This window comes from Maritimibacter sp. HL-12, from assembly GCF_900177545.1.
Classification (GTDB): domain Bacteria; phylum Pseudomonadota; class Alphaproteobacteria; order Rhodobacterales; family Rhodobacteraceae; genus Sinisalibacter.
Genome location: NZ_FXBQ01000001.1, coordinates 717,518 through 773,670 on the forward strand (window position 1 = coordinate 717,518; position 56,153 = coordinate 773,670).

The window sequence follows — 56,153 nt, forward strand, 5'->3', positions numbered from 1 at the left end:
GCACCAGAGGCACCGGGCCAAGCCGCATCACCGCGATCCAGGCAAACCCGGGCCCGGCCACGGCGATGGTCTGGCGCGCGGCGAGGGCTCGCCACTCGGCCCCCTTCGTGAGCCGCATCTCGGCCGCCTGTTCGATCCGGATCGCGGGCGCGGGCGGGTTGCCCGCGAGGCTCCGCAGGGCAAAGTCGCGGATCACCTCGGGGAGATCTTCGCGCACCGTCCCGACCGGCACCGCCGCCAGCCGGGCCTCAAACCGGGCGAGATCGCGCGAGAACCGCGCCGCCAGCACCCCGAGCCCAAGCCCGACGGCAACCAGCGCCACTCCGATCACGAGAACGACGATTTTCATGGCACCACCCTCCGGTTTGCGCCCCCTGATCGCACAACGCCCGCTTCAAGGCATTGCCCTCGATCAACCGCGGCTTGCCTTGGGCGGATTTCTGCGCTTTCTTGGGGGCAACGATAACCTCGCCCTTCTACGCCGCATCGAAGGGTTGCCGGGGCCAACAGGGTAAGGCGGCGGACAATTACATGGACATCGCGTTTCTTCTCAACGGAGAGACCGTGACGCTGAGGGACGTCGACCCGACGACCACGGCGCTCGACTGGCTGCGCGAGACGCGCGGCCTCACCGGCACCAAGGAAGGCTGCAACGAAGGCGATTGCGGTGCCTGCACGGTGATGGTGACGGATACCCACGGCAGCCGCGCGCTCAACGCCTGCCTGTTGTTCCTGCCGCAGCTCGACGGCAAGGCCCTCACCACCGTCGAGGGGCTGGCCGCGCCCGACGGCAGCCTGCACCCGGTGCAACAGGCGATGGTCGAGCATCACGGCAGCCAGTGCGGCTTCTGCACACCGGGCATCGTGGTGAGCCTCGCGGCCGGCCAGATCGCGGGCGAAACCGATCATGCCCGCCAACTCGCCGGAAACCTCTGCCGCTGCACCGGCTACGCGCCGATCCTGAAGGCCGCCGAGATCGCCGCGCCCAAGCAGGTGCCGAAGTGGCTGCGCGATCTGCCCACCGGCCCCGACCCGCGCGGCGCATCGCAGGCGCACCTGCCTGCAACGATCGACTCCCTGGCGGCGTTCCTGACCGACCACCCCGGCGCGCGCATCGTCGCCGGGGCCACCGATGTGGCGCTCTGGGTCAACAAGCAGTTCCGCGATCTCGGCGAAGTGGTCTTCGTCAGCCAGATCGAGGAGATGGTCCGGATCGAAACCGCGCCCTACATGATCCGCATCGGCGCTGCTGCCAGCATCGAGGCGCTGCGTCTGGCGATGGCCGACCACCACCCGCATTTCGCCGACATGCTCGCGCGCTTCTCCTCCGCGCAGGTGCGCAGCGCCGCCACCGTGGGCGGCAACATCGCCAACGGCTCGCCGATCGGCGACGCCCCGCCGCCACTGATCGCGCTCGGGGCCACGCTGATCCTGCGCCGTGGCGAGGCCACCCGCGAGATCGCGCTGGAGGATTTCTTCATCGACTACGGCAAGCAGGACATCGCGCCCGGCGAGTTTGTCGAGGCCGTCACGGTGCCGCGCACCCCCGGCGAGGCAAGCCGGCTGCGCGTGTACAAACTCTCCAAGAGGTTCGATCAAGACATCTCTGCCGTGCTCGGAGCCTTCAATATCATCGTTGAAGGCGGAAAAGTTCAATCTGCCCGGATCGCCTTCGGCGGCATGGCCGGCACGCCAAAACGCGCCCGCGCGGTCGAGGCGGCGCTCACCGGGCAGCCATGGACGAAAGCCAGCGTCGAGGCCGCGATGGCGGCGATGGCGCAGGATTTCACCCCGCTGAGCGACATGCGCGCTTCGAAGGATTATCGCCTCGCAGCGGCGGCGAACATGCTGATGCGCTGCTGGCTCGAAGACCACGGCGCGCCGGTGAACCTGGCGGAGGTGCAGGCATGAGCGTGACGAAGCCCCTGCCCCACGACAGCGCCCGCCTGCATGTCACCGGGGCGGCGCGCTACATCGACGACATTCCCACCCCGCCGAACACGCTGCACCTCGCCTTCGGGCTTGCGGATATCGCGCGGGGGGTGATTGCCTCGACCGATCTCGCCGCCGTACGGGCCGCACCGGGCGTCGTCGCCGTGCTCACCGCCGACGATCTCGACCGGCCCGCCGATTGCGCGCCCGCTGCCCATGACGAGCCCTTGCTCGCCACCGGCGAAGTGCATTACCACGGCCAGCCGATCTTTCTCGTCGCCGCCACCAGTCACCGCGCGGCGCGGGCGGCGGCACGGCTGGGCCGCGTTACCATCAAGCCGCGCCCGGCGATCCTGACCATCGACGACGCGCTCGCCGCGGGCAGCCATTTCGAGGGCGGCCCGCTCACCTGGGCGCGCGGCGATATCGAGGCAGCACTGGCCGAGGCCGCCGATGTGATCGAGGGCGAAATCGAGATCGGCGGACAGGAGCATTTCTACCTCGAGGGCCAGGCCGCGCTGGCGCTGCCCGGCGAGGCTGGCGAGATGCACGTGCATTCCTCCACCCAGCACCCGACCGAAGCCCAGCACAAGGTGGCCGAGGCGCTCGGGGTGCACATGAGCGCCGTCCGGGTCGAGACCCGGCGGATGGGCGGCGGCTTCGGCGGCAAGGAGAGCCAGGGCAACTGGCTCGCGGTGGCCTGCGCGGTGATGGCGCAGAAAACCGGCCGGCCCTGCAAGATGCGCTACGACCGCGACGACGACATGGTGATCACCGGCAAGCGCCACGATTTCCGCATCCGCTACCGCGCGGGTGTGAATGCCGAAGGGCGTCTCACCGGGGTCGACTTCATCCAATACGTCCGCGCCGGCTGGTCGGCCGATCTCACCGCGCCCGTGGCCGACCGTGCCATGTTGCATGCCGACAACGCCTATTTCGTTCCCGCGATGCGGATCGAGAGCCACCGGCTGCGCACCAACACCGCCTCCGCCACCGCCTTCCGCGGCTTCGGCGGGCCGCAGGGGATGCTTGGAATCGAGCGGGTGATCGACCACGTCGCCCACCACCTCGGGCTTGATCCGCTCGCCGTCCGGCAAAAGAATTTCTACACCAGGACAAGGGTGCAGGAGACCCATTACGGCCAGCCGGTCAGGGGCTTCGTGCTGCCCGATATCGTCCGGGTGCTCGCCGAAAGCTCGGATTACGAGACACGCCGCGCCGAGATCGCCGCCTGGAACGCCGGGAGCGAGGTACTCAAGCGCGGCATCGCCCTCACCCCGGTGAAGTTCGGGATCAGCTTCACGCTCACCCACCTCAACCAGGCCGGTGCGCTCGTGCATGTCTACCAGGACGGTTCGGTCCACCTCAACCACGGTGGCACCGAGATGGGCCAGGGGCTGAACCAGAAAGTGGCGCAGGTGGCCGCCAGCGCCTTCGGGATCGGCATGGACCGGGTCCAGATCACTGCGACCGACACCCACAAGGTGCCCAACACCTCCGCCACCGCCGCCTCCTCCGGCTCCGATCTCAACGGCATGGCGGTACAGGCCGCCTGCGACGAGATCAAGGGCCGGATGGTTCGATATCTGTCAGAAGAACACCGAATAAAGGCCGGAAATCTGGTGTTCAAAGGCGGAAAAGTTCATGTCGGGAACATGCGCCTCTCCTTTGCCGAGGCCGCGCGCACCTGCTACGAGGGCCGCGTGAGCCTGTCGGCGGCAGGCTTCTACAAGACCCCCGATATCAGTTGGGACCGCACCACCGGCACCGGCCACCCGTTCTACTACTTCGCCCACGGCGCGGCGGTTACCGAAGCGGTGATCGACACCCTCACCGGCGAATACCGCCTGTTGCGCGCCGACATCCTGCACGATGTCGGCGAGAGCCTGAACCCGGCGATCGACATCGGCCAGATCGAAGGCGGCTACGTGCAGGGCGCCGGGTGGCTCACCACCGAGGAACTGGTCTGGGACGACAAGGGCCGGCTGCGCACCCATGCCCCCTCCACCTACAAGATTCCCACCGCGTCGGACCTGCCGGCGGTATTCAACGTCGCGCTCTGGGGCGAACCCAACACGGTGCCGACGATCTTCCGCTCGAAAGCAGTGGGCGAGCCGCCCCTGATGCTCGGCATCTCGGCGCTGATGGCGCTGTCCGACGCGGTGGCGGCATGCGGCAAGGACTATCCCGCGCTCGACGCCCCCGCCACGCCGGAGCGCGTGCTGATGGCGGCGCGGCGGGTGCAGCAATGAGCCTCGACCGGGCAGCCCTGGCCCGCGCCGTGGCGGCCGAAGCCCGCGTGGTGCGCGTTGTGGTGGCCGAGGTGCTGGGCTCGGCCCCGCGCGAAGTGGGGGCGGCGATGCTGGTCTGGCCCGGCGGCCAGCACGGCACCATCGGCGGCGGCGCGCTGGAGTACGAGACGGCGGCGCAGGCGCGCGACATGCTGACCCGGGACGAGACAAGGGCGATCCGCAAGGCCCTGCTCGGGCCGGACATGGGCCAATGCTGCGGCGGCGCAGTCACGCTCCTGTTTGAAACCTGGGACGCCGCCGCTCTTGCCGCTCTGGACCTGTCCGTGCATGCCCGCCGCGCTGAGGACAGTGCCGGCACAATGCCGCCGCTCGCGGTGCAGCGCCTGCGTGCCGAGGCCCGGCGCTCCGGTACGCGCCCAAGCCCAGGGCTGGTGGAAGGCTGGTTCGTCGAACCGGTCGATGCGCCCTCCACGCCGATCTGGATCTGGGGTGCCGGCCATGTCGGGCGCGCCCTCATCGACACACTCGCACCACTCCCCGGCCTGGCACTCACCTGGGCCGACACCGGCGCAGACCGCTTCCCCGCCACCATCCCGGAGGGCGTTGCGCCGCGCGCCGAACCCGATCTCGCCCGCGCCGCCAGCGCTGCCCCGCCAAGCGCGCATCACATCGTGCTCACCTATTCCCACGCGCTCGACCTTGCCCTCTGCGACGCGCTCCTTGCGCAGGGCTTTGCCAGCCTCGGGCTCATCGGCTCGGCCACCAAGTGGGCCCGGTTCCGCGCAAGGCTTGGGCAGATCGGGCATTCGGCCGACGCCATCGCGCGCATCCGCTGTCCGATCGGCGACAAGCGCCTCGGAAAACACCCGCAAGCCATTGCCGTGGGCGTTGCCCACGCGTTACTGATTGAACTGGCGGAAAACGAGGCGGAACGCCCGGCGCCGGGGGACGAGGGGAACAGGGATGACAGACGCGCTCTTGACGCTTGATGGCCTGACCAAGGCCTATCCCGGCGTCGTGGCAAACGATGCCGTGTCCTTCGCGATCCAGCCCGGCGAGGTGCACGCCCTGCTCGGTGAGAACGGGGCCGGCAAGTCGACGCTGGTCAAGACCATCTACGGCCTCGTCAAACCGGACGCCGGAAAGATGTTCCTGCACGGTGCACCTTTCATGCCGGCCAACCCGCGCGCGGCGCGGGCCGCGGGCGTGGCGATGGTGTTCCAGCATTTCTCGCTGTTCGATGCCCTGACCGTGGCCGAGAACGTCGCCCTCGGCATGGACGATCCGCCCGGCCAGGGCCAGCTTGGCGCGCGGATCCGCGAGGTCAGCGAAGCCTACGGCCTGCCGCTCGACCCCGACCGTATCGTCGGCGAGCTTTCGGCGGGCGAGCGCCAGCGCGTCGAGATCGTGCGCTGCCTGTTGCAGAACCCGCGCCTGCTGATCATGGACGAGCCCACCTCGGTGCTCACCCCGCAGGAGGTGGACATCCTGTTCAAGACCCTGCGCAAGCTCGCCGCCGAGGGCACCTCGATCCTCTACATCAGCCACAAGCTCGAAGAGATCCGCAGCCTGTGCGAACATGCCACCGTACTTCGGCTCGGCCAGGTGGTGGCAACCTGCGACCCACGCGAGAAAACCGCGCGCGACCTCGCCGAGATGATGGTGGGCAGCGCGCTCCACGTCCCCGAGCGCGAGGGCGGCGAAACCGGTGACATGCTGCTCGAGGTCAAGCGGCTCAGCCTGCCCGCGCCCGGCGGATTCGGCACACCGCTGCGCGATGTGTCGCTGTCGGTCCTGTCCGGCGAAATCCTCGGGATCGGCGGTGTCGCGGGCAACGGCCAGGACGAATTGCTGGCCGCGCTCTCCGGCGAACGCCCAGCCCCCAGCGGCAGCATCCTTCTGCGCCAGCGCGATATCAGCCGCCTGCGCCCCAATGCGCGCCGCGCGCTCGGGCTGCTGGCGGCCCCCGAGGAACGCCTTGGCCACGCCGCCGCGCCGGAGATGTCGCTCACCGAGAATGCCCTGCTCACTGGCGATGTGCGCGAGCGGCTCTCGTCGCGCGGCTTCATCCGCTGGGGCAAGGCCCGGGAATTCGCGGCCCGGGTGATCGAAGCCTTCGACGTGCGCACCCCGGGGCCCGATACCGCCGCGGGCGCGCTCTCCGGCGGCAACCTGCAAAAGTTCGTCATCGGGCGCGAGATCCTGCAAAAACCGGATGTTTTCGTGGTCAACCAGCCAACCTGGGGCGTCGATGCCTCCGCCGCCGCCGCGATCCGGCAGGCCCTGCTCGATCTGGCCCAGACCGGGGCCGGCGTGGTGGTGATCAGCCAGGACCTCGACGAATTGATGGAAATCGCCGACCATTTCACCGCGCTCAACGAGGGCCGCCTTGCCCCGATCCGCCCCGCCCGCGGACTGACCATCGAGGAAATCGGCCTGATGATGGGCGGGGCACACGACATGGACGTGGCCGACGAAGCCGCCATCGCGGAGGTGCTGGCATGAGGTTCGTGCTCGAAAAACGCCCGGCACCCTCGCGGTTGATGCTCGGTCTCACCCCGATTCTTGCCGTGATCGCCACCATGCTGGCGGGCGGGGTGATGTTCTGGGCGCTCGGTGCCAACCCGGTGGAGGCGATCCGCACGATCTTCGTCGATCCGTTGTTCGATCCCACCTTCGCCAGCTATTCGCGCCCGCAACTGCTGGTCAAGGCGGCTCCCCTGATCCTGATCGCGATCGGCCTGTCGCTCGGCTTTCGCGCCGGGATCTGGAACATCGGGGCGGAGGGGCAATACATCATCGGCGCGGTGGTCGGCGCCGGCGTGGGCCTCGCCTTCTATCCCACCGAAAGCCGGCTGGTCTTTCCCGCCATGGTGCTCGCGGGCGCGTTTGGCGGCTGGGTCTGGGCAATGATCCCGGCGCTCCTGAAAACCCGCCTCGGCACCAACGAGATCCTGGTTTCGCTGATGCTGGTCTACGTCGCCGAGAACATCCTTGCCTCGGTGGCGTCGGGCTTGCTGAAAAACCCCGAGGGCCGCGGCTTTCCCGGCAGCCGCAACTTCGCGCGCGACTACCCGGCGGCTTCCAACCTCGAACTGCTCCCCGGCACCGGCATGCACTGGGGCGTCATCGCCGCCTTCATCGCGGTGATCGCGGCCTATGTGCTGATGACCCGCCACAAGATGGGTTTCGCCATCCGGCTCACCGGCGAGGCCCCGCGCGCGGCGCGCTTTGCAGGCGTGAACCCGACCCGGCTGGTGGTGTTCAGCCTCGGCATGGCCGGTGCGCTCGCCGGCATGGCCGGGCTGTTCGAGGTCTCCGGCCCGGCCGGGCAAATCTCGATCGACTTCGGCTCGGGCTACGGATTCACTGCGATCATCGTCGCCTTCCTCGGCCGCCTCCACCCGATCGGCATCCTGCTCGCGGGCCTGCTCATGGCGCTCACCTATATCGGCGGCGAACTCGCCCAGCTCATGCTCGGGATGCCCGCCGCGGCGATCCAGCTGTTCCAGGGCATGCTGCTGTTCTTCCTGCTGGCGATGGATGTCTTTGCCAACTACCGCATCCGCCTCAAGACCCGGGAAGCGGCATGACCCCGATCACAACGCCCCTGTCTTCTTGGGTCCAGAAATACCTCGGGGGTTTGGGGGTGGAACCCCAAAGGCCTGCGTGGCCTGAACGCAAACAAATCGAGCGCGCCGCAGGCGCACCTTTTGAAAGGGCCGCGTGATGGACCTTGGACAGATCGATCCCATCCTCCTGCTTGCCTCGCTGATGGTGGCGGCCACCCCGATCCTGCTGGCCGCCACCGGCGAGATGGTTGTGGAAAAGTCCGGCGTGCTGAACCTCGGGGTCGAAGGCATGATGATCACCGGCGCGGTGGTCGGCTTCGCCGTGGCGGTGAATTCCGGCAGCCCCGCGGCGGGATTCGTCGCCGCCGCGCTGGCGGGCGCGGGGCTCGCGCTGCTGTTCGGCCTGATCACCCAGGTGCTGAAGTCGAACCAGGTCGCCACCGGGCTCGGGCTCACGCTGTTCGGCCTCGGCCTGTCGTCCCTGATCGGCAAACCCTATGAGGGCATCAAGGCACCCTCGCTCGGCAAGCTCGACATTCCCCTGCTCGCCGATATCCCGGTGCTCGGCCCGATCCTGTTTCGCCACGATCCGATGGTCTACATCTCGCTGCTGATCGTGCTCGGCGTCTGGGCCGGTCTGAAATACACCCGTGCCGGCCTGGTCCTGCGCGCGGTGGGCGAGAACCACACCGCCGCCCATGCCCTCGGCTACAAGGTGATCCGTGTGCGCCTCGCCGCGATCCTGTTTGGCGGTGCCATGGCGGGGATGGGTGGTGCCTATCTCAGCCTCGTTCGGGTGCCGACCTGGGTTGAGGGGATGACGGCGGGCGCGGGCTGGATCGCGCTGGCAATCGTCGTCTTCGCCTCCTGGCGGGCGGGCCGGGTTCTGCTCGGTGCCTATCTTTTCGGCGGGGTCAGCGTGTTGCAGCTCAACCTTCAGGCGGCAGGCGCGGCGATCCCGGTCGAATATCTCTCGATGTCGCCCTACCTTGTCACCATCCTCGTGCTGGTCGTAATCTCGCTGCGCGGCAAGCACGGCGCGCCCGGCTCGCTCGGGCGGGTTTTCCATGCCACCACATGATCCGCCTGCGAGACAAGGGCGGGCACTCGATCCGAAACCTGACTACCAACAACGGAGACTGACATGAATCTATTCAAAACCCTCGCCGTCGGTGCTGCCCTCGCCGCTGGCCTTGCCGGCACCGCGACCGCGCAGGACACGACCAAGGTGGGCTTCATCTACGTCGGCCCGATCGGCGACGGCGGCTGGACCTACGAGCACAACAAGGCCCGCCTCGCGGTCGAGGAGCACTTTGGCGATGCGGTGGAAACGGTCTACCAGGAAAGCGTGCCCGAAGGGGCCGACGCCGAGCGCGCGATCACCCAGATGGCGCTGTCCGGGGCCGACCTGATCTTCACCACCTCCTTCGGCTTCATGGATGCCACCGTCGCCGTCGCCGAGAAGTTCCCCGACGTGAAGTTCGAACACGCCACCGGCTACAAGACCGCCGACAACCTCGCGGTCTATTCCGCACGCTTCTACGAGGGCCGCGCGGTGCAGGGCACCATCGCCGGGCATCTGACGGACTCGAACATCGTCGGCTACATCGCCTCCTACCCGATCCCGGAAGTGATCCGCGGCATCAACTCGGCCTATATCCACGCCAAGAAGGTCAACCCGGATGTCGAGTTCAAGATCATCTGGGCCTACACCTGGTTCGATCCGGCCAAGGAAGCCGACGCCGCCAAGGCGTTGATCGAACAGGGTGCCGACGTGATCCTGCAGCACACCGACTCGACCGCGCCGCAAGCCGCCGCCGCCGAGGCGGGTAACGTCTACACCTTCGGCCAGGCCTCCGACATGTCGGAATACGCGCCGATGCCGCGGGTCTCCTCGATCATCGACGACTGGGCCCCGTATTACATCGAGCGCGTGCAGGCAGTGATCGACGGCACCTGGGAAACCGCCGACACATGGGACGGCATCGGCCCGGGCATGGTCGGCATCGGCGAGATCTCCGACGCGGTTCCGGCCGAGGTGAAAGCCGAGGCGCTGGCGCTGAAAGACGCGATCGCGTCGGGCGAGTACCACCCCTTCACCGGCCCGCTCAACAAGCAGGATGGCTCGGCCTGGCTCGCCGAAGGCGAAACCGCCGACGACGGCACCCTGCTGGGCATGGATTTCTACGTCGAGGGTATCGAGGGCGAAATTCCCAACTGATCTCCCGAACGGAACAAGCTCGAAAGGCCCCGCCCCCGCGCGGGGCCTTTTCTCGTGCTGCGCCCGGGCACCGACGCGCCGCTCGCGACGGAAACCGCGATCCCATGCGTTTGACAATCAGAGCCGAAAGACATGCATCAAGGAGTCGCATCATGAAACGTCACGCCGGAACATCGCTTCTGTCCGCTGCCCTGCTCGCCCTTGCCCTGCCGGTTGCAGGGTTTGCACAGGCACCCGGAGAGAACTTCTTCATCAACTGGGACACCGACAGCGACGGCAAGGTGACCCTCGAAGAGGTGCTCGAACGCCGCGGCGATCTGTTCACCACCTTCGATTTCGATGAAGACGGCTTCCTCTCGGCAGAGGAACTGACCAATCACGACGCGATGCGCGACGCGATGCAAGCGGCGCAGGAGCGCCCGGACATGGCAATGCGGGGCCAGCAAGGCAGGTTCGGCGGCGGCTACGGGCGCGGCCCGGGGGTGGCGCGGCAGGGCCAGATGATGCCCGCGCCCGGCTGGGGCGGCCAGCCGCAGGGTTACGGCTATGGTGTGCCGCACCCGGGCTGGAGCCAGGCACCGCAAGGCTGGGGTCAAGGCGCGGCGCAACCGGGCTGGGACGGCGCGCCGGGATGGGGCTACGGCCCGCCGCAGGGCATGATGCAACCCGGCTGGAATGGGCAACCGATGCCGCCGCACGGCGGCATGGCTGGCCCGCAGGCGATGCAGCAGCAGGTTGGCGGCACCCTCGATGCCGACGGCGACGGCCAGATCAGCCGCGATGAGTTTGTTAACACCGGCGAAGCGTGGCTTGCCCGCTTCGACCGGAACCGGGACGGAGTCGTGAACGCGCAGGATTTCCCCGCCACAGCGACACGTTAAACCCCGAAACCCCGGGCCTCGTCCCGCCCGGCACTGGCCCCGCGCGCAGCGCGCACGGGGCCTTTTCTTTGCCGCTCGCCCGTGGCAGCCTCGCCGCCATGGATGATTTCCTGATCATCGGCGGCGGCATCGCCGGCACCTCGGCCGGGGCCCGGCTGGCGGCGCTTGGCTCCGTCACCCTGCTTGAGGCGGAAGATGCGCTCGGCTACCACGCCTCGGGCCGCTCGGCGGCGTTGTTCGAACAGCAATACGGGCTGGCCGCCACCGTGGCCCTCTCGCGCGCCTCGGCCGAGTACCACGGCCATGCCAACGGTGGGGTGCTCAGCCCGCGCGGCATCATGTTCATCGGCAGCGACGGCGACGAGGAGGCCCTTGCCGCGGACATCGCCGAGATCGGGCTGCACCGGATCGGCGTCGACGAGGCGCGCGCCATGGTGCCGGTGCTCAACCCCGAGGTCGTTACCCTCGCGGCCTGGCACGAAGAGGCCTGGGATATCGACACCGACCGGCTGATCCAGAATTTCGCCCGCGAGATCCGGGCCAATGGTCAGATCGTCACCCGCGCGCAGGTGACCGCGATCCGCCGCACCGCCACCGGCTGGGAGGTAGACGCCAGCGGCGAAACCTACGGCGCGCGCCGGCTGGTGAACGCGGCCGGGGCCTGGGTCGACATGATCGCGCGGATGGCCGGGATCGCGCCGCTCGGCTTCACCCCCAAGCGCCGCTCGATGGCCCGCGTCGCCGCGCCCGAGGGCCATGACGTGAACCGCTGGCCAATGGTGTTCGGCGCGGGCGAGGCGTGGTACATGAAGCCCGACGCGGGCGCGGTGCTGATCTCGCCCGCCGATGCCGCGCCGGTCGAGCCGCACGATGCCTGGGCCGACGACATGGTGCTGGCGACGGGCATTGCCGGATGGGAGGCGCATGTCACCACGCCGGTCACCCGGATGATCGCCAACTGGGCGGGTTTGCGCACCTTCTCGCCCGACGGCAACCTGGTGCTCGGCCCCTCGCCGCAGGACCCCGATTTTCTGTGGTGCGCGGGACAAGGCGGCTATGGCTTCCAGACCGCGCCCGCCGCGAGCCAGTTCCTTGCCGATCTCGTCGCCGGCACCCCGAGCCCGCTCGACGGGGTTACCCGCGCCGCGCTCGACCCGGCACGATTTGGCTGACGCAACGAAACCGTAGTGCATGCATGCCATGTTGACCGATATCAAAGACCCGCTTGCGCTCGTCGGGCATCCCGCGCACAGGGGGAGGATCGAGCAAGTCAACCGGGTGCATTGCCCGGACCCAGGAGAATACAAATGGACGCCAACCCCCTTGCAAAGATGATGAATCCGCGCTCGATCGCCGTCTACGGTGCCTCGGAGAGCGGCAAGAGCGTGGGCAGCCTCGTCTTCGCCAACCTGCGCGCCGATGGCTTCACCGGGCCGATCTACCCGATCAACCCCAAGCACAAGACCGTGAGCGGGCTCAAGTGCTACCCCTCGATCCTCGACGTGGGCGAAGAGGTCGATCTCGCGGTGATCGCCACGCCAGCGCGCACCGTGCCCGGCATTATCCGCGATCTGGGCGAGGTGGGCACGAAGAACGCGATCATCCTGTCGGCCGGATTCGGCGAGGGCGGCGGCGATGGCGTCGACCAGGAGAAGGAATTGATCGCGGCCGCCCAGCGCGCGGGTGTGCGCTTCATGGGGCCGAATTGCGTGGGCCTCGTGCGGCCCTGGCACAACATGAACGCCACCTTCCTGCGCGCCGGCACCCCAAGGGGCCGGATCGCGCTGATCAGCCAGTCCGGCGCGCTGAACTCGGCGATTTCCGACTGGGCAGAACCCAACCACCTCGGGTTCTCCGCACTGGTCTCGCTCGGCAACTCGACCAATATCGACTTCGGCGACGTAATGCAGTTTCTCGCCACCGACCCGCACACCGATGCGATCCTGCTCTATGTCGAGGGTATCCGGAACGCTCCGGGCTTTCTTTCGGCCATGAAGGCGACAACGCGGCTCAAGCCGGTGATCGTGCTGAAATCGGGTCGCCATGCTTCCAGTTCGGCGGCGGCGGCCACCCATACCGGCGCGCTGATGGGCACCGACACGGTGTTCGACGCGGCACTGGAGCGCACCGGCGCGGTGCGGGCGCTGTCCTTCGGCCAGCTCTTCGCAGCGGCCGAGATTCTCAGCTCCAACAAGCGCGCGTCCGGCAACCGGCTGGCGATTGTCACCAATGGCGGCGGCGCGGGTGTGCTCGCCGCCGACCGCGCGGGCGACACCCGGGTAGACCTTGCCAAGCTCTCGCCAAAGACCATCGAGGCGCTCGGCAAGATCCTTCCGCGCTACTGGAGCCATGGCAACCCGGTGGACGTGCTCGGCGATGCCGGCGCGAAGGAATACGGCGCGGCGGTGAAAGCCGTGTACGACGACCCCAACGTCGACGGGTTGCTCGTGCTGCTCACGCCGCAGGCGATGACCGACGCCAAGGCCATTGCCAAGGCGGTGATCGACGCGCTGCCGAAGAAGCGCACCAAGCCGGTGCTTGCGAGCTTCATGGGCCAAACCTCGGTTTCGGAAGCCCGCGAATTGCTGTCGACGAACGGCATTGCCGACTTTGCCACGCCGGAACCCGCCGTCTCGGCGTTTTCCTACCTCGCCCAGCATCACCGCAACCGCCGCCTCGCGCTCGAAACCCCCTCGCCACTTTCGGAGACCCATCACCCCGACCTTGAGGGTGCTCGGATGATCGTCGATGCCGTGCTCGCCGAAGACCGAGACATGCTGTCGGACGTGGAGTCGAAGGCCCTGATGCGCGCCTTCCACATCCCCGCCAACATGACCGTGGAGGCCGAAAGCGAGGCCGAGACGCTGGTGGCGGCGGAAACCGTGGGTTTTCCGGTGGCCGTCAAGATCAACTCGCCCGACATTTCGCACAAATCCGACGTCGGCGGGGTGCGGATCAACATCTCCGATGCCGCCGAGGTCAAGCGCGCCTTCCGCGCCATTGTCGATGCGGCGAAGAAGGCCCGTCCCAACGCGCGGATCAAGGGGGTGACGGTCGAGGCCATGGCCAAGGTCACCGACGGGCGCGAACTGGTGATCGGCGCGAGCCGCGACAAGGTGTTCGGCCCCACCATCCTGTTCGGTGCCGGCGGCACCATGGTCGAGGTGCTCAAGGATAGCGCCGTTGCCCTGCCGCCGCTGAACTCGGTTCTGGCCGACCGGCTGATCAACCGCACCCGGGTATCGCGCCTGCTCGATGCTTTCCGCGACCGCGCGCCGGTCGACCGCGAGGCGGTGATCGACGTGCTGATGCGGGTCTCCGACCTCGTGTGCGAACTGCCGCAGGTGGTGGAGCTTGATATCAACCCGCTCTTCGCCGGGCCCGACGGGGTGCTGGCGGTGGATGCCCGGGTGCGGGTGGCCCGCCCGCCGGCGCGCGACGGGCGCTATGATCACGTGTCGATCCACCCCTACCCGCGCCACCTCGTGCGCGAGGACTACCTGACCGACGGCACACCGCTGATCATACGCCCGATCCGTCCCGAGGACGCCGAAAGCGAACAGACCTTCGTGCGCGAGCTTTCCGACGAGGCCAAGATGTTCCGCTTCATGGGGGCGATGAACGAGCTCAGCCCGGAGATGCTGGTGCAGTTCACGCAGATCGACTACCGGCGCGAAATGGCGATGGTGGCCATGGTGCAGCGCGGCGAGACCTCGCAACAGGTTGGCGTGGCGCGCTATGTCATCAACCCCGACGGGCGCAGTTGCGAGTTCGCCATCGTGGTCAACGACAAGGTCCAGCACCAGGGCATCGGTACGCGGCTGATGAAGGCGCTGTTCGGCGCGGCGCGCGATCACGGCATGACGGTGATGGAGGGCACCGTGCTCCGGAACAACGCCCCGATGCTCAAGCTGATGCAGGATCTCGGTTTCACCCAGCGGATGGACCCCGACGACCCCGAACTGATGCTCGTCGAGCGCTATCTCTGAGGAGCGGCCGATGCTGGGTTTCATCTCGCACTTCGAGTGCCACGACCACGTCACCGGCGATCTGCACCCCGACGCGCCGGTGCGGCTGGAGGCGATCACCAACCAGCTCATCGCTTCGGGGATGGACTACGTGCTGCGCCACTTCGATGCGCCGAAGGTCGCCCGGGCCGATCTCGAACGGGTGCACGACGCGGATTATCTCGACCGCGTCTATGCCATGGCGCCCGCGAAGGGCGCAGCCCCCGTGGAGATCGACGGCGACACGGTGATGAGCCCGGGAACGCTGGCGGCGGCCGAACGCGCGGCGGGCGCGGGGGTTCTGGCCGTCGATCTGGTGATGCAGGGCGAGGTCAACCCGGTGTTCTGCGCCGTGCGCCCGCCCGGCCACCACGCGGTGCGCGGGCAGGCGATGGGGTTTTGCCTGTTCAACAACATCGCCGTGGCGGCGGCGCATGCGATGGAGGTGCACGGGCTGAGCCGGGTGGCGATCGTGGATTTCGACGTGCACCATGGCAACGGCACCGAAGACATTTTCAAGGCCGACAAGCGGGTGCTGTTCTGCTCCTCGTTCCAGCACCCGTTCTATCCCTTCACCGGCCACGAGAAGGAAACCGAAAACCTCGTCGATGTGCCGCTGCCTGCCGGGGCCGGATCGAAGGAGTTCCGCGCGGCAATCACCGATCACTGGCTGCCGCATCTCGACAGTTTTGCCCCCGAGATGCTGTTCATCTCCGCAGGTTTCGATGCCCACGTCGCCGACGACATGTCGTCACTCGCGCTCACCGACGACGATTACGGCTGGCTCACGGGCGAGTTGGTCAAGATCGCCGAACGCCACGCCAAGGGCCGGATCGTGTCGATGCTGGAAGGCGGCTACGAGCCGCACGCGCTCGGGCGCTCGGTGGTGCGCCATCTCGACGTGTTGCTGGGCTAGGCGCCCTTCGGGGCCAGCGACCTTCGCCGCTGACCCCGATATGACAGCGATCAGCCGAGCAGGCCGACGAGGTCTTCCTTGTGCGCTTCTTCATAGTGGTCGAAGGTCGATACGAACCACGCGGTGCCTCGCGTCGCTCCGGCGAGCGTGTTGAACAGCGCGTCCTCCGCCGCCATTGGCAACAGCGCCTGGAACACGTCCCACCCGGCGGCGTTGTCATGCGCCTCGAAGCCGAGAACCTGCCCCTTCAGGCCGGACACCACTGGCACCAGGCCACCCGAAAACACGCTCGGCACGTGGATGTCGATCTTCATGATCGGCTGCAACAGCACCGTCCCGACCTCCGCGAGCGCCTCCTTGATCGCGTTCTTGCCGGCAGTGCGGAAGGCGAAATCGGAACTGTCGACCGAGTGGCTCTTGCCGTCTTTCAGCTCCACCGCGACATCGACCACCGGAAAGCCGTTCGGCCCCTCCGCCAGCGCGTCGCGCGCGCCTGCTTCCACCGAGGGAATGTAGTTCTTCGGTACCGCGCCGCCCTTCACGCTGTCGCTGAAGGCAAAGTTCGAGCCGCGCGCGCCCGGACGCAACTCCACCACGACGTCGGCAAACTGCCCCGCACCGCCGGATTGCTTGCGGTGCCGGTATTGCACCTCGGTGCCGCGCCGGATGGTCTCGCGCAAGGCCGGGGGAACCGCGCCTTCCTCCACCTCGATGCCGAAATCCTCGGCCAGCTTGCGGATCAGCCGACGCATGTGCAACGGCCCCTGGGTGGCCAGAACCGGGTTGCCGCTGCGCTCGTCCTGGCTCGCCACCAGCCCCGGGTCGATTTCCACCAGCCGCTCGATGGCCGCCGACAGCCGCGCCTCGTCCTTCTCGTGGACGGGCGTCACGATCCGGCGATAGGTCGAGGCATGCGGCACAGCCCAGCCCGGCAGATCCTGAACCGCGGCGGCCGTGAAAGCCCGGCCCCCGCTGAGATGGTCGGTCTTGACGGTCAGGCCGACAGCACCGGGCGCGAGGCTTGAAAGCCCGGTCTTGGCATCGAGATCGGTGAGCGAGCCGACGTTGGCACCGCCCAGCCCCTGCCCCGCCGCCACGTTGTCGCCGAGCGCGCGCAGGAGCACGGTCTTGCCGAGGTGCTTGACCATTTCCGCCATCGCGCCCACCGCCACCGCCTCACCGCCCAGCCGCGCCGCCGCGACCTCGACACCGGGCGCTTCGTGGCGCAGCGCCTTCATCAGTCGGGTGATGCCGTTGCGATGTTCGGCCGAACCGAGAAACACCGGCACGAGATCATGGTGCTGCAATGTCTTCGCCGCGACCTCATAGACCTCGTCGGGCAGAATTTTTTTGTCCTCGATGATTTCCTCAAGCAGCGCGTCATCGAAATCGGCATAGCTCTCGAGCAGTTCGGCGCGGGCCTCCGCCTCGCGCGGGCGCAGGTCGGCGGGGATCTGGGTCAGCGACGACGGCTCGCCTTCGTGGAATTTCCACGCGCGCTCCGATACCAGGTCGACCACCCCGACGATCTCGCCATCCTCGCGGATCGGCACTTCGCGCAGCACGACATGGTGCCGCGAATAGGCCTGCAGCGCCGACACGGTTTCCGACATCCGGCTGTCGGGCGCGTCGGCCTTGTTGATGAAGACGAGCGCGGGCACCCCGGCCTCCTCGATCATCCGCAGGTAGGGCGCGGCCAGAACCGCCGCCTCGGCATCGGCGGGAACGCAGAGCACCACCGCGTCGGAGGCAGCCAGCGCCGGCCCGATCGGAGAAAGGTTTTCCGCCCCGCCGGCGATGTCGATCGCGGCCCAGGACTCGTCCATGAAATCGAAGCTGCGCACGCTGGCAACCCCGGGCACCTCGAACACCTTGCCCGGCTTGCCATCAAGCCCGACCAATGCCTCGATCAGTGTGGACTTGCCGGCGTGCGACGGGCCGAGGACGGTGAAAACTCTCATGGGGGTTCCTCCTGCGGAATGGTTGTCCAACCTTACCGGGATCATCGCATGCGGCCTTGCGTCAGATCAAACACCATTGCTTGCCGGAGGCGCAAACGCGGGCTAGATCAAGACATGCAAACCCCGCCGCGTGCCGCGCTCCTGTTCATTCTGGCCACGATCCTGATCGACGCGATCGGGATCGGCATCATCTTTCCGCTGATGCCCGACCTGATGGCGCGTGTCGGCGCAGGCGATACCGCCTCGGGCGCGATCTGGGGCGGCATCCTGCTGGCCGCCTATGCCGCGATGCAATTCGTGTTCGCCCCCATCGTTGGCGGGCTGTCGGATGCCTTCGGGCGCAAGCCGGTGTTGATCGCGGCGCTGGCAACTCTTGCGCTGGACTACGTGGTCATGGCGCTGGCAACCACCTTCTGGGTACTCCTCCTCGGCCGCCTGCTCGCGGGCGCGGCGGGGGCCACCTACATCACCGCCACCGCCTATCTCGCCGACATCTCGCCGCCCGAGAAACGCGCGGCGAACTTCGGCCTGATCGGTGCGGCCTTCGGTGTGGGCTTCGTGATGGGCCCGGCGCTCGGCGGAATCCTCGCGACATGGCATGTCACGGCCCCGTTCTGGGTCGCGGCCGCGTTCGCCGCCGCAAACGTCGCGCTCGGCCTCCTTGTGTTGCCCGAAAGCCTGCCGCCCGCACGTCGCCGGCGCTTCACAAGGCGCGATTTCAACCCGTTCCGGGCGATCCTCGACGCCTTCCGCCTGCCCGGGCTCGCGGTGCCGCTGGCGCTGCTCTTCGTTTTCGAGCTGGCCAACATGGTCTACCCTGCGCTGTGGTCGTTCTGGGCGCGCGAAACCTTCGGCTGGACGGCTGCTGCCATCGGGCTTTCATTTGCCGCCTACGGGGCTGGTGTAGCCTTCACCCAAGGCGCGGTGCTGCCCTTCCTCGTGCCACGCATCGGCGACTACCGCACCTTGCTGTTCGCCGGGATGGCTGCGGTCGTGGCGCTGTTCGGCCTCGGTTTCACAACCGCCGCATGGGTCGTTTTCGCGCTCGTGCCGATCGCCTGCCTGTCGGACATGTTCCCGCCGACGATCACGGCAATGATGTCGAACGCCGTAGCCGAAGACCGACAGGGCCTGCTGCAAGGCGTGATTGCCGCCCTCGGTTCGATCGCCGCGATCCTCGGCCCGCTGGTCGCGACGCCGCTGTTCAGGGTGTTCGCCGCCGACAACGCGCCGCTCTACCTGCCCGGCATGCCCTTTCTCGCGGCGGGCGTGCTTCTGCTTGCCGCCGCGCCCGCGCTCCTGGCGCTCAACCCCCGGCGCAAGCGCATTCGGTGACCGGCCTTGCAACCGTGCCGCGATCCGGGGCATCCTTGCGGCAAAGCGCAACGGGCAGGGCAATCCGCCATGTGGAAGATCAGAACCCACCGGCTGGGCATCGACCAGGGCTCGTTGATGCTGTTCTCGGACTACAAGCACAACGGCACAATGTGGACCGGGGAAGGCGCACGTGAACTGCGCCAACGCGTGGACTTCGGCGAACCCTTTCTGCAGGCCCCCGCTGTCAACGTGGGCATGTCGATGTGGGATGTCGACCACAGCACGAACCAGCGAATGGACATCTCTGCGGAGAATGTCGAGACGAGCGGGTTCGATCTCGTCTTCCGCACCTGGGGTGACAGCCACGTTGCCCGCGTCCGGGCCGACTGGATCGCGCTCGGCGAAGTCCGGCACGAGGACGACTGGGACTCGTTGCTCTGAACTTCGCCAAGCGGACCCCGACCCCGAACTTTTCCGGGGAGGTGCGTTCACCGATGGAAAGGCCCCGATCCGCACCGGCCGGGGCCGATACTGCCCACCTACTCTGCAAGCGGATCACGCCTTTCAGGCGGCGCGAGGTCGTCGCGCAGCGTTACGGACGGGCGACGTGCCAGACACCGCCAACCCCGTCGCCGGTCATCTCGCCGGGCTGGGTGTCGTCTTTCCAAAGGTAGAGCGGTTCGCCCTGGTAGGCGACCTGCATGGCGCCGTCGTCACGTTCGATCAGGCTGTAGCCTTGCGGAAGGTCCGTCCCCTCGGGGGCGGTCAGCGGCGGCCAGTTCTCGGCGCAGGAATCGTAGCACGTCGACATGCCTTCGCTGTCATTGTCGAAGGTGTAGAGGGTCATCTTGTTGGAATCCATGAGGAAAACCTCATCGCCTGCCTGGCCGGTCATCACCACGGTCTCCATGCCGTTGTCCATCGCGTCGCCAGACATCTCCGAGTCCGCCGACTCGTCGGAACCGTAGGAATCCTGGGCGAGCGCCGGTCCGGCGAAGGCGAGCAATAGGGCAGAGGTACTCACCAGTTTCAACATGTGCATGTCATCCTCCTTTCGATACGGGTTGCGAATGGAAGTGAGGACAAGTGTAACACTTTGGTGCCGCTGGTGGGGCGTGCTCACGAAATTGCGAAAACGCGCTCGGCGGTAATTCGCCCGGTTGGCGTAAATTTGCCGCATCTGCGGATGCAATCGGGGAGCCACGACGCTTCTGTCATGAAAAAACCCCGCGCCGCAAAGGCACGGGGTTTTTCGATTTTCAAAGGTGGACCCGGTCAGCCCGCCTTGGCCTGCAGCCCGAGATCCGAGGCGATCTGCGCGATGTCACCGACCTGCTTTGCAAGCTGGTCGAGCATCTCCGGCGTTGCGTTGTCGCGCGCGGCCACGGCGGCGCTCACGAAATCGTCGAGCACCTCTTGCGTCACTTCGTTCACCGGCATCGCACGCTCGGCCAGAACCGACGTGCCTTCGGGCGAGACCTCCGCGAAGCCGCCGGTCACCACGAACTTCTCCTCGCCGTTCGCGCCCTGCACGGTCACGATACCGGGACGCAGGGTGGCGATGACCGGCGCATGGTTTGCCATGGCCGTGAAATCGCCGTCTGCGCCGGGGATCTGCACCGCGCTGGCTTCGACCGAGGCCAGACGGCGCTCGGGCGAAACCAGGTCGAATTGCATCATGTCAGCCATCAAGGCCTCCTATCTGGCGTCGATCAGGCCGCGTCGGCCGCCATTTTCTCGGCTTTCGCGATCACGTCCTCGATGCCGCCGACCATGTAGAAGGCGCCTTCGGGCAGGTGATCGTATTCGCCAGCCACAACGGCCTTGAACGATTTGATCGTGTCTTCGAGCGGCACCTGGATACCATCCGAGCCGGTGAACACCTTCGCCACGTCGAACGGCTGCGACAGGAAGCGCTGGATCTTCCGGGCGCGGGCGACGGTGAGTTTGTCTTCCTCGCTCAACTCGTCCATTCCGAGGATGGCGATGATGTCCTGCAGCGACTTGTAGCGCTGGAGGATGTTCTGCACGTCGCGCGCGACCTGGTAGTGCTCTTCGCCCACGATCGCCGGATCGAGGATCCGGCTGTTGGAGTCGAGCGGGTCAACCGCCGGGTAGATGCCCAGTTCCGAGATCGCGCGGTTGAGAACCGTGGTCGCGTCGAGGTGGGCGAAGGTGGTGGCGGGTGCCGGGTCGGTGAGGTCGTCGGCGGGCACGTAGACGGCCTGGATCGAGGTGATCGAGCCGGCGTTCGTCGAGGTGATGCGCTCCTGCATCTGGCCCATGTCGGTCGCCAGCGTCGGCTGGTAGCCCACCGCCGAAGGAATACGGCCGAGAAGCGCCGACACTTCCGAACCGGCTTGCGTAAAGCGGAAGATGTTGTCGACGAAGAACAGCACGTCGGTGCCCGACTGGTCGCGGAACTGCTCGGCCAGCGTCAGGCCGGTGAGCGCAACGCGGGCACGGGCCCCCGGAGGCTCGTTCATCTGACCGTAAACAAGCGCCACCTGACTTTCCGACAGGTTGTCGGGCTTGATGACGTTGGATTCGATCATCTCGTGATAAAGGTCGTTGCCCTCACGGGTGCGCTCGCCAACCCCGGCGAACACCGAGTAGCCGGAGTGCACCTTGGCGATGTTGTTGATCAGTTCCATGATCAGAACCGTCTTGCCCACGCCCGCGCCGCCGAACAGGCCGATCTTGCCGCCCTTCGAGTAGGGCGCCAGCAGGTCGATCACCTTGATGCCGGTGACCAGAATCGCGGTCTCGGTCGACTGTTCCTTGAACTCGGGCGCTTCCTGGTGGATCGCCCGGCGTTCCTCGGCCTCGACCGGGCCCTTCTCGTCAACGGGCTCGCCGATCACGTTGAGGATGCGGCCGAGCGTGGCGTTGCCGACCGGAACCATGATCGGCGTGCCCACGTCGGTCACTTCCTGGCCCCGAACGAGACCCTCGGTGGCGTCCATCGCGATGGTGCGCACGGTGTTTTCGCCAAGGTGCTGGGCCACTTCGAGCACCAGACGCTTGCCGTTGTTCTCGGTCTCGAGCGCGTTCAGGATCGCCGGCAGCTCATCTTCAAACTGCACGTCGACAACGGCGCCGATGACCTGGGTCACTTTGCCTTTTGCATTTGCCATGTGTTTCGTCTCCGGTTCCGTTTAGAGCGCCTCGGCGCCCGAAATGATTTCGATGAGCTCGTTGGTGATGACGGCCTGGCGCGAGCGGTTGTACTGGATCGTCAGCCTGTCGATCATGTCGCCCGCGTTGCGGGTGGCGTTGTCCATCGCCGACATCCGTGCGCCCTGCTCGGAGGCCGCGTTTTCCAGCAGCGCCGAGAAGATCGCGGTGGCCACGCCCGAGGGCAGCAGGGTTGCAAGAACCGCCTCCTCGGAGGGTTCGTAGTCATACACCATGCCGGTTTGTTCGGTCGCAGATTCGACCTCGTCGAAGGTCGCCGGGATGATCTGCTGCGCCGTCGGGATCTGGCTGATCACGCTCTGGAAACGGCTGAAGAAGATCGTCGCGACGTCGAACTCGTCGCCATCGAAGCGGGCGATGATGTCGCGCGCGATCGCCTGGGCGCTGTCGTATCCGATATAGCGGATATCGCCCAGATCGACGTGATCGAGGAAGAAATCCGCGTAATCGCGCTTGAGCTGCTCACGGCCTTTCTTGCCGACGGTGATGATCTTCACGGTCTTGCCTTCGGCGGTAAGCCTGTCGGTGTGGGTTTTCGCCAGCTTCACGATCGACGAGTTGAAACCACCGCAGAGACCCCGCTCGGAGGTCATCACCACGAGCAGGTGCACCTTGTCGTCGCCGGTGCCACGCAGCAGCCTCGGCGCGGCTTCGGAGCCCGCCGCGGCCTTCGCAAGCCCGGCCAGAACGGCGTTGAACCGCTCGGTATAGGGCCGCGACGACTCGGCCGCATCCTGTGCCCGCCGCAATTTCGCGGCGGCCACCATCTGCATGGCCTTGGTGATCTTTCGCGTCGACTTGACGCTGTCGATCCGGTTTTTCAGGTCCTTAAGACTTGGCATTGCCAGCCTCCTCTTGAGATCACCTAAGCCTTACGAAAAGCCCTTTGTGAAGGCATCGAGCACGGCCTTGATCTTGTCGGCCAGTTCGTCTTTGACCTTGCGGTCGTTGTTGGTGATATCGTCGAGAAGGTCCTTGTGGTCGGTGCGCAGGTGCGTGAGCAGACCCTTCTCGTAGCGCCCCACGTCCTTCACCGAGATCTTGTCGAGGTAGCCGTTGGTCCCGGCAAAAATCACGCAGACGATCTCGGCGTTGGTCAGCGGCGAATACTGCGGCTGTTTCATCAGCTCGGTCAGGCGCGCGCCCCGGTTCAGAAGCCGCTGGGTGGCGGCGTCGAGGTCGGAACCGAACTGTGCGAAGGCGGCCATCTCGCGGTATTGCGCGAGCGACAGTTTCACCGGGCCGGCAACCGAAGACATCGCCTTGGTCTGGGCCGAGGAGCCCACGCGGCTCACCGAAAGGCCGGTGTTCACCGCCGGGCGGATGCCCTGGTAGAACAGCTCGGTCTCAAGGAAGATCTGGCCGTCGGTGATCGAGATCACGTTGGTCGGGATGAAGGCCGACACGTCGCCGCCTTGCGTTTCGATGATCGGCAGCGCCGTCAGCGAACCCGCGCCGTGGTCTTCGTTCAGCTTGGCCGAGCGTTCGAGCAGGCGGGAGTGCAGGTAGAACACGTCGCCCGGGTAGGCTTCACGCCCCGGCGGACGGCGCAGCAGGAGCGACATCTGGCGGTAGGCCACGGCCTGCTTGGAAAGGTCGTCGTAGACCATCAGCGCGTGGCGGCCGTTGTCGCGGAAGAACTCGCCCATCGCCGTGGCGGTGTAGGGCGCGAGATACTGCATCGGTGCCGGGTCGGAAGCGGTGGCGGCCACCACGATGGAATATTCCATCGCGCCGTTTTCTTCCAGCTTCTTGACGAGCTGCGCCACGGTCGAGCGCTTCTGGCCAACGGCAACGTAGACGCAATAGAGCTTCTTCGATTCGTCGTCGCCGGCCGCCTCGTTGTAGCTCTTCTGGTTCAGGATCGTGTCAAGCGCCACGGCGGTCTTGCCGGTCTGGCGGTCGCCGATGATCAATTCGCGCTGACCACGGCCGATCGGGATCATGGCGTCAACCGACTTGAGGCCGGTGGCCATCGGCTCGTGCACCGACTTGCGCGGGATGATGCCCGGCGCCTTGACGTCGGCAACCGAGCGCTCTTTCGCCTCGATCGGGCCCTTGCCGTCGATCGGGTTGCCGAGCGCGTCGACCACGCGGCCAAGCAGCGCGTCGCCCACCGGCACGTCCACGATGGACTTGGTGCGCTTGACGGTGTCGCCTTCCTTGATGTCCCGGTCGGACCCGAAGATCACGACACCGACGTTGTCGGCTTCGAGGTTCAGTGCCATCCCCCGGATACCGCCGGGGAATTCGACCATCTCACCGGCCTGCACGTTGTCGAGGCCATGGACCCGGGCAATACCGTCACCGACGGAAAGCACGCGGCCCACTTCGGCCACCTGGGCCTCCTGGCCAAAGTTCTTGATCTGCTCCTTCAGGATCGCAGAAATCTCGGCTGCTTGGATACCCATTCTTATCCGACCTCTTTCATGGAATTCTGGAGTGCATTGAGCCGCGAGCGGATCGAACTGTCGATCATCTTCGAGCCAACCTTGACGACAAGACCGCCGATGAGGCTTTCATCGACGGCCAGTTTGATCTTCACATCCTTGCCAACGGACGCCTTCAGCGCCTTGGCGAGCTTGTCCTGTTGGGCCTTGGTCATCGCCTTGGCGGCGGTCACTTCGGCAGTCACCTCGCCCTTGTCTTCGGCAATCGCCGCGCGCAGGCTGGAGATGAATTGCGGCAGGATGAACAGACGGCGTTTTTCGGCCATCACACCCAGTGCCCCGGCGATCATCGCCGAAAGACCCATCTTCGCCGCCAGCGCGGTCACCGCCTTCGCCTGATCGCCGCGCGAATAGACCGGCGAAGCAATCATCGCGGCCAGATCGGGGCTCTCGGCAATCGCGGCGTCGAGCGCATCGAGATCCTTCTCCACGGCGGCAAGTTTCTTGTCTTCGCGGGCCAGTTCGAAAACGGCCGTTGCGTATCGCTGGGCGATGCCAGTTGAGATCGAAGCTTCGGACACGTCCACCCTTCCGATGTCTTTAGCCCCACTGTTACCTGCCTTGGCAAGCCGGGGCGGCCCCTAGATGCCGCGCGGAATGCGAGCGACCTGAAATCGGCGTGGGTCTAGCAGAGGCACAACCGTCCCGCAACACTGTTGCGCGGGTTTATCGCCAACATTAAAGATCTATTCATAAACCTTTAACATGCCTGCGGCGTATTGCATCACGCCAATGCCGGATCGAGGCGGGAAATCCCAGATTCCGGCACTGCGAATCCCCCCGCTGGATGTCTGCGCCCGCGCGATCACCGGGCCGTCAGAGCCGATCAGGACTTGCGGCTGGGTTCCGGCAGGCCAAGACCTTCGAGCACACCGAGGGGGCGCTTGACCCGCTCGCCCAAACCAGGCCGGCGCGGTGCCGGAACCTGTTTGGAGGCCTCGACGATCAGAACCCCGCCCGCAAGCGCCATCGGCAGCGATTGCCCGATACGCTCCCATGCCGGGGCGGTCTTCAGCCAGAACCGCCGCTTCGACGGCGGCTGAAACAGCGCGGCGGCGTGGTGCTCGATCGAAAACCCGTGATCTCGCAGCAGACGTTCAAGCTGGCTGAGCGAATATGGTCGTCCAAACCCGAACGGCGTGGCGTCGGACCGCGACCAAAGCCCGGCCCGGTTGGGCACGATGAAAAGCGCACGCCCGCCGGGGCCCAATGTGCGATAGGCTTCCTGCAACAGGGTATCGGGATCGGTCGAGGTTTCGAGCCCATGCATGAGAACCAGTTTGTCGACCACGCCGGTATCCACCGGCCAGAGCGTTTCATCGCATAGCACCGAGACATTGGGCAGGCCCACCGGCCAGCGCATCACCCCCTGCGGCCCGGGCATCAACCCGATCACCCGGCGCGCCTGGTCGAGATAGGGCCGCAAGAGCGGCACGGCGAAGCCGAAGCCAAGCACGGTTTGGCCCTTCGCCTCTGGCCACAGGGCGCAGACCTGCCCGCGCACCGCGCGTTGCGCCGCGCGGCCCAGTGCCGAGCGGTAATAGAAGCTCTTGAGGTCCTGAACGTCCAGATGCATGCCCAAAGACTAGCCGATCATGGCGGATTCGCCAGAGCGTTGAAGGCCGGAGGCGATGAAACCGCGTTCGGTCGGCGCGCGTCTGCAAACCGGCCCTCCCTCCCCGGTGGCGGCACGGGTCTTGCGCCGATGCCCCGATCCTTCCGGGACCAACTCGATGGCACATGGCGGCAACGCCCGGGCATCGACCGGGTTTGTCTCAAGGCCGGATCGTCACCGCAACGTCGGCACCCGAAATCACCGCACCGTCGCGGATCATCCGGGCCGATATGGTCCATTCACCCACCTGCCAGCCGTCGGCAGGACGGCGTTTGCCGGAGGCGCGGAACGCCTGCGCGAAGGGTTTTTCAAAAGCGATGTCATGGCGGTGCCAGATCGCGCCGTCCGGCTGCTCGATCACAATCTCCACCACGTCGCCCGCCCGCGCGCCGAAAAGATAGGCCCAGCCGACCAGCGCGGGGGCGTCGGCGGGCAGGCTGGCGCGTCCGGCCCGGCCGGCCTTGATCGCGTCGTACGCGGGCACCCCGGCGGCCGCGCCGAGCGCGATGAGGCCGCCCGGCACATAGGTGATCGGGTCCGCCCAAAGTGTGTCACCGGGGCGGGCATCGGGATCGCAGCGGCGCGTGCCATCGGGGGCAAAGGGATCGACCACCGTGCCATCCTTGCGCAGAGACAGGTGGAGATGCGGGGTTTCGGTCAGGCCGGAATAGCCGACCTCGCCAAGCGGCGTGCCGGTCGCGACCCGAGCGCCGCGCGCCACGCTGACCGATCCCGCCTTGAGATGACAATACTGGCTTTCCCAACCGCCGCCGTGGTCGATCACCACGCCGTTGCCGCACTCGCGCCCGTCAAGGTCTTCGGGCATCGTGCCGTCGCGCCCGGTGTCGGCCATGCCGTCGCGGCTGGCCCGCACCACGCCTGGCGCGGCAGCGCGCACGGTCACTCCCTCCACCATCGCGGCGCGCGACACCAGCGCGAAATCGGTGCCCTTGTGGCCGTCATAGGTGAGCCCGCCACAGGCGAAATCGACCGCATCCGGCCCCGGATCGGTATCGACAAAGTTCTGGATGAAACAGCTCTCACCCGGCACGCAGTCAAGCGGCAAGCCAAGGCGCAGCGTGTCGGAGCGGCCGGACTGCGCGGCGAACAGCAACAGGGCGGCAAGCAAGCTGAACCGGATCATGCGACCTTGGTCGCGCCTCGCACGGCCTGCGTCAAGCCCTTCCCGCCTCGGTGCTTCTTGGGTCGTCAAATACCTTCGGGGGGTGAGCCCGGCACGGGCGAGGGGGGCAGAAAGCCCCCCTTTCCCTTTGTGCCGGATGCCGCCGTCAGTCGGCGGTCAGCAGCGGCGGCTTCTTGCGCGAGGTCAACCGCAGCTTGCCGGGCTCCTCGACGACAAGGTCGATCTGGCCGGCCTTCACCCCGACCTTGACGATCCCGCCCTTGGTCAGCTTGCCGAACAGCAGTTCCTCGGCGAGCGGCTTCTTGATGTGCTCCTGGATCACCCGGGCCAGCGGGCGTGCGCCCATCTTGTCGTCATAGCCCTTCTCGGCGAGCCATTCGGCCGCCTTGCGGGTCAACTCGATGGTCACACCGCGATCCATCAGTTGCGCCTCGAGCTGGAGCACGAACTTCTCCACCACCTGCAGGATCACCTCGCGACCGAGCGGCGCGAAGTTGATCACCGCGTCGAGCCGGTTGCGGAACTCCGGGCTGAAGGTGCGCTCGATCGCGGCGGTATCCTCGCCCTCGCGGCGCGACCGCCCGAAGCCGATGGCCTCCTTGGCCTGCTCCTGCGCGCCCGCGTTCGAGGTCATGATCACCACCACGTTGCGGAAATTCACCGTGCGACCGTTGTGGTCGGTCAACTCGCCGTGGTCCATCACCTGAAGCAGGATGTTGTAGACATCCGGGTGCGCCTTTTCCATCTCGTCGAGCAGAAGCACGCAATGCGGGTGCTGGTCGACGCCATCGGTGAGCAAGCCGCCCTGGTCGAAGCCGACATAGCCCGGCGGTGCGCCGATCAGGCGGGACACCGCGTGTTTCTCCATGTATTCCGACATGTCGAAGCGCAGCAACTCGACCCCGAGGTTGTCGGCCAGCTGGCGCGCCACCTCGGTCTTGCCCACCCCGGTGGGGCCGGCGAACAGGTAGTTACCGATCGGCTTTTCCGGCTCGCGCAGGCCCGCACGGGCGAGCTTGATCGCCGAGGCCAGCGCCTCGATTGCCCGGTCCTGGCCGAACACCACGCGCTTGAGCTTGGCGTCGAGGTCGCGCAGGGTTTCGGCATCGTCTTTCGACACGTTCTTCGGCGGAATGCGGGCGATCTTGGCGACGATGGCCTCGATATCCTTCACCCCGATCGACTTCTTGCGCTTGGAGGCGGCGAGCAGGTGCTGCGCCGCGCCCGCCTCGTCGATCACGTCGATCGCCTTGTCGGGCAACTTGCGGTCGTTGATGTAACGGTCGGAGAGTTCGACCGCCGTTTTCAGCGCGTCGTTGGTATACTTGATCCGGTGATGCTCCTCGAAATGCGGCTTGAGGCCCTTGAGGATCTTCACCGTGTCGTCGACCGTGGGTTCGTTCACGTCGATCTTCTGGAACCGGCGCGCGAGCGCGCGGTCCTTCTCGAAGTGCTGGCGGAATTCCTTGTAGGTGGTCGATCCCATGGTGCGCAGCTTGCCGCCCTGAAGCGCGGGTTTGAGCAGGTTGGAGGCATCCATTGCGCCGCCCGATGTGGCGCCAGCGCCGATCACGGTGTGGATCTCGTCGATGAAGAGCACCGCGTCGGGGTGGTTTTCAAGCTCGTTCACCACCGCTTTCAGGCGTTCCTCGAAATCGCCCCGGTAGCGCGTTCCGGCGAGCAGCGCGCCCATGTCGAGCGAGAAGATGGTGGTCTTTGCCAGCACCTCGGGCACATTGCCCTCGACGATCTTCCACGCCAGCCCCTCGGCGATCGCGGTCTTGCCAACGCCCGGATCGCCCACCAGCAGCGGGTTGTTCTTGCGGCGGCGGCACAGCACCTGGATGCAGCGCTCGACCTCGTAATCGCGCCCGATCAGCGGGTCGATCGCGCCCTTCTGGGCCTTCACGTTGAGGTTCACACAATACTTGCCGAGCGCGCTGTCGCCTTCCGACGAGTCGTCGTCGCTGCCGTCAACGGCGGTGTCGTCGAACTCCGGGGTGCCCGATATCGGCCGGGATTCGCCGAAAGACGGGTCCTTGGCCACGCCATGGGCGATGTAGTTGACCGCGTCGTAGCGGGTCATGTCCTGCTCCTGCAGGAAATAGGCGGCGTTCGATTCGCGCTCGGCGAAGATCGCCACCAGCACGTTCGCCCCGGTCACCTCGGTCCGGCCCGAGCTCTGAACGTGGATCGCGGCGCGCTGGATCACCCTCTGGAAGGCCGCCGTGGGCACCGCTTCGGAGCCCTCGATATTGGTTTCCAGAGTGGTCAGATCCTCGTCGATGTACTTGACCAGCGTGGCGCGCAATTCTTCGAGGTTCACGCTGCAGGCCTTCATCACCCGCGCCGCGTCCGGCTCGTCGATCAGGGCGAGCAGAAGATGTTCGAGCGTTGCCAGCTCATGGCGTCGCTCGTTGGCCTGAGCCAGCGCCGCGTGGATTGCCTGTTCTAGCGTGTTGGAAAAGGATGGCACCTTTTTCCCTCCTCGTTCGCGTTTTCGGGGTCGAGGCGCTTCTGCCCGGCCTCAACCCTGTTCCGATAGTATTAGAGTTCGGTTTTCCCGGCGCGTCTTCAAGGCTTTTCTGAAATTTTAAGTCTCACGAGGATGAGAGGGGGCGAAGTTCGGCTCAGAATTTGTCTTTCGCGGCCCGGATATGGGCGAAAACCTCGACATCGGGTGCGCCCGACAGGCCAAGCCCTGCCTTCACCACCGGATCGCCCGCCCGCAGGAAGGGGTTGGTGGCCTTTTCCAGCGCCAGCGCGGACGGCACGGTGGGCACCCCGATGGCACGGGCGCGCTCGGTTTGCGCCGCGCGCTTGATGAGCGCCGGGTTGTCCGGCTCGATGGTCAGGGCGAATCGGGCGTTGGCCGCGGTGTATTCGTGGCCCGAACACACCATGGTGTCGTCGGGCAGGTCTGCGATTCGGCTGAGCGTGGCCCACATCTGCGTCGGCGTGCCCTCGAACAGCCGGCCGCAGCCCAGCGCCATCAGGCTGTCGCCGGTAAAAACCGCGCCGGCCTTGGGCAGGTAGTAGGCAACGTGGCCGCTGGTATGCCCGGCGGCATCGAACACCCGCACCTCGCGGCCCCACATGTCGTAGGTCTCACCCGGTTTCACGGCGGTATCGAGCGGCGGCAGGCGGTGGGCATCGCGTTCGGCACCGATCACCTCGGGGTGGAACGCCGCCACCAGTTCGGCCACCCCGTCGATATGATCGGCGTGGTGATGGGTCAGGAAGATATGCGTGAGCTGCCAATTGTGCTTTTCAAGCTCGCGCTGGATCGGCCATGCCTCGGGCGCATCGAACAAGGCCGTGGCACCCGTCTTGCGGTCATGCGCGAGGAAGGCGTAGTTGTCGGCAAGGCAAGGGATGGTTTCGATCTCAAGCGTCATGGCAGGCTCCTCGTGCTGCAATGCATGTTGCCCAATCAGCCAAGGCGGTGCAACCTGCCGAAATGACCCGCAAAGGTGACATGACGCCCACGCATAGCAACGCCGACAGCCTCGATGACGGGCGGCTTTCGGCCCCCGCCGCGGTGCGCAACGCCTCGGCCATCGTCGCGGCGCTGGCCGACTGGCTGCCGGCAAGCGGCCGTGCGCTGGAGATCGCGGCCGGAACCGGCGAACACGCGGTGGCGCTGGCCCGCGCCAATCCCGGCCTCGACTGGCAGCCCACCGACATCGACCCGGCCCGCCTTGCCAGCATCGACGCATGGCGCGCCGCCGAGGGCGTCAAGAACATGCGCGTGGCCGTGGTCCTCGACGCCACAACGCCCGACTGGACGGTCGAGCCGGTGCGCGTGGTCTACCTTGCGAACCTGATGCACCTTCTGCCGGAGATCGGCGCCACCAACGTCGTTCGCGGCGCGGCGCGCGCGCTTGAAGCGGGCGGGCAGTTCTGCGTCTATGGCCCGTTCCGCCTTGGCGGCACCTTCCGTTCCGAGGGCGACGCCGCCTTCCACGCCCGGCTCACCGCGGCCGAGCCGTCGATCGGCTACAAGGATTTCGAATGGATCGAGACCGTGGCCGCCAAGGCAGGGCTGAACCGGGTTGCCCTGATCGAGATGCCTGCCAACAATCTCGTCGCGATCTTCAAAAAGCCCTGACCGCGCCTGCTTCCTGCCGGGCGCGCATCTCCGGCACCTTGCGCGCGTCAACGGCTCACTTCTCGGTCAGTTTCAGTTCGATCCGGCGATTGGCGGCATAGGCCGCGCTGCTATCGCCTTCGGCCACCGGCTGATACTCGCCAAAGCCGGTTGCGGCGAGGCGGTCGGGCGGGAAGCCCAGTTCCTCGATCATGTAGAGCACCACCGAGCGCGCCCGGGCCTGGCTCAGTTCCCAGTTGTCGGCATAGTCGCTGGTGGACCCCAGTTGCGTCTTGTCGGTGTGGCCATCGACGCGGATCACCCAGTCGATCTCGGGCGGAATCTCGTCGGACACCTCGGAAAGGATCCGCGCCACCCGGTCGATCTGCTCCACACCGCCGGGGGAGAGATCGGCACTGCCGGGATCGAACAGAACCTCCGACGAAAACACAAAGCGGTCGCCGACGATGCGCACGCCCTCGCGGTCACCGAGGATTTCGCGCAGCCGGCCAAAGAACTCCGAGCGGTAGTTCTCCAACTGCTTGGCTTCCTCTTCGAGGCGCTTGCGCTCGGCCTCTTCGAGCGCGGCCCTACGGCGCTCCTCGGCGGCAACCTGCGCCAGTGCCGCGTTCAGCCGCGACCCCAGCGCCTCGATCTGCACCTGCGCCTCGGCATCGCGCTCGGCGGCCTCGTCGAGCACCTCCTGCAGCGACCCGAGTTGCGCCCGCAATGCGGCAACCTGTTCATTGAGCAGGGCCACGCGCCGTTGAGCCTCGGCCGAAGCCGCTTCCTCGCGCGACAATGCTTCATTGGCGGCGGCCAGCAGCGCAGCCTGGCGCTCGCTTTCGGTCAACGCGGTCTCAACCTCCTGCTCGGCGGCGAGCTTGGCGGCGAGCGCCTCGGCGAGCCTTTCGCGCAGCGCCGCCTGATCGCCAACGTCGCCTTCAAGAGCCTCCAGTTCCGAAAGTGCCAATGCAAGGCGTTCGTCGAGATCGGCGTTGGCGGCTTCCGCCGCAGCCAGCAGGGTGAGGGTTTCTTCCGCTTCCTTCCGGCGCTCCTCCAGCGAGAGCGTCATCGCCGTCAACTCGTCCTCGGCATTGGCGAGCCGTTCGCGCAGGGCCTGCGCCGCCGCCGCCTCGGCCAGTCGCGCGCTTTCTTCTTCGGTGAGGGCAGCCTCGGCCTCGGCAAGCCGCGCGCGCAACGCCTCGGCGGCTGCCGTTTCGGCCAGCCGCGCCGCCTCGGCCTCGTCGAGCGTGGTATCCACATCGGCCATCCGCGCGCGCAATTCCTCAAGCGCCGCCGCCTCGGCCAGTCGGGCGGCTTCTTCCTCGCTGAGATCGGCCTCCAGCGTCTCGATCCGCTCCGCCATCGCATCGGTTTCGGCCTCGCGGGCCTCGAGCCTTGCGAGCACATCGGCCAGCGTGGCCTCGCGCGTTTCGAGTTGCGACAACGCCAGCGCAAGGCTTTCCTCGCGCGCCGCTGCCCCGGCCTCGAGCTCGGCGATCATCGCCTCCAGCGCCTCGCGGCGCGCGGCGGCAAGGCGGGCAGCCTCGGTCTGTTCGTCAATCTCGTCGCGGGCCCTTGCGAGCGCAAGGTTGAGCGCCTCTTGCTCGGTGATCAGCCGCTCTTCCGCCGCTTCCAGTTCTTCGACCCGCGCCGACAGTTCCTCGCCCTCGGCCAATGCCTCGTCGCGCGACGCCAGCAGCGTGGCAACCTGGGCCTCGAACGCGGTGATCTGCGCCTCCTGCCCGGCAATTTCCTCGTCCCGCTCGGCGATCTGCGCGGTGAGCGAGGCAATCAGTGCCGATTGTGCCTCGGCCTCGGCGCGCGCATCGCCAAGCGTGGCGCTCAAACGCCCCACCTCGTCGCGCAGGGCAAGGTTTTGCGATTGTTCCAGCCCCAGCGCCTCGGCCAGTTCCGCCACCCGGGCGGAGAGCGCATCAAGCTCGCTGGCCTGCCCCGAGATCGTTTCGCGCAGCACGAATTGCACCACCATGAAGATCGTGAGCACGAACATCAGCACCAGGAGAAGCGCCGTCATCGCATCGACGAAACCCGGCCAGATCGCGGTCGAGACGTTGCGGGTGCCTCGGCGATTGAGCGCCATCTCAGCCCCCTCGCCCGCCGCCAAGCTGGCGAACCGCACGCGTGAGCGCCGCGAGATCGGAGCGAAGATCGGTCAGGCTTTCCTGTCGCCCGGCAGAAATCTCTTCGAGGATGCGCAGGAGCTGCACGTCGATCGAGCGCAGCCGCATCCGGCTTTCGGCATCGACATGTGCGCCGCCCTCTTCCGCCCGGCCTTCGAGTGCGGCGATCATCCGTTCCTGCCCCTCGGCGATGCGGATGAGATAAGGCGTCGATACCCCTTCCGCTTCGATCTGCCGCGACAGCCGCTCCACCGCATCGGCAAGCTGGCCAAGGCGTTCGTCGACCAGGGCCCGGCTCACGTCGGACTGGGTGAACATCTGCTGCAGTGCTTCCATCTGCTCGGACATATGCGCCAGCCAGACCGTGGCACCGCTGGCCTCGGTCGGCGGCTCGCCCTCGCCGGGCGCAAAGCCGAACCGGGTGATCGACGACAGCCATTCCTCGAGTTCACGGTAGAACCGGTTCTGGCCGTGGGTGGCGAACAATTCGAGCAGACCCACCACGAGCGAGCCCGCAAGGCCGAGCAGCGACGAGGAAAACGCCGTGCCCATTCCGCCAAGCTGGCTTTCGAGCCCCGACATCAGCCGGTTGAACACCTCGACGCCGCCGTCGCCCTCCTCGGGTGCCAACGAGCGGATGGTTTCGACCACCGCCGGAACCGTCGTGGCAAGACCGAAGAACGTGCCAAGAAGCCCAAGGAAAATCAACAGGTTGGTGATGTAGCGCGTGATATCGCGCTCTTCGTCGATACGCTGGGCGACCGACTCGAGAATCGACCGCGCCGATGTGGCCCCGATCTGCATGCTCTGACCGCGCCCGCGCAGAAGCCCTGCCAGCGGCGCGAGCAGGCGCGGCGGGCGGTTGGCATCATGGCCTGCCCGCGCGTGGACATGACCCTTGATCCAGCTGACCGAGGCAAACACCTGCACCACCTGCCAGAGTGTGGCGAACAGGCCGATGACGAACACGAAGCCGATGAAACCGTTCAGGTAGAGGTTGGCGAGGAAAACCGGCAATACCTTGGGCAGCGCGATGAAAACCCCGAAACCCACCAGCCCGAGGGCAACAAGCATCAGGATGATCTGCCGCACCGGTCGCGTGAAATTCGGTTCTGCCCCGAGATCGGGCTGGTCCATGAGGACCCCCTTGCCTGCTTGTTTCCTCGCCGGCGAGGATAGGGGCAAGCTGCACCAGTGCCAAGGGAAATGCCGCTTTCGGCCTCAGGTGTCCATCGCGCGCACCACCCGGGCCAGCCAGCTCAACTCGGCATCTTCGATGCCGAGCGCGGCGAGGTGGTCGGCGGTGTTGAAAAGGTAGTCGCGGTTGGGGCCCCGGTCGCCCACCGCGCGAGCGATGATCGCTGCCTGTTCGTCGAGCGGCAAGCCGCCGCAATACTGCACATGATCGCGGTCGATCACGTAGGTCACCGCATCCACCTGCCGCCCGTCGGCGAGCGCCAGTTGGTGGACTTGCTCGATATAGGCCGACGAAATCAGTTCGCGCTCCCGCAGCACCGCCATGGTTTCCTCGTGCGCGCCGGGATCAACCCGAAATGCCATTCCCGTGCAGGCCACGCCGGGGTGCGGATCGAGCGCCAGCACCAGGCCGGGGTGCGCTGTGGTGCCGCGATGGTGGATCGACCGCATGCAGAAACTGCGGGCATGGTCCGGCAGCGTGGCGAGCACGGTCTCGACATGGTCGAAGCCCGGGTGCCAGATCAGCGACCCGTATCCGAAAACCCAGAGATCCTTGCGCGCCATGCCGCTGGCCCTCGCTTCGTAACGCCGCTAGAACGACACCAGTCCTAGCAGAGAGGCCCCCATGCGCAAGCTGACCGTGCTGATGCTCCTCGCCGTTCTCGCCGCGCTCGGCTGGGGGCTGTTCTGGCTCGTGGGCGCGACCGCGATGGAAAAGGCGCTCGCGCACTGGTTCGACGAAAGGCGGGCCGAAGGCTGGCGGGCCGAGGTCGCCGCATTGGACACGCGCGGCTTTCCCAGCCGGTTCGACACCACCTTCGAGGGACTGGACCTGTCCGATCCCGATACCGGGGTGGCCTGGTCGGCTCCGCTGTTCCAGCTCCTGTCGCTGAGCTACAAACCCAACCACCTGATCGCGGTATTCCCCGGCCTCCAACGGTTCAAAACCCCCGATGCGGCCTACGAGATAGAGGCCGAGGCAATGCGCGCCTCGCTCATTCTCGCGCCAAGCCTGAGCCTCGAAACGGTCAGCAGCACGATCGAAACCGGCCCGGCCCGGCTTGTCTCGTCAAATGACGGGACGGCAACGCTCGAGCGCGCCCAGCTTTCGATGCGCCAGACGCCGGGCGAGGCCGACAAGGGCGTCAACGATCTCTATCTCACCGCCGTCGGGGTCGATCCCGGCTCGGCGCTGCTGGACCGGCTCGACGGGGTGGCGGGGCTCGGCGCGGTGATCGACGAAGTGACGCTTTCGGCCCGGGTGCGCTTCGACCGGCCGTGGGACCGGCGCGCCATCGAGGTTGCCCGGCCGCAGCCCCGGGATGTGATGTTGGAGGCCTTCACCGCCCGATGGGGCAAGCTTCGGCTCACCGGGTCGGGCACGCTGGAGATCGACGCCGACGGCGAGCCTCAAGGCGAGATTGCGCTCGAAGCGGTGAACTGGCGCGAAATGGTCGAGATCGCCGAGGCGACGGGCGTTTTGAGCGAGGGCGAAGCGCGCCGCTACCTGCAAGGCCTCACCCTCGTCGCCGCCTTGTCCGGCGACCCCGACACGCTCGATGTCACCTTGCGTTTCGAGCGTGGGCTTGCCTTTCTGGGCCCGCTCCCACTTGGCGCTGCCCCGGACCTTCGGCTTCCGTGACCCGCACCGGATCGGTGCGAACCCCGCAACCGGCGGGCTAACCGCGCAGCCGCCCGGCCAGTTTCGAGGGCCAGCCGGTCATCTTTTCCGCGATCTTCCCGGCGATCTGTTTCGGGATGCGTCTCTCGATCGCGCTGTAGGTCGTCTCACCCGCCAGCAGATCGAAGAACGCCTTGCGCATGGTGAGCGAGGTGGCGAGCTTTTCCTTGAACAGGCTGGAGAAGCGATCGGAATACTCGAAGTGGCGCAGCTTGTTGGCCTTGTCGAGTTCGGTGTGAATGTAGCGGATGCGTTTGCGGTAGAGCCCGGTGGCGGTGGCCGGTTTGCCCGCCTTCAGCGCCTCGGCCGCCGCCGCGACCGCCTCCGCGCCGCTCTCCATCGCGTAGGCCAGCCCCTCGCCGGTGATCCCATCGACAAGCCCCGCGGCATCACCGGCAAGCAGGATGTTGCCGCGCCCGGGCACCTTTTGGTAGTCGCCCAGTGGAATATGCGCACCCTTGATCTTCACGCCCTCGCCGGCCGCCCCGGCTTCCAGATCGAGGTACTGCGCCATCTTTCCCTTGAGGTCCTGATCCAGAGACCTGATCGAGCCAAGGCCGATGGTGCGGGTATCAAGCTTGGGGAAGTTCCAGCCATAGCCCCAGTTGACGATGCGGAAGTCGATCGACATCCGCGCATCGGCATCGCAACCGCCCGGCACCTCGGCCTCGAAGGCGAAGCCGATCTTGTCGGGGTCGAAGGCGCGGCCGAAAATGTGGCGCGCCACCGGGCTGGCGGCGCCATCGGCGCCGATCAGCACACCATAGCCGATCCGGGTACCATCGGCGAGCACCAGCGCGTTGGCGGCATCGTCAAAGGTTTCGATCCGTGTGCCCTGGTAGTCTTCCGCCCCGGCGGCGATGGCTTCGCGCAGCAGCCGGTGGTCGAGATCTACCCGGTAGGTATAGGTCAGGTCATAGGGCGCATCGAACTCGGCGAGCGTTTCGCCATCCCACTTGAACGCCACCTTGCGGGAATAGAGAAAATGCTCCGGATCGACCTCGAGGCCGAAGATATCGCGCATCGCCTTCTGGCCGCGCCCCGAGAGCAGCGCACCGCAGAGCTTGTGACGCGGAAAGGTGGCGCGGTCGATCACTGCCACCGAAAGCCCCAGCGCCCGCGCGCGCCGCGCCGCCGACGACCCCGCCGGCCCTGCCCCGACCACGACCACGTCGTAGGTTTTCACGCCATCCACCATCGCACACCCCGCTTACTTGCGAGATCTTTTAGGCGAAACGTCCTCGATAGAAAAGGCGACATCGTGCGACGCGAGCCAGTTGGCAAAGGCTGTCACCTTGTCGTCGAGCGAACAGGTTGGCGGCAAGCTGTCGAGATGGGCCTGGTAGTCCATCCGCAGTTGCAACTGCCGATCGGGCGTGAGGTCGGACCAGGGCGTCATGGCATTCTCCCGTTACCGGGTCAGGATGGGGTTGAAACCGCCTTCCTGCAAGTGCACATATGCGCCACATTGAATTTATCACGGGATGAAGACCATGGCCGCCGCGTTGAAAATGACCTGCCTCGATTGCGGTGCCGTGAACCGCGTGCCGTCCGACAAGATCGGTGCCGGGCCGAAATGCGGCACCTGTGGCAGCAAGCTCAACGACGGCAAGGTGCGCGAGATGGACGCCGGCGTGCTCGCCAAGGCCGCGAAGAACGATGACCTGCCGCTGTTGGTCGATTTCTGGGCACCGTGGTGCGGTCCCTGCCGGATGATGGCTCCCGAATTCGCCAAGGCGGCCCAGAAGCTTGGCAGCGGCGCGCGGCTGGCAAAGATCAACACCGAGGATTTTCCCAAGGTGTCGACGAAGAACAACATCCGCGGCATTCCCACGATGATCCTGTTTCAGAATGGTCGTGAAGTGGCGCGCCAGTCGGGCGCGGTGCCGGCAAGCGCAATCGAGCAATTCGTGCGCACAAAGGCGAAAGTCGCGAGTTGAACCGCGGCTTGACCGCGGGGCACAGGCACCGCTTTGGTCGCAGGTTTCGCGCTTGACACCGGCGGCGGAAAACGCCAGATAGCGCCTCGTTGGGGCCGTAGCTCAGATGGGAGAGCGCGTCGTTCGCAATGACGAGGTCAGGGGTTCGATCCCCCTCGGCTCCACCAATTTCCCTCCAGATCCATGATCCGCGACCGGCTGATTTTGGCCGGGCGACAGGCTGTTTGACCTGCCTCATGGCGAGGGGCTCACCGGACTCCGATAAGTGATCTGTAGATCACCAAATCCCGGAACCTCCGGAAAAGGGGGACCCCATGAAACCCATCCGAAATATCCTGAACACGCTGGCCGCGGCCGGTTTGAGCCTGTTGGCGATGACCCTGTCGGCGGCGGCGCTCGATGCCACCGCAACAACCTGGCTCAACGTGCGGTCCGGGCCCGGGGCGGAAAACCCGGTGGTCGATACGCTTCACCCCGGCGAGGCCGTCACCGTCGAGGAATGCGAGCCGGGCGGGTGGTGCCAGATCGGCCACGCCGGTCCTGATGGCTGGGTCAACGCGTCCTACCTCGAACCGGTCACCGATGGCGGCGCGCCCACCCCTGATTGCCGCTTCCAGCTCACGCTGGGGCCCGGTGGGCCCACGCTGTCGATCGTTTGCGATGGCGGCGGCGCGCCCGGTGGTGGCGGCGGCGGCGGCCTGCCCCCGAGCGATCCCGACCGCGCCTGCTTCTTCGACGGGCCGAACTACACCGGCGACAGCATCTGCCGCGAAGTCGGTCTCTATCCGAGCTTGCCACCCGTCGCCAACGACCGGATCACCTCGGTGCGGCTTGAAGGCAACGCCAGGGTCCGCCTGTGCGAGAACGCCAACATGGGGCCGTACTGCCGCGACCTGACCACGAGCGAAGCCCAGCTCGGGCCATACCTCGACAACAAGGTTTCGTCGCTGCGGGTGTACACCGGCTCGCTTCCGGCACTGAAACAGGCCTGCTTCTTCGATCTTCCGGGCTACACCGGCGATCATTTCTGCATGCGCCAAGGCCGGATCGACGTATTGCCGCCAGCCGCGAACGACCGCGCTACCTCGGTGGCTCTGTTCGGCGGTGCACAGGCGACGCTCTGCGTCGAGACCAACCTCGGCGGCTATTGCCGGACGATGAACAGCAACGTGCCGGTGCTTGGTGCCTTGCTGAACAACAAGGCCAGTTCGGTGCTGGTTGAATAGGGGCTCAGCCCCCGGCCTTGCGGTAGGTCATGTCGACGACCAGCCGCCAGGCCTCGGCACCCTCGGCGCGCAGCAACTGCCGGATTGCAAAGCTCTCCGCGTCGGGGGCGCTCACACTCACACGGCTTTCATAGGGTGTCTCGTCCACCAACAGAACGGTGGTGGACTGCATCTCGATCGCCGTGCCGATTTCGGTGCCGGAAAACTGCACCGTCTGCCCCGTCGCCGCCGACCAGAAGCCCGCATTGACCCGGGCATCGCCGGAGCGCAGGATCCTGAGCGAGATATCCGACACCCCTGCCGCAACCGCACAACTGCCGGTCACGCTCACGTCGCGCTGTTCCGGGTCCGGGGCAATCTCCACCCGGCACCGCCCGCGTTCGAGCGGGGCCTCGGCACCGGTGGCGAGCAGGCCCTCACCCACCCATGCCCCCTCGGCCTCGAAAATCTCGGTGGCGGCGGCCGGGCTTGCGGTTGCGAGGATCACGGCGGTGGCGATGCGGATCATGTCGGCTCCTTCTCCTTGTGCCGGTCGCGGCGCGGGCCGAAAACCACAAGCGCTGCGGGCAGGATGACGAGATCGGCGATCAGGGCAAGCACATAAACCGCCATCGCGATCTTGCCAAAATCGCTGACCCCCTTGTTTTCCGCAAGCAGCGTGCCGCCCATGCCGAGCACCAGCACGATGGAGGTGGTCACCAGTGCCGGGGCCACCTCCTCGATCGCGGAAAAAACCCGGGCGCGGTCGAAATGCGGGATACCGCCGTTCAGCCGCAGCCGGTTGAGCACATGCAGCGTGTCGTCGACCGCCACGCCGAAAGCCACGGTCAGCGCCAGCCCGTTGGAAAACTCGATGCCCTTGCCGGTCAGCATCAGCCAGGCCCCGATCAGGGTGACGGGAAGCATGTTGGGCACCAACGCGATCAGCGCAACCCGCAGGTTGCCGAGCCACAGCCAGATCAGCACCCCAACCCCGCCCAGCGCGATCAGGAGGCTGCGGTTGATCTCGTCGAGCACCACGCCCGCCACCCGCGCCGACATCACCGGCAACCCGGTCACACGGCCAACCTCGACGCCCTCCAGGCCCGGCTCGGCGGCAAGCGCGGCGTCGATCCGGTCGGCCAAGGCCAGCGTCTCTTCGCCGTTCTCGTAGCGAAACGGCACCGACACCAGCGTCTGTGTGCCATCTCGCGAGACCAGGCGGCGCGCCAGCGGCTCCGGCAGTTCCTCCTCCACCACGTCCACGCCGCCCATGACACCAGCGATCGACTGAACCTGCTCGCTGCCGGTCACCTCGGCAACCACGTCCTGCACCCGGGCGACGATTGCGGGGTCGGTGCTGGTGACCGGGATCTGGATCTGGCTCACCGGCGAAACCCGCTCCTCGACACGCTCGAACACGGTTCGGATCGGGCTGCTGGGCTTGAGACTGTCCATCAGCGAATAGCGCGGGCCGGCCTGGCTGTAGAGCAGCGTCGAGATCGCCAGAAGCCCGAGGCCAAACCAGGCCAGCAAACGCGGCGCTCCGAACGCAAACCGGGGCAGGTGCTCCAGTCCCCGTCCGAAAGGCGGATGGGCCGACAGCCGGTCGAACAGCGGCGCGAACCAGGCGAACCGCCCCGCCGTGGTCAACACCGTGGTCTGCGTCAAAAGCACGGTAAAGACCGAGGCCAGCGTCACGATCACCCCCATCCGCCCCATCTCGGCGAGGATCTCCGAGCGCGACGTGGACAGCGCGGCAAAGGCCACCGCGGTGGTGATCGCGGCAAGGATGCAGGCAATGGCCACACGGCGCACGGCCCTGAAGGTGGCCCGCGCGCTGCCGCGGCCACCTTGCCGGGAGCGTTCGAAGCCGATGTGGACGCTGTCGGACGTGGCCAGCACCAGCACCAGCACCGGCAGCGCAATGGTCATGGTGTTGATCGCCACGCCGAGGTGGCCGTGTAACCCGATCGCCAGCGCCACCGCCATCACCGGCCCCGGCAGCGTCAGGAGCCCGAGCCTGAGCGACCGGAAGGTGGTGATCGCGATGATGAAGCCGACGATGATTCCAATGCCCGTGAGCATGACGATATCGTCGATCAGCGCCCGGGCCACGCTGTCGCGCAACACCGGGTAGCCCGAGAGCGCAACCGAAACCCCCGGCGCCGCCGAAGCAAGCCGCTCACCCAGGTCCTGCAGCGCGCCGATCTGATCGCGCCGCTCCCGGAGGTCATCCACGCCGTCTTCGGTGATTGGCAGCACCACCACCATCGCGCCCCGGTCGGCCGACATCAGCCGGGCAAGGGACGGATCGTTTTCCAGCGCCGCGTCGAGCCGCGCCGCCATGACGTCACGCGGCGGCGGCGGATAGGGAAACAACGGTTCGAACTCGCCGTTTTCAGTCGCCACCCGCAATGCAAGCGGCGAGATCGCGGCCCGCACGCCGGGCACGAACTGGGCATCGAGCAGGAAATCCGATATCGCCGTCACCACCGCCGGTTCGGCAAGATCAGGCGCCTCGACCAGCATGATCACGTCGTTCGAATCACCCTCGAACGCCTGCGACAGCGCCACGAAATCGTCGAAAGCCGCAAGATCGCTGTCGAAGAACCGGAACAACTCGTCGTCGAAGCGGATACGCGCGATCCCGGTCACGGCCACGAGCACCAGGACGATAAGCATCGCCCAAAGCACGAACAGGCGCATGCGCAGCGCCATCACCGCTCCCGCCAGTCTTCGACTGCCTGCCATCACGTCCCGCCCGTCTCGCTGCCCTACAGGCTATTAGCCACGCGCTGCGGCGCATTGCAACACGGGCGCACGGAGTCTTGTCTGCCGTCCTGCGCCCGCTGAACGCTACGGTCCCGCGCCGCGCGATGGATCAGGTTTCGTCGAGAAAGCGCCAGGTGTCGGCACCGTCGAAGGGCCGCACCGGTATGGTGGCGATATCGTCGGGGTCGTCCGCAAGGCGCATGTTCAGCGCGAGGCGATCATCGACAAGGCTGGCCCAATGGGTGGTCACCCCGCAGGTTGCGCAACTATGGAACGCCAGATCGTGGTCGCCGCGGGAATAGGCAATCGTCGCCCCCGGTGCGGCCTCGATGCACGCACGCGCCGGCGGCGCATAGGCCCAGAGCGCCGCATAGCGGCGGCAGGCAGAACAGTTGCAGCTTGTGACCCTCTGCGGGCGGGTGATCTCGAAACGAACCGCGCCGCAGAGGCAACTGCCGGTGATCATCGCGTCATCGTCCATACCGCACCTCTCCCCCGAGCCTGCCTCCGGGAAAGAAGACCGGCAACCCCCTGACCGGGTCCAAAGTCCCCCGGGGGTGTCACGCCGGCGGCGCGCCTTCGCCACGACGGGCAGCGCCCCCGCCGGGGTCGGCGGGGGTGGCACCCCCGCCGATCCGGTCAGCCGTCCAGCCGGATCCGGGCGTTCTGGGGGTCGTGCGGGCTGTCTTCCGCCACCTCGGCGTCCCACAACCTGCCTTGCATCATGACCTGAAGCTTCGTCCCCGGCGCGGCGAGGTCGGGCCGGACGTAGCCCATGCCGATCGACTTGCCGAACACCACCGAATAGCCACCCGAGGTGAGCCGGCCCACCTTGGTGTCGCCCGCATAAAGCGCCTCGCGGCCCCAGGGATCGGCGTCGTCCGGCCCGTCGATCAGCAGGGTCACGCACATCGCGCGGATGCCGGTGGCCTCCATCGCCGTCTTGCCGAGGAAATCTTTCGAAAGATCCACGAACCGGTCGAGCCCGGCTTCGAGCGGCGTGGCGTCGCGGCCAAGCTCGGTGCCGAAGGCGCGGTAGCTCTTTTCCTGCCTGAGCCAGTTCTGCGCCCGTGCGCCCACGAGCTTCAGACCGTGCTTCGCGCCCGCCGCCATGAGTTGATCCCAAAGGTAGTTCTGCATCTCGATCGGGTGGTGCAACTCCCAGCCAAGCTCGCCGGTGTAGGCCACGCGCACGGCATGAACCGGGCACATGCCAAGCTCGATGTTGCGCATCGACAGCCACGGGAACCGCTTGTTGCCGAGCACGGTGTCGGGGTCGGCATCCTTGACCAGCTCTTTCAGAACATCGCGCGATTTCGGCCCGGCGATGGCGAACACGCCATATTGCGTGGTGATGTCGTGGACCTCGATATAGCCCAGATCCCCTATCCTGTCGGCGGCGGCCTTGCGCAGGTAATCGCCATCATAGGCGGTCAGCGCGCCCGACGAGATCAGCACATACTCGTCCTCGGCGTAGCGCACGATGGTGTATTCCGTGCGCGTCGTGCCCGTCTCGGTGAGCGCGTAGGTCAGGTTGATCCGCCCCACGTTCGGCAGCTTGTTGGTGGTGAACCAGTCGAGGAAAGCCGTGGCACCCGGCCCGCGGACGAGATGCTTGGTGAAGGCGGTGGCGTCGATCAGCCCGGCACCCTCGCGGATCGCTTCCGCTTCTGCCCTGGCATATTGCCACCAGCCGCCGCGCCGGAAGCTGCGCGCCTCGTGGTCGAAATCCTCGGACGCGTCGAGCGGTCCGTAATAGTTCGGCCGTTCCCAGCCGTTGACCTGCCCGAACTGCGCGCCCAGCGCCTTCTGGCGATCATAGGCGGGCGCGGTGCGCAGGGGCCGGCAGGCCGGGCGCTCCTCGTCGGGGTGGTGCAGGATATAGACGTGCTCGTAGCATTCCTCGTTCTTGCGCGCGGCGTATTCCGTCGTCATCCAGTCGCCGTAGCGCTTGGGGTCGAGCGAGGCCATGTCGATCTCGGCCTCGCCTTCGACCATCATCTGGGCGAGGTAGTAGCCGGTACCGCCGGCGGCGGTGATGCCGAAGGAAAACCCCTCCGCCAGCCACATGTTGCGCAGGCCCGGAGCCGGGCCGACAAGCGGGTTGCCATCGGGCGTGTAGCAGATCGGGCCGTTGAAATCGTCCTTCAGCCCGACCTCCTCCGACGACGGGATGCGGTGGATCATGCTCATGTATTCCTCCTCGATCCGGTCGAGGTCGAGCGGGAAGAGATCGGCGCGGAAGCTGTCGGGCACGCCATATTCGAAGCGCGCCGGAGCATTGCGTTCGTAGGGGCCGAGAATCCAGCCGCCGCGCTCCTCGCGCACGTACCACTTGGCATCGGCATCGCGCAGCACCGGGTGTTCGCCGTGGGTCTTGCGATACTCCAGCAGCGCCGGATCGGGTTCGGTGACGATGAACTGGTGCTCGACCGGGATCGCGGGGATCTTGATGCCGAGCAGACGCGCGGTGCGCTGGGCGTGGTTGCCGGTGGCTGTCACCACGTGCTCGGCGTGGATTTCCACCTGCTCCTCGGTGGGCACGAGGTTGCCGCCCTTCTCGCCCATCTTCGTGACAGTCACGATCCACTCCGAGCCGGTCCAGCGGTAGCCGTCCACCTGCCATTTCCGCTCGATCACCACCCCGCGCTGGCGCGCGCCCTTGGCCATCGCCATGGTCACGTCGGCCGGGTTGATGTAGCCGTCGGTGGGGTGGTAGAGCGCGCCGCGCAAATCGTCGGTGCGCACCAGCGGCCAGCGTGCCTTGATCTCGTCGGGGGTGAGGAACTCGTAGGGGATGCCGACCGTTTCGGCGGTGCTGGCATAGAGCTGGAACTCGTCCATCCGCTCCGCGCTCTGCGCCATGCGCAGGTTGCCGACCACCGAGAACCCGGCGTTGAGCCCGGTTTCCTCTTCCAACGCCTTGTAGAACTTCACGCTGTAGTCGTGAATATGCGTCGTGGCATAGCCCATGTTGAACAGCGGCAGCAGGCCCGCGGCGTGCCACGTCGAGCCGGAGGTCAGCTCGTCGCGTTCGAGCAGCATCACGTCGGTCCAGCCCGCACGGGCAAGGTGGTAGGCGATGGAAGCTCCGACGGCGCCACCGCCGACGACAAGCGCTTTCACATGGGTCTTCATCGTGCGACTCCCTCGAAGAACTGGCGTCATCCTGCCCGATCGGCTGCGGCTGCGAAACAACCAGCCGACGCTTGGACGAACGAAAACGACCAAGCCCGGCGCCCGCCCCGCGAAGTGGTGCCCCGGCCTGCCGATTGTTCAGCGTTTCTGGTCGAAGAAACCTTTGAGCAGCCGCTCGGAGTCAGCCGCGCCGATCCCGTCGTATACCTCGGGCACGTGGTGACATTGCGGATGTGCGAACACCCGCGCGCCATGGGCGGTGCCGCCCGACTTCGGGTCTGCCGCACCGTAGTAGAGGCGGCGAATGCGGGCAAAGGAGATCGCGGCGGCGCACATCGGACATGGCTCAAGGGTGACATAGAGATCGTGCCCGGTGAGCCGTTCGGTGCCCAGCGCGGCGCAGGCGGCGCGGATCGCAAGGATCTCGGCATGCGCTGTCGGGTCGGACAATTCGCGCGTCCGGTTGCCCGCGCGCGCCACGACCGCCCCTTCCGGGCTGACCAGCACCGCGCCCACCGGCACCTCGCCGCGCAACGCGGCGGCGCGGGCTTCGGCGAGAGCGGCTTGCATGTGCGACGTGAAACTCATGCCCCCTCTTGCCCCGCCCGCGCGCGCTGGACAAGCCCGCCGCGCACGCCTAAGCGGGGAGGATGAACACCGAGACCCCGAAAGGCGAGCGCATCGCCAAGTTTCTCTCACGCGCCGGCATCGCCAGCCGCCGCGACGCCGAGCGCATGATCGAGGCCGGCCTCGTTGCGGTGAACGGCAAGATCATCGCGAGCCCGGCCCTGAACGTTACCGGAGCCGACAAGGTTGTGGTCGATGGCAAACCCGTGGGCACGCCGGAACCGGCCCGGCTGTGGCTCTACCACAAGCCGCTCGGCCTGGTGACCACGGCGCGCGATGAAAAGGGCCGCGAAACCGTGTTCGACGCCTTGCCCGAAGACATGCCCCGGGTGATGAGCGTGGGACGGCTCGATATCAACTCCGAGGGGCTTTTGCTGCTCACCAACGACGGCACGATCAAGCGCCGGCTCGAATTGCCGTCGACCGGCTGGGTGCGCAAGTACCGGGTGCGCGTGCATGGCACGCCGGTCGACGACGATCTGGCACCGTTGCGCAAAGGGATCGTGATCGACGGCGAGCGGTTTCAGCCGATGGGCGTGACGATCGACCGCCAGCAGGGCGCCAACGCCTGGCTTACCATCGGCATCCGCGAGGGCCGCAACCGCGAGATCCGCCGCGCGATGGAGGCCGTGGGGCTGACCGTGAACCGGCTGATCCGGGTCAGCTACGGTCCATTCCGGCTGGGCGATCTCAAGCCCGGCGCGGTCGAGGAAGTGAAGGCGCGCGTGCTGCGCGATCAGCTTGGCCTGGAAGACGACGGCGACAAGACCGGGACCGCGCGCAAACCGGCGAACGCTGCGCGGAAACCGGCGAACGCTGCACGAAAACCGGCGCGCGACGAACGCAAACCCGCGCGTGGGGCGACAAAACCGAAAGGCACGCCCCGACGCGGCTGAGAAGGCCGGGAAATCGCACCCCGCCCCCGCGGCATCCGCGCCCAACCCGCGACCCTTCGCCGAATAGCTCCTGCCGGTTCGTGTCGGGGCTGGTCGGGATACGGCGTTTCCCTATCTGGATCCGGTGCGTGGCCGCGACTGCGCTGCTCGGCGTTGACCAGGGCTTTGCGTGTCCGATGCCGGGGACTCGAGCGCGGCCGTGTGCACCGCGGGCGCAGGCCATGGTGGCGTGGCGCTGGCGGGGCGCTGGAGGCCGGGTTCTAATTTGCCGGGATGGCGATGGCGGGCTCCGCGATCTGGCTGGTTCTCTGCATCAAGGAAACCCGCCGCCGCCGCTGGTTGCTCCGATCGGCAAGGGGGAGCCAAGACAAGATATTCCCCCGGAAAATTCTGGTAAGACTGCCCTGCACGCCCTATATCTGGAGCGGCCGGACGGTCCGGCGGAAGGGGTGTGTCGTGTCCGATACCGGGTTGCAGAAACTGGCGTTTTTCCTGCTCGTGGCGCTGATCCTCTACGTGTCGATCACGGGGGGCGTGTGATGGCGCAGCGTTATGGCGGACGTCATAGCCCCGACCCCAAGACCGGGCCGACGCCCGCGTCGCCCCCGTCGCAGGCCGGCCCCTATGCCGGGCAGGTCCGCACCAGGGCTGGCGGGCGGGTGAACTTCCTTTTCCTCGCGCCGCTGCCCCTGGCGCTGCGCGCCTTCTTCCTCGCACCCGTCGGACTGGCGATGACGCTGGCCGCCTTTGGCCTGCTCATCCTCGCCGCATGGCTCACCCGCGAAGGCATTCTTGCACAGGAAGCCTATGACGCGCGCAAGATCGCGCGCCGCCCGGCGATCCCGCGCAAGATCTTCGCCAGCATCCTCACCGGCGCGGGGCTTGGCCTTGCCGCCTTCGCCGATGGCGGGGTGGTGAGTGCGGCGATCCTTGCCGTGCTGGGCGCGGTGCTGCACGGCTTCGCCTTCGGGCTCGACCCGCTGAAAGACAAGGGCATGGAGGGGATCGACACTTTCCAGACCGACCGCGTGGCGCGCGCCGTGGGTGAGGCCGAGAAACACCTCTTGGCAATGAAAGACGCGATCCAGCGCGCCCGCGACCGTGAACTGGAGGCCCGGCTCGACCGCTTTCTCGCCAGCGCGCGCGCGATGTTCCGCACCATCGAGGACGACCCGCGCGATCTGACCGCTTCGCGCAAGTATCTGTCGGTCTATCTCGTGGGCGCGCGCGACGCGACGGCGAAGTTCGCCGACATATACGCCCGCTCGCGCAGCGCCGAGGCGCGCGCCGATTACCTGCGATTGCTCGACGACCTCGAAGCCAATTTTACCGGCAAGACACAAAAACTGCTTATTGACGACCGCAGCGATCTGGACGTCGAGATCGAGGTTCTGCGCGAAAGGCTTGCCCGCGAGGGCGTTCAGATGACCAACGAACAAAATTAGCGAGGAAACCAGATGTCCGTAGTCCAGACCCGCCAGAAGGCGCAAGACGACCTCAAGGCCGTAGAGGAGGTGACCGCCGTGATCCTGCCCGAACCCTCCACCGCCCTCGTGCCCTTCGAGGAGGCCGACGAAGGCCAGAAGGCCGAGATCTCGAAGCGGATGGCCGAGATCGACATGGCCAACAGCCAGTCGATCATCGGCTTCGGCTCGGCGGCGCAGTCCGAGCTTCAGGTCATCAGCCAGGAAATGCTTCAGGGCGTGCGCAACAAGGATGTCGGCCCCGCGGGCGACGGCTTGCGCGATATCGTCACCACGATCCGAGGTTTTTCGGTGACGGAACTCGACATGCGGCGCAAGCGGTCGTGGTGGGAAAAGCTGCTCGGCCGCACCGCCCCGGCGGCGAAATTCATGGCCCGCTACGAGGATGTGCAGGGCCAGATCGACAAGATCACCGACAACCTGCTTCACCACGAGCACACGTTGCTGAAAGACATCAAGTCGCTCGACAAGCTCTACGAGAAGACCCTCGATTTCTACGACGAGCTCGCGCTCTACATCGCCGCGGGCGAGGCCAAACTGAAGGAGCTTGACGACGCGACCATCCCCGCCAAGGAAAAGGAGGTCGAGGCAGCACCCGAAGACGAAGGCGTGATCAAGGCGCAGGAATTGCGCGACATGCGGGCCGCGCGCGACGATCTGGAACGCCGGGTGCACGATCTCAAGCTCACACGCCAGGTGACGATGCAGAGCCTGCCCTCGATCCGGCTGGTGCAGGAAAACGACAAGAGCCTTGTGACCAAGATCAACTCCACCCTCGTCAACACCGTGCCGCTGTGGGAAACCCAGTTGGCCCAGGCGGTGACGATCCAGCGTTCGGCGGAAGCGGCGCGGGCGGTCAAGGCGGCTTCCGATCTCACCAACGAGCTTCTGCAAGCCAACGCCGCCAACCTGCGCGAGGCCAACAAGGCGGTGCGCGAGGAAATGGAGCGCGGCGTCTTCGACATCGAGGCAATCAAGTCGGCCAACGCCGATCTCATCGCCACCATCGAGGAAAGCCTGCAGATCGCCGATGAGGGCAAGGCCAAGCGTGCAGCGGCGGAAGACGAGCTTCAGAAGATGGAAGCCGAGCTCAAGAACACGCTCGCCTCCGCCAAGGCGCGGGGAACGTCCTACGGCCACGAGGTCGGCAGCGCGATCGAGGACAAGTAGGCGATGCGGGTTCGGGCGGCATTTGGCTTCGCGTTCGTCGTGGCCGTGGCCCTGTCGGGTTGCGAGGCGGGCGATCCGCGCGCGGCCTCGGCGGTTGCCGACCCGCCGCCACCCGCGCCCGGCGAGGTCTTCACCACGCCCTCGCCGGCCAGCGCCGAACTTGCCGACTACTACGCGCGGGTGCAGAACGGCCTGCTCACGCAGGGCCTCATGCGCACCGATGGCGGCGGGGTCGATGCGCCCTTCGGCACGCGGGAACTGGTGCGCAACTTCATCCGGATTGCGCTGTTCGAGGAATATTCCGATGTCGGTGGACGGCTGGTGGCCCGCGAGAAGCCCAGCCGGGTGCATCGCTGGGAAAAGCCGGTTACGCTCTCGATCGAATTTGGCGCTTCGGTGCCGCAAGCCGACCAAACCCGCGACAGGCACGAAACCGCGCGGCTGCTCGCGCGGCTGTCTCGCGCGACCGGCCACGCGATCAGCCAGGTTCCCGCCGGCCAAGGCAATTTCCGCGTCTTCGTGGTGAACGAGGAAGAGCGGCGTGCGCTCGGGCCGGCGCTGCGCCGAATCATGCCGAATATCTCGTCGACCGCGCTCAACACCGTCATCAACCTGCCGCGCACCACCTATTGCCTCGCCTTCGCCACCGACCCGGAGGGCGACGGCACCTACAACCAGGCCATTGCCGTGGTGCGGGCCGAACACCCCGACCTGCTGCGCGCGTCCTGTCTGCACGAGGAGATCTCCCAAGGCATGGGGCTGTCCAACGATTACCCGCTCGCGCGGCCCTCGATCTTCAACGACGACGAGGAATTCGCCTTCCTCACCCGGCACGACGAGCTTCTGCTCGAGATGCTCTACGACAAACGCCTGCGCCCCGGCATGTCCGAGTCCGAGGCGCGCCCCATCGTCGAACGCATTGCCCGCGAATTGATGGGCGGAGAAGCATAGGAGAAATACATGGGCATTCTCGATTTTCTTTCCGGCCAGTTCATCGACGTCATCCACTGGACCGACGACACCCGCGACACCATGGTCTGGCGCTTCCAGCGCGAGGGCCACGAAATCAAGTATGGGGCCAAGCTCACCGTGCGCGAGGGGCAGGCAGCGGTGTTCGTGCACGAAGGCCAGCTTGCCGACGTGTTCACCCCCGGGCTCTACATGCTCGAAACCAACAACATGCCGATCATGACCAGTCTCCAGCACTGGGACCATGCCTTCAAGTCGCCGTTCAAGAGCGAGATCTATTTCGTCAACACCACCCGTTTCACCGATCTGAAATGGGGCACCAAGAACCCGATCATGTGCCGCGACCCCGAGTTCGGCCCGGTGCGCATCCGCGCCTTCGGCACCTATGCGGTGCGGGTTATCGACGCCGGGCACTTCCTGAGCGAGATCGTCGGCACCGACGGCGAGTTCACCATGGACGAGATCAGTTTCCAGGTGCGCAACATCATCGTGCAGGCGTTTTCGCGGATCGTTGCCGGGTCCGGCATCCCGGTGCTCGACATGGCGGCCAACACCCAGGAACTGGGCAAGCTCGTCGCGGCCGAGATCTCCAAGGTGGTGGCCGACTACGGCCTCGAGATCCCCGAGTTCTACATCGAGAACATCTCGCTGCCCGCCGCCGTCGAGCAGGCGCTCGACAAACGCACCTCGATGGGGATCGTCGGCAACCTCGACCAATACATGAAATTCAACGCCGCCGAGGCGATGGGGTCGGAGGATTCCGCCATGGCCTCGTCGATGGGAGCCGGCATGGGCGCGGCGCTCGGCATGGGCATGGCCGGGCAGATGGGGCAGGCGGGGCCATGGGGCGCCGCCCCGGCGCAACCCGCGCCGTCCGCGTCACAGGCCCCCGCCGCCCCGCCGCCGGCGCCGGCGGAGAAGGTCTGGCACATCGCTGTCAACGGCGAAACCCTCGGCCCGTTCAGCCGCGCCACCATGGGCCGCAAGGCGCAGGCGGGCGAGTTGACCAGGGAAAGCCTTGTCTGGACCGCAGGGCAGGACGGCTGGAAGCGCGCCGATGACGTGGCCGAACTGGCCCAGCTCTTCACCATCCTGCCGCCGCCGCCACCGCCGCCCGCAAGCTGAGGCACCAATGCCCGACGTCATCCGCAGCCCCGATTGCGGCAACAGCCCAAAGAACGCGCTGGCGGAGGAGATCGCCCTTGCGCTGATGGGCGTTGGCGCATTGCCTGACACGCTTCTTGCCCCGGACGCCGTCTGGGACAGGGCAAGCGGCGCGCTCGCGGGGCGTGACACGATCGCCGCCGCCGTGGCCGCGATCACGCCTGCGGACCGGATCCGGGTGGAACAGGTGGCCACCCACGGCAAGGCCGGGTCGGTCTCCGGCCGGATCACCCGGAACGGTGAAACGCGGCTCTATTGCCATGTCATCCGCTTTACCACCGCCAGCGCCCGCGAGATCGCGCAGCTCGTGAGCTTCGAACACCCGGGAGGCAATTGACATGACCGCAGGCATGCCCCCGCCCCCACCCGCCCCGGTCGAGGAACACCGCTTCCCCTGCTCCGCCTGCGGCAGCGATATGCGCTTCGATGCGACGGGCGGAAAGCTGGTCTGCGACCATTGCGGCCACGCCCAAGAGATCGACAGCGAAGGCGGCCGGGCCCGGGCGATGCGCGAACTCGATTTCGAGGCCGCGCTGCACGCCGACCTGCCCGAAACCGAGATGGAGGTTACCCGGGTTTCATCCTGCCCGAGTTGCGGCGCGCAGGTCGAGTTCGATGCCGATCTGCACGCCGCCGAATGCCCCTATTGCGCCACCCCGGTGGTGACCGATACCGGCACCCACCGCCACATCAAGCCGGGCGGGCTGTTGCCCTTCGGGCTGACCGAGGATGACGCCCGCAAGGCGATGAAGGATTGGCTCGGACGGCTCTGGTTCGCGCCGAACGGGCTCAAGGACTACGCCCGCAAGGGCCGCCGCATGTCAGGCATCTACGTGCCCTACTGGACCTTCGACGCGGACACCGCCTCGGCCTATCGCGGCGAGCGCGGCACCGTCTACTACGTGACGAAAACTGTCACGCGCAACGGCAAGCGCACCCAAGTGCGCGAACAGCGGGTGCGCTGGAGCCCGAAATCGGGCCACGTGGCGCGGTTTTTCGACGATGTGCTGGTACTTGCCTCGCGCGCCCTGCCGAAACAATACACCGACGGGCTGGAGCCCTGGGATCTGAAGGCGCTGGAGCCCTACCGGCCGGAGTTTCTGGCCGGATACCGCGCCGAGGGCTACACCATCGAACTGCCCGAAGGCTACGAGGAGGCCCGCGCCTTGATGGACAATGTGATCCTCTCCGATGTGCGCCGCGATATCGGCGGCGACCGCCAGCGCGTGCACAACGTCAGCACCACGGTGTCGGATGTGACCTTCAAGCACATCCTGCTGCCGGTCTGGATGGCGGCTTACAAGTATCGCGGCAAGAGCTATCGCTTCGTCGTCAACGGCCGCACCGGCAAGGTGCAGGGCGAGCGCCCATGGTCGGCCTGGAAGATCGCTTTCGCGGTGCTGGTGCTGGCCATAGTCGGCGGTACGATCGGCTATTTCATCGCTCAGAACCAGTAGCGCCGAGCCGCGCCTCCGCCTTGTCGGCCATCACCTCGGCCTGGAACACGCCAGGCTGCGCGATGCCGAGAACCCCGGTGGCCGGGGTTTCGCCGGTTTCCTGCGGGGCCTGCGTGCGCGCCCGCCGCGCAACCGCGATCACGGTGACGACGATGCAGATCCCCGCCAGCATGATCAGAAGGCCGCGCCCGCCAGCGAGCGGAATCGTGTTCGGGCCGATCAGCGCGCCGAAGAATTGTCCGAGTTGGAGCAGGAACGCCATGGTGCCGCTTGCGGGCACGATCTGGGCATAGGTCAGGTGATCGTTGGCGTGGGCGGCAAGGATCGAATAGATCGGCAGCGTCGCCGCCGCGATCACCGCAAAGCCGATCACCACGTGGCCCGGGGTTCGGTCGATGGCCAGCCATATCGCCGCCGCCGCGGCGACGACGCCGAGCACGATCACCACTTTTCGCCTGTCGAAATGGTCGGCGATCCACCCCACCGGGTATTGCACCAGCGCCGAGGCGATCATCGCCACCACCAGCACACCCGAGGCCTGCGCCTCGTTGAAGCCGCGCGCCAGCGCATAGAGCGGCAGGCTGATGAACCACGCGCCGAACCCGATGCTGACCACGAAGATCCCCGCCACCGCCATTGGCGAGACGCGGTAAAGTTCGCGCAACCGCATCCGTTCGGGCACGACATAGGCCGGTGCCCTGTTGTCGGACAGCAGCAGCGGCACGATCGAGAGCGAAATCAGGATCGAAACCGCGCCGAACAGCATCGCCCCGGTCGGGTCGGGCAAGCCCACCATCGCGGTGCCGAGCGCCGGTCCGCCAAGCTGGATCATGAAGTAGATCGACAGGATCTGCGCCCGCATCCGGTTTTCGGCCTTGGCGTGCAGCCAGCTTTCGGTGATCACGTAGAGCCCCGGCAGGCAGACCCCCGAGAGCAGGCGCATCAAGCTCCACGAATAGGGGTCGGAGGTGAGCAGGTGCACGATCGCGGCAATCGAGACCAGCGAGGCAAGGGCGGAAAAGGCGCGGATATGCCCCACCTTCTCGATCAGCTGCGGTGCGGCAACGGTGCCGGCGAGTGCCCCGAGCGGATAACTCGCCTGCATCAACGAGATCGTCAGGATCGAAAATCCAAGCTCGTTGCCCCGGATCGTGAGCAGGGTGCCGAGCAGGCCATTGGCAACCATCAGCATGAGCATGCCGAGGAAAAGGGCCCAATTGTCCGTCAGCGCGCGTCCCAGCCGCATCACCCGTTCGTCGTTTAAGGAGTATGTCCCGGTCTAGCCGATCGGCGCGCGTTTTCCAAGACCGCCCGCGTGCCCGCCGGTCACTTGCCGCCGCGATAGCCGGGGTGCAGCGCGTGGTCGATCGCTTCTTCGAGCTGGTCCCAGTGCATCTGGTGCATGAATCCATGCGTCGAGAAGTGATGCGTGGCTTCTTCGTGATCGGGCTTGCGGATCAGGGCCGTGGCCAGCATGCCGAAGAGGCAGGCCACGGCGGTGATCGAAAAGGCGAGCGGGAAATTGCCCATGTCGCCCAGCAGGCCGCCAAGGATCGGGAAGACGATCCCGCCCGCGCCGTAGCTGAGAAACACGTAAGGATAGTTCTGGCCGACCCGGGCGTTGCCGAAGAGATCGGCCGTCAGCGCCGGGAACAGCGCGAAGTTGCCGCCGAAATTGAAGCCGATCAGCGCAGCGCCGAGGTAGAGCAGCCAGGGTGTGCCCGCCATCGCGGTGAAGGCAAAGAGCGTGGCGGCCTGAAGCCCGGTCATGATCAGGATCGAGCGCCGCCGCCCGATCCGGTCGGAGATCATCCCCCAGAGAATACGCCCGATGCCGTTGGCCAGCGAGAAGAACACCGCCATCGCGGTCCCCGCGATCGCGCTGGCCTCGACGGCGGAATAGCCCGAGGCCATCAACGCCTCGATCGGGTAGAGTTTCATCAGCCCCGCACTCATCAGACCGGCCCCGGCGGACACCGCGAAGATCAGGAATATCAGGTAGAACTGCGGCGTGCGCAGCATCTCGGCAAGGCTGTAATCCTCGCCCCCCTTGGCGGCGGCATCCGGCGAGAAGCCTGCGGGCACCCAGCCCTTCGGCGGCATCCGCATCCAGATCGCGCCGATGAGAATGAGCACGGCGAAGGCGACGCCGTAGATCATGAAGGTCGGCCCGAGCCCCAGCGTTTCGATCAATTGACCCCATGCCCCGGCGAGCTTGACCCAACCCATCGCACCGAAGCCGAAACCGGCCACGGCCAGCCCGGTGATCATGCCCTTGCGGTCGGGAAACCAGCGCATCCCCACGGCGATCGGCACCACGTAGCCAAGCCCGATGCCTGCGCCGCCGATCACGCCGATCCCGAGCACCACGACGGCAAAGCTCGTCGCCCCCGCGAGGCCCGTGAAAAGGTAGCCCGCACCAAGCACCAACCCGCCCGCGACGGCGAGCCGCCTTGGGCCGTAGCGGGTGAGCAACCGCCCGGCGAAAACCATCACCAGCGCGAAGGTGGCGAGGCCGACGGCAAAAACGATCTGGGTTTCCATCCGGCTCCAGCCCGCCGCGATCAGCGAGGGCGTGAACACCGACCAGGCATAGATCGCGCCAAGGCTGAGCTGCATCAACACCGCGCCGAGCACGACGAACCATCGGTTGGGGCCACGTGTCTGGGATGTCATTTGCACCTCCCTAGATGGCCCCGCAAACTACCGCCCGGGCCGGGTATTCGCGCACTCACTATTATAGCAGG

General features: G+C 66.6%; 49 protein-coding genes and 1 tRNA gene (1 of these 50 cut by a window edge). 26 read left to right on the top strand and 24 right to left on the bottom strand.

The window, feature by feature from the left end:
• Positions 1-349: the 5' portion of a DUF6544 family protein gene (locus tag B9Y97_RS03710; RefSeq protein WP_085525491.1), read on the bottom strand. The gene continues 464 nt to the left of window position 1, outside the view; the window shows 349 of its 813 coding nt (coding positions 1-349); its start codon is at positions 347-349; the stop codon falls past the left edge of the window.
• A 182-nt stretch (positions 350-531) separates the two neighbouring features.
• Here B9Y97_RS03710 and xdhA point away from each other — a divergent pair, with 182 nt between their 5' ends.
• The 11 genes from xdhA to B9Y97_RS03765 all read left to right on the top strand — a co-directional run bounded on the left by xdhA (position 532) and on the right by B9Y97_RS03765 (position 15,781).
• A complete protein-coding gene (gene xdhA / locus B9Y97_RS03715) occupies positions 532-1,911 on the top strand; it encodes a xanthine dehydrogenase small subunit (RefSeq protein WP_085528084.1) in 1,380 nt (459 codons plus the stop codon).
• Positions 1,908-4,184, top strand: coding sequence for a xanthine dehydrogenase molybdopterin binding subunit (xdhB, locus tag B9Y97_RS03720; protein ID WP_085525492.1), 2,277 nt, complete (start codon positions 1,908-1,910; stop codon positions 4,182-4,184). Before xdhA ends, xdhB begins: the two co-directional genes overlap by 4 nt.
• Positions 4,181-5,173, top strand: coding sequence for a xanthine dehydrogenase accessory protein XdhC (gene xdhC / locus B9Y97_RS03725; RefSeq protein ID WP_085525493.1), 993 nt, complete (start codon positions 4,181-4,183; stop codon positions 5,171-5,173). The genes xdhB and xdhC overlap by 4 nt, the downstream gene beginning before the upstream one ends.
• On the top strand, positions 5,148-6,689 hold the full coding sequence (locus B9Y97_RS03730) for an ABC transporter ATP-binding protein (protein WP_085525494.1): 1,542 nt from the start codon (positions 5,148-5,150) through the stop codon (positions 6,687-6,689). Before xdhC ends, B9Y97_RS03730 begins: the two co-directional genes overlap by 26 nt.
• Complete coding sequence (locus B9Y97_RS03735; RefSeq protein WP_085525495.1) at positions 6,686-7,777, top strand: ABC transporter permease; 1,092 nt, start codon at positions 6,686-6,688, stop codon at positions 7,775-7,777. The genes B9Y97_RS03730 and B9Y97_RS03735 overlap by 4 nt, the downstream gene beginning before the upstream one ends.
• Positions 7,778-7,913: 136 nt before the next feature.
• Positions 7,914-8,837, top strand: coding sequence for an ABC transporter permease (locus tag B9Y97_RS03740; RefSeq protein WP_176224287.1), 924 nt, complete (start codon positions 7,914-7,916; stop codon positions 8,835-8,837).
• A 63-nt stretch (positions 8,838-8,900) separates the two neighbouring features.
• Positions 8,901-9,977 carry a BMP family ABC transporter substrate-binding protein gene (locus B9Y97_RS03745; protein ID WP_085525496.1) on the top strand — a complete coding sequence of 359 codons (1,077 nt, stop codon included), beginning with the start codon at positions 8,901-8,903 and terminating at the stop codon, positions 9,975-9,977.
• A gap of 152 nt (positions 9,978-10,129) precedes the next feature.
• Positions 10,130-10,858, top strand: a complete 729-nt coding sequence (locus tag B9Y97_RS03750; protein WP_176224288.1) for a hypothetical protein — start codon at positions 10,130-10,132, stop codon at positions 10,856-10,858.
• A 98-nt stretch (positions 10,859-10,956) separates the two neighbouring features.
• Positions 10,957-12,030: an NAD(P)/FAD-dependent oxidoreductase gene (locus B9Y97_RS03755; RefSeq protein ID WP_085525498.1), complete on the top strand. Its 1,074-nt coding sequence runs from the start codon at positions 10,957-10,959 to the stop codon at positions 12,028-12,030.
• 135 nt (positions 12,031-12,165) lie between these two features.
• Complete coding sequence (locus B9Y97_RS03760) at positions 12,166-14,847, top strand: bifunctional acetate--CoA ligase family protein/GNAT family N-acetyltransferase (RefSeq protein ID WP_085525499.1); 2,682 nt, start codon at positions 12,166-12,168, stop codon at positions 14,845-14,847.
• 10 nt (positions 14,848-14,857) lie between these two features.
• Positions 14,858-15,781 carry a histone deacetylase family protein gene (locus B9Y97_RS03765; RefSeq protein ID WP_085525500.1) on the top strand — a complete coding sequence of 308 codons (924 nt, stop codon included), beginning with the start codon at positions 14,858-14,860 and terminating at the stop codon, positions 15,779-15,781.
• A gap of 50 nt (positions 15,782-15,831) precedes the next feature.
• Here the strand turns inward: B9Y97_RS03765 and B9Y97_RS03770 are convergent, their stop codons facing one another.
• Entirely contained in the window at positions 15,832-17,742 is a 1,911-nt protein-coding gene (locus B9Y97_RS03770) for an elongation factor G (protein WP_085525501.1), read from the bottom strand.
• 114 nt (positions 17,743-17,856) lie between these two features.
• Between B9Y97_RS03770 and B9Y97_RS03775 the strand changes: the two genes are divergently transcribed.
• Positions 17,857-19,077, top strand: a complete 1,221-nt coding sequence (locus tag B9Y97_RS03775) for an MFS transporter (protein WP_085525502.1) — start codon at positions 17,857-17,859, stop codon at positions 19,075-19,077.
• A 69-nt stretch (positions 19,078-19,146) separates the two neighbouring features.
• Positions 19,147-19,500 carry an H-type lectin domain-containing protein gene (locus B9Y97_RS03780; RefSeq protein ID WP_085525503.1) on the top strand — a complete coding sequence of 118 codons (354 nt, stop codon included), beginning with the start codon at positions 19,147-19,149 and terminating at the stop codon, positions 19,498-19,500.
• 151 nt (positions 19,501-19,651) lie between these two features.
• Here the strand turns inward: B9Y97_RS03780 and B9Y97_RS03785 are convergent, their stop codons facing one another.
• The 10 genes from B9Y97_RS03785 to gloB form a co-directional block, all read right to left on the bottom strand.
• Positions 19,652-20,101, bottom strand: a complete 450-nt coding sequence (locus tag B9Y97_RS03785; RefSeq protein WP_254900841.1) for a COG4315 family predicted lipoprotein — start codon at positions 20,099-20,101, stop codon at positions 19,652-19,654.
• 233 nt (positions 20,102-20,334) lie between these two features.
• Complete coding sequence (locus tag B9Y97_RS03790) at positions 20,335-20,748, bottom strand: F0F1 ATP synthase subunit epsilon (protein WP_085525504.1); 414 nt, start codon at positions 20,746-20,748, stop codon at positions 20,335-20,337.
• Positions 20,749-20,771: 23 nt separating this feature from the next.
• Positions 20,772-22,196 carry a F0F1 ATP synthase subunit beta gene (atpD, locus tag B9Y97_RS03795; protein ID WP_085525505.1) on the bottom strand — a complete coding sequence of 475 codons (1,425 nt, stop codon included), beginning with the start codon at positions 22,194-22,196 and terminating at the stop codon, positions 20,772-20,774.
• Positions 22,197-22,217: 21 nt separating this feature from the next.
• Positions 22,218-23,099 (bottom strand): F0F1 ATP synthase subunit gamma, encoded by an 882-nt coding sequence (locus tag B9Y97_RS03800; protein ID WP_085525506.1) that lies wholly within the window; start codon positions 23,097-23,099, stop codon positions 22,218-22,220.
• A 30-nt stretch (positions 23,100-23,129) separates the two neighbouring features.
• Positions 23,130-24,668 (bottom strand): F0F1 ATP synthase subunit alpha, encoded by a 1,539-nt coding sequence (gene atpA / locus B9Y97_RS03805; RefSeq protein WP_085525507.1) that lies wholly within the window; start codon positions 24,666-24,668, stop codon positions 23,130-23,132.
• Positions 24,669-24,670: 2 nt separating this feature from the next.
• Positions 24,671-25,228: a F0F1 ATP synthase subunit delta gene (locus B9Y97_RS03810; RefSeq protein ID WP_085528087.1), complete on the bottom strand. Its 558-nt coding sequence runs from the start codon at positions 25,226-25,228 to the stop codon at positions 24,671-24,673.
• Between the two features lie 305 nt (positions 25,229-25,533).
• Positions 25,534-26,283, bottom strand: a complete 750-nt coding sequence (locus B9Y97_RS03815; RefSeq protein ID WP_085525508.1) for a class I SAM-dependent methyltransferase — start codon at positions 26,281-26,283, stop codon at positions 25,534-25,536.
• A 199-nt stretch (positions 26,284-26,482) separates the two neighbouring features.
• On the bottom strand, positions 26,483-27,466 hold the full coding sequence (locus B9Y97_RS03820) for a M23 family metallopeptidase (protein ID WP_085525509.1): 984 nt from the start codon (positions 27,464-27,466) through the stop codon (positions 26,483-26,485).
• 145 nt (positions 27,467-27,611) lie between these two features.
• Positions 27,612-29,942 carry an ATP-dependent Clp protease ATP-binding subunit ClpA gene (gene clpA / locus B9Y97_RS03825; protein WP_085525510.1) on the bottom strand — a complete coding sequence of 777 codons (2,331 nt, stop codon included), beginning with the start codon at positions 29,940-29,942 and terminating at the stop codon, positions 27,612-27,614.
• 154 nt (positions 29,943-30,096) lie between these two features.
• On the bottom strand, positions 30,097-30,864 hold the full coding sequence (gene gloB, locus B9Y97_RS03830; RefSeq protein ID WP_085525511.1) for a hydroxyacylglutathione hydrolase: 768 nt from the start codon (positions 30,862-30,864) through the stop codon (positions 30,097-30,099).
• Positions 30,865-30,926: 62 nt separating this feature from the next.
• Between gloB and B9Y97_RS03835 the strand changes: the two genes are divergently transcribed.
• On the top strand, positions 30,927-31,577 hold the full coding sequence (locus tag B9Y97_RS03835) for a DUF938 domain-containing protein (protein WP_254900842.1): 651 nt from the start codon (positions 30,927-30,929) through the stop codon (positions 31,575-31,577).
• 55 nt (positions 31,578-31,632) lie between these two features.
• On the opposite strand, the gene B9Y97_RS03840 is transcribed toward B9Y97_RS03835, so the two are convergent.
• The 3 genes from B9Y97_RS03840 to B9Y97_RS03850 form a co-directional block, all read right to left on the bottom strand.
• On the bottom strand, positions 31,633-33,663 hold the full coding sequence (locus B9Y97_RS03840; protein ID WP_085528089.1) for a peptidoglycan -binding protein: 2,031 nt from the start codon (positions 33,661-33,663) through the stop codon (positions 31,633-31,635).
• Between the two features lies 1 nt (position 33,664).
• A complete protein-coding gene (locus B9Y97_RS03845) occupies positions 33,665-34,840 on the bottom strand; it encodes a biopolymer transporter ExbB (protein ID WP_085525512.1) in 1,176 nt (391 codons plus the stop codon).
• An 84-nt stretch (positions 34,841-34,924) separates the two neighbouring features.
• Positions 34,925-35,464, bottom strand: coding sequence for a gamma-glutamylcyclotransferase (locus B9Y97_RS03850; RefSeq protein ID WP_085525513.1), 540 nt, complete (start codon positions 35,462-35,464; stop codon positions 34,925-34,927).
• A gap of 61 nt (positions 35,465-35,525) precedes the next feature.
• Here B9Y97_RS03850 and B9Y97_RS03855 point away from each other — a divergent pair, with 61 nt between their 5' ends.
• Positions 35,526-36,542 carry a DUF2125 domain-containing protein gene (locus tag B9Y97_RS03855; protein ID WP_085525514.1) on the top strand — a complete coding sequence of 339 codons (1,017 nt, stop codon included), beginning with the start codon at positions 35,526-35,528 and terminating at the stop codon, positions 36,540-36,542.
• 37 nt (positions 36,543-36,579) lie between these two features.
• Here B9Y97_RS03855 and B9Y97_RS03860 read toward each other — a convergent pair whose 3' ends face one another.
• Positions 36,580-37,767, bottom strand: coding sequence for a geranylgeranyl reductase family protein (locus B9Y97_RS03860; protein WP_176224289.1), 1,188 nt, complete (start codon positions 37,765-37,767; stop codon positions 36,580-36,582).
• Between the two features lie 24 nt (positions 37,768-37,791).
• The gene (locus B9Y97_RS03865) at positions 37,792-37,980 is read right to left on the bottom strand and encodes a hypothetical protein (protein ID WP_085525516.1); all 189 of its coding nucleotides are present in this window, start codon (positions 37,978-37,980) and stop codon (positions 37,792-37,794) included.
• 94 nt (positions 37,981-38,074) lie between these two features.
• Between B9Y97_RS03865 and trxC the strand changes: the two genes are divergently transcribed.
• The 3 genes from trxC to B9Y97_RS03880 all read left to right on the top strand — a co-directional run bounded on the left by trxC (position 38,075) and on the right by B9Y97_RS03880 (position 39,747).
• Complete coding sequence (gene trxC / locus B9Y97_RS03870; RefSeq protein ID WP_085528090.1) at positions 38,075-38,521, top strand: thioredoxin TrxC; 447 nt, start codon at positions 38,075-38,077, stop codon at positions 38,519-38,521.
• Positions 38,522-38,612: 91 nt separating this feature from the next.
• Positions 38,613-38,688 (top strand) — tRNA-Ala (locus B9Y97_RS03875).
• Between the two features lie 147 nt (positions 38,689-38,835).
• Complete coding sequence (locus tag B9Y97_RS03880) at positions 38,836-39,747, top strand: SH3 domain-containing protein (protein ID WP_085525517.1); 912 nt, start codon at positions 38,836-38,838, stop codon at positions 39,745-39,747.
• A gap of 4 nt (positions 39,748-39,751) precedes the next feature.
• Here the strand turns inward: B9Y97_RS03880 and B9Y97_RS03885 are convergent, their stop codons facing one another.
• The 5 genes from B9Y97_RS03885 to B9Y97_RS03905 all read right to left on the bottom strand — a co-directional run bounded on the left by B9Y97_RS03885 (position 39,752) and on the right by B9Y97_RS03905 (position 46,227).
• Positions 39,752-40,255 carry a hypothetical protein gene (locus B9Y97_RS03885; RefSeq protein ID WP_085525518.1) on the bottom strand — a complete coding sequence of 168 codons (504 nt, stop codon included), beginning with the start codon at positions 40,253-40,255 and terminating at the stop codon, positions 39,752-39,754.
• Positions 40,252-42,447: an efflux RND transporter permease subunit gene (locus tag B9Y97_RS03890; protein ID WP_176224290.1), complete on the bottom strand. Its 2,196-nt coding sequence runs from the start codon at positions 42,445-42,447 to the stop codon at positions 40,252-40,254. The genes B9Y97_RS03885 and B9Y97_RS03890 overlap by 4 nt, the downstream gene beginning before the upstream one ends.
• Positions 42,448-42,610: 163 nt before the next feature.
• The gene (locus B9Y97_RS03895; RefSeq protein ID WP_217809433.1) at positions 42,611-42,982 is read right to left on the bottom strand and encodes a GFA family protein; all 372 of its coding nucleotides are present in this window, start codon (positions 42,980-42,982) and stop codon (positions 42,611-42,613) included.
• Between the two features lie 158 nt (positions 42,983-43,140).
• On the bottom strand, positions 43,141-45,639 hold the full coding sequence (locus tag B9Y97_RS03900) for a GcvT family protein (RefSeq protein ID WP_085525520.1): 2,499 nt from the start codon (positions 45,637-45,639) through the stop codon (positions 43,141-43,143).
• A 138-nt stretch (positions 45,640-45,777) separates the two neighbouring features.
• Positions 45,778-46,227 carry a nucleoside deaminase gene (locus tag B9Y97_RS03905; protein WP_085525521.1) on the bottom strand — a complete coding sequence of 150 codons (450 nt, stop codon included), beginning with the start codon at positions 46,225-46,227 and terminating at the stop codon, positions 45,778-45,780.
• A gap of 62 nt (positions 46,228-46,289) precedes the next feature.
• On the opposite strand from B9Y97_RS03905, the gene B9Y97_RS03910 reads away from it, so the two are divergent.
• The 8 genes from B9Y97_RS03910 (at position 46,290) to B9Y97_RS03945 (ending at position 53,406) form a co-directional block, all read left to right on the top strand.
• Positions 46,290-47,162, top strand: coding sequence for a pseudouridine synthase (locus B9Y97_RS03910; protein ID WP_085525522.1), 873 nt, complete (start codon positions 46,290-46,292; stop codon positions 47,160-47,162).
• A 273-nt stretch (positions 47,163-47,435) separates the two neighbouring features.
• Complete coding sequence (locus tag B9Y97_RS03915; RefSeq protein ID WP_085525523.1) at positions 47,436-47,702, top strand: hypothetical protein; 267 nt, start codon at positions 47,436-47,438, stop codon at positions 47,700-47,702.
• Positions 47,702-48,607 carry a 5-bromo-4-chloroindolyl phosphate hydrolysis family protein gene (locus B9Y97_RS03920; protein WP_085525524.1) on the top strand — a complete coding sequence of 302 codons (906 nt, stop codon included), beginning with the start codon at positions 47,702-47,704 and terminating at the stop codon, positions 48,605-48,607. Before B9Y97_RS03915 ends, B9Y97_RS03920 begins: the two co-directional genes overlap by 1 nt.
• 12 nt (positions 48,608-48,619) lie before the next feature.
• Positions 48,620-49,816: a toxic anion resistance protein gene (locus B9Y97_RS03925; protein WP_085525525.1), complete on the top strand. Its 1,197-nt coding sequence runs from the start codon at positions 48,620-48,622 to the stop codon at positions 49,814-49,816.
• 3 nt (positions 49,817-49,819) lie between these two features.
• Entirely contained in the window at positions 49,820-50,767 is a 948-nt protein-coding gene (locus tag B9Y97_RS03930) for a DUF2927 domain-containing protein (RefSeq protein ID WP_085525526.1), read from the top strand.
• A 9-nt stretch (positions 50,768-50,776) separates the two neighbouring features.
• The gene (locus B9Y97_RS03935) at positions 50,777-51,910 is read left to right on the top strand and encodes an SPFH domain-containing protein (RefSeq protein WP_085525527.1); all 1,134 of its coding nucleotides are present in this window, start codon (positions 50,777-50,779) and stop codon (positions 51,908-51,910) included.
• Positions 51,911-51,917: 7 nt separating this feature from the next.
• Complete coding sequence (locus B9Y97_RS03940; protein WP_085525528.1) at positions 51,918-52,286, top strand: hypothetical protein; 369 nt, start codon at positions 51,918-51,920, stop codon at positions 52,284-52,286.
• Position 52,287: 1 nt separating this feature from the next.
• The gene (locus B9Y97_RS03945) at positions 52,288-53,406 is read left to right on the top strand and encodes a TFIIB-type zinc finger domain-containing protein (RefSeq protein ID WP_085525529.1); all 1,119 of its coding nucleotides are present in this window, start codon (positions 52,288-52,290) and stop codon (positions 53,404-53,406) included.
• Here B9Y97_RS03945 and B9Y97_RS03950 read toward each other — a convergent pair.
• Both B9Y97_RS03950 and B9Y97_RS03955 read right to left on the bottom strand, forming a co-directional pair.
• Positions 53,387-54,604: an MFS transporter gene (locus B9Y97_RS03950; protein ID WP_254900843.1), complete on the bottom strand. Its 1,218-nt coding sequence runs from the start codon at positions 54,602-54,604 to the stop codon at positions 53,387-53,389. The two genes, B9Y97_RS03945 and B9Y97_RS03950, sit on opposite strands and share 20 nt — an antisense overlap.
• 128 nt (positions 54,605-54,732) lie before the next feature.
• Positions 54,733-56,082, bottom strand: coding sequence for an L-lactate MFS transporter (locus B9Y97_RS03955; protein WP_085525530.1), 1,350 nt, complete (start codon positions 56,080-56,082; stop codon positions 54,733-54,735).
• Between the last annotated feature and the right edge of the window lie 71 nt (positions 56,083-56,153).

Excerpts from the sequence above, each read along its gene's own strand:
- B9Y97_RS03945 (WP_085525529.1), top strand. The coding sequence starts at position 52,288 with ATGACCGCAGGCATGCCCCCGCCCCCACCCGCCCCGGTCGAGGAACAC.
- B9Y97_RS03835 (WP_254900842.1), top strand. The coding sequence starts at position 30,927 with ATGACCCGCAAAGGTGACATGACGCCCACGCATAGCAACGCCGACAGC.
- B9Y97_RS03850 (WP_085525513.1), bottom strand. The coding sequence starts at position 35,464 with ATGGCGCGCAAGGATCTCTGGGTTTTCGGATACGGGTCGCTGATCTGG.
- B9Y97_RS03940 (WP_085525528.1), top strand. The coding sequence starts at position 51,918 with ATGCCCGACGTCATCCGCAGCCCCGATTGCGGCAACAGCCCAAAGAAC.
- B9Y97_RS03775 (WP_085525502.1), top strand. The coding sequence starts at position 17,857 with ATGCAAACCCCGCCGCGTGCCGCGCTCCTGTTCATTCTGGCCACGATC.
- B9Y97_RS03845 (WP_085525512.1), bottom strand. The coding sequence starts at position 34,840 with ATGGACCAGCCCGATCTCGGGGCAGAACCGAATTTCACGCGACCGGTG.
- B9Y97_RS03910 (WP_085525522.1), top strand. The coding sequence starts at position 46,290 with ATGAACACCGAGACCCCGAAAGGCGAGCGCATCGCCAAGTTTCTCTCA.
- B9Y97_RS03785 (WP_254900841.1), bottom strand. The coding sequence starts at position 20,101 with ATGCACATGTTGAAACTGGTGAGTACCTCTGCCCTATTGCTCGCCTTC.
- B9Y97_RS03815 (WP_085525508.1), bottom strand. The coding sequence starts at position 26,283 with ATGCATCTGGACGTTCAGGACCTCAAGAGCTTCTATTACCGCTCGGCA.
- B9Y97_RS03840 (WP_085528089.1), bottom strand. The coding sequence starts at position 33,663 with ATGGCGCTCAATCGCCGAGGCACCCGCAACGTCTCGACCGCGATCTGG.
- B9Y97_RS03745 (WP_085525496.1), top strand. The coding sequence starts at position 8,901 with ATGAATCTATTCAAAACCCTCGCCGTCGGTGCTGCCCTCGCCGCTGGC.
- B9Y97_RS03930 (WP_085525526.1), top strand. The coding sequence starts at position 49,820 with ATGCGGGTTCGGGCGGCATTTGGCTTCGCGTTCGTCGTGGCCGTGGCC.
- B9Y97_RS03880 (WP_085525517.1), top strand. The coding sequence starts at position 38,836 with ATGAAACCCATCCGAAATATCCTGAACACGCTGGCCGCGGCCGGTTTG.
- B9Y97_RS03925 (WP_085525525.1), top strand. The coding sequence starts at position 48,620 with ATGTCCGTAGTCCAGACCCGCCAGAAGGCGCAAGACGACCTCAAGGCC.
- B9Y97_RS03760 (WP_085525499.1), top strand. The coding sequence starts at position 12,166 with ATGGACGCCAACCCCCTTGCAAAGATGATGAATCCGCGCTCGATCGCC.
- B9Y97_RS03790 (WP_085525504.1), bottom strand. The coding sequence starts at position 20,748 with ATGGCTGACATGATGCAATTCGACCTGGTTTCGCCCGAGCGCCGTCTG.
- B9Y97_RS03780 (WP_085525503.1), top strand. The coding sequence starts at position 19,147 with ATGTGGAAGATCAGAACCCACCGGCTGGGCATCGACCAGGGCTCGTTG.
- B9Y97_RS03950 (WP_254900843.1), bottom strand. The coding sequence starts at position 54,604 with ATGCTCATGCTGATGGTTGCCAATGGCCTGCTCGGCACCCTGCTCACG.
- B9Y97_RS03770 (WP_085525501.1), bottom strand. The coding sequence starts at position 17,742 with ATGAGAGTTTTCACCGTCCTCGGCCCGTCGCACGCCGGCAAGTCCACA.
- B9Y97_RS03765 (WP_085525500.1), top strand. The coding sequence starts at position 14,858 with ATGCTGGGTTTCATCTCGCACTTCGAGTGCCACGACCACGTCACCGGC.
- xdhA (WP_085528084.1), top strand. The coding sequence starts at position 532 with ATGGACATCGCGTTTCTTCTCAACGGAGAGACCGTGACGCTGAGGGAC.
- B9Y97_RS03890 (WP_176224290.1), bottom strand. The coding sequence starts at position 42,447 with ATGGCGCTGCGCATGCGCCTGTTCGTGCTTTGGGCGATGCTTATCGTC.
- B9Y97_RS03905 (WP_085525521.1), bottom strand. The coding sequence starts at position 46,227 with ATGAGTTTCACGTCGCACATGCAAGCCGCTCTCGCCGAAGCCCGCGCC.
- gloB (WP_085525511.1), bottom strand. The coding sequence starts at position 30,864 with ATGACGCTTGAGATCGAAACCATCCCTTGCCTTGCCGACAACTACGCC.
- B9Y97_RS03865 (WP_085525516.1), bottom strand. The coding sequence starts at position 37,980 with ATGACGCCCTGGTCCGACCTCACGCCCGATCGGCAGTTGCAACTGCGG.
- atpA (WP_085525507.1), bottom strand. The coding sequence starts at position 24,668 with ATGGGTATCCAAGCAGCCGAGATTTCTGCGATCCTGAAGGAGCAGATC.
- B9Y97_RS03750 (WP_176224288.1), top strand. The coding sequence starts at position 10,130 with ATGAAACGTCACGCCGGAACATCGCTTCTGTCCGCTGCCCTGCTCGCC.
- B9Y97_RS03885 (WP_085525518.1), bottom strand. The coding sequence starts at position 40,255 with ATGATCCGCATCGCCACCGCCGTGATCCTCGCAACCGCAAGCCCGGCC.
- B9Y97_RS03820 (WP_085525509.1), bottom strand. The coding sequence starts at position 27,466 with ATGATCCGGTTCAGCTTGCTTGCCGCCCTGTTGCTGTTCGCCGCGCAG.
- B9Y97_RS03855 (WP_085525514.1), top strand. The coding sequence starts at position 35,526 with ATGCGCAAGCTGACCGTGCTGATGCTCCTCGCCGTTCTCGCCGCGCTC.
- B9Y97_RS03800 (WP_085525506.1), bottom strand. The coding sequence starts at position 23,099 with ATGCCAAGTCTTAAGGACCTGAAAAACCGGATCGACAGCGTCAAGTCG.
- xdhC (WP_085525493.1), top strand. The coding sequence starts at position 4,181 with ATGAGCCTCGACCGGGCAGCCCTGGCCCGCGCCGTGGCGGCCGAAGCC.
- B9Y97_RS03755 (WP_085525498.1), top strand. The coding sequence starts at position 10,957 with ATGGATGATTTCCTGATCATCGGCGGCGGCATCGCCGGCACCTCGGCC.
- B9Y97_RS03915 (WP_085525523.1), top strand. The coding sequence starts at position 47,436 with ATGGCGATGGCGGGCTCCGCGATCTGGCTGGTTCTCTGCATCAAGGAA.
- atpD (WP_085525505.1), bottom strand. The coding sequence starts at position 22,196 with ATGGCAAATGCAAAAGGCAAAGTGACCCAGGTCATCGGCGCCGTTGTC.
- B9Y97_RS03955 (WP_085525530.1), bottom strand. The coding sequence starts at position 56,082 with ATGACATCCCAGACACGTGGCCCCAACCGATGGTTCGTCGTGCTCGGC.
- B9Y97_RS03895 (WP_217809433.1), bottom strand. The coding sequence starts at position 42,982 with ATGGACGATGACGCGATGATCACCGGCAGTTGCCTCTGCGGCGCGGTT.
- B9Y97_RS03920 (WP_085525524.1), top strand. The coding sequence starts at position 47,702 with ATGGCGCAGCGTTATGGCGGACGTCATAGCCCCGACCCCAAGACCGGG.
- xdhB (WP_085525492.1), top strand. The coding sequence starts at position 1,908 with ATGAGCGTGACGAAGCCCCTGCCCCACGACAGCGCCCGCCTGCATGTC.
- B9Y97_RS03730 (WP_085525494.1), top strand. The coding sequence starts at position 5,148 with ATGACAGACGCGCTCTTGACGCTTGATGGCCTGACCAAGGCCTATCCC.
- B9Y97_RS03740 (WP_176224287.1), top strand. The coding sequence starts at position 7,914 with ATGGACCTTGGACAGATCGATCCCATCCTCCTGCTTGCCTCGCTGATG.
- trxC (WP_085528090.1), top strand. The coding sequence starts at position 38,075 with ATGGCCGCCGCGTTGAAAATGACCTGCCTCGATTGCGGTGCCGTGAAC.
- B9Y97_RS03735 (WP_085525495.1), top strand. The coding sequence starts at position 6,686 with ATGAGGTTCGTGCTCGAAAAACGCCCGGCACCCTCGCGGTTGATGCTC.
- B9Y97_RS03900 (WP_085525520.1), bottom strand. The coding sequence starts at position 45,639 with ATGAAGACCCATGTGAAAGCGCTTGTCGTCGGCGGTGGCGCCGTCGGA.
- B9Y97_RS03935 (WP_085525527.1), top strand. The coding sequence starts at position 50,777 with ATGGGCATTCTCGATTTTCTTTCCGGCCAGTTCATCGACGTCATCCAC.